The sequence below is a fragment of the Sebaldella sp. S0638 genome, assembly GCF_024158605.1.
Taxonomy (GTDB): Bacteria; Fusobacteriota; Fusobacteriia; order Fusobacteriales; family Leptotrichiaceae; genus Sebaldella.
Map to the genome: position 1 here is coordinate 1 of NZ_JAMZGM010000018.1, position 55,209 is coordinate 55,209.

Annotated in this window: 43 protein-coding genes, 1 pseudogene and 1 riboswitch; of the genes and pseudogenes, 22 read left to right on the forward strand and 22 right to left on the reverse strand. The window is 34.6% G+C overall.

Going from position 1 to position 55,209, the window contains the following annotated elements; translation table 11 throughout:
* Positions 1 to 61: 61 nt before the first annotated feature.
* Positions 62 to 280 (reverse strand): hypothetical protein, encoded by a 219-nt coding sequence (locus tag NK213_RS07155; RefSeq protein WP_253348221.1) that lies wholly within the window; start codon positions 278 to 280, stop codon positions 62 to 64.
* Positions 281 to 801: 521 nt separating this feature from the next.
* On the opposite strand from NK213_RS07155, the gene NK213_RS07160 reads away from it, so the two are divergent.
* Positions 802 to 1,311, forward strand: a complete 510-nt coding sequence (locus NK213_RS07160; RefSeq protein ID WP_253348222.1) for a GNAT family N-acetyltransferase — start codon at positions 802 to 804, stop codon at positions 1,309 to 1,311.
* A gap of 61 nt (positions 1,312 to 1,372) precedes the next feature.
* Here the strand turns inward: NK213_RS07160 and NK213_RS07165 are convergent, their stop codons facing one another.
* The 5 genes from NK213_RS07165 to NK213_RS07185 form a co-directional block, all read right to left on the reverse strand.
* Positions 1,373 to 2,548 (reverse strand): sodium:proton antiporter, encoded by a 1,176-nt coding sequence (locus NK213_RS07165; RefSeq protein ID WP_253348223.1) that lies wholly within the window; start codon positions 2,546 to 2,548, stop codon positions 1,373 to 1,375.
* A 43-nt stretch (positions 2,549 to 2,591) separates the two neighbouring features.
* Positions 2,592 to 2,668: riboswitch (Fluoride riboswitch) on the reverse strand.
* A 68-nt stretch (positions 2,669 to 2,736) separates the two neighbouring features.
* Positions 2,737 to 3,531, reverse strand: coding sequence for a hypothetical protein (locus NK213_RS07170; RefSeq protein WP_253348224.1), 795 nt, complete (start codon positions 3,529 to 3,531; stop codon positions 2,737 to 2,739).
* Between the two features lie 100 nt (positions 3,532 to 3,631).
* Complete coding sequence (locus tag NK213_RS07175) at positions 3,632 to 4,171, reverse strand: hypothetical protein (RefSeq protein WP_253348225.1); 540 nt, start codon at positions 4,169 to 4,171, stop codon at positions 3,632 to 3,634.
* A 239-nt stretch (positions 4,172 to 4,410) separates the two neighbouring features.
* Complete coding sequence (locus NK213_RS07180) at positions 4,411 to 5,748, reverse strand: PTS sugar transporter subunit IIC (RefSeq protein WP_253348226.1); 1,338 nt, start codon at positions 5,746 to 5,748, stop codon at positions 4,411 to 4,413.
* A 20-nt stretch (positions 5,749 to 5,768) separates the two neighbouring features.
* Positions 5,769 to 7,181, reverse strand: a complete 1,413-nt coding sequence (locus NK213_RS07185; protein ID WP_253348227.1) for a glycoside hydrolase family 1 protein — start codon at positions 7,179 to 7,181, stop codon at positions 5,769 to 5,771.
* 133 nt (positions 7,182 to 7,314) lie between these two features.
* On the opposite strand from NK213_RS07185, the gene NK213_RS07190 reads away from it, so the two are divergent.
* A complete protein-coding gene (locus NK213_RS07190; RefSeq protein WP_253348228.1) occupies positions 7,315 to 8,028 on the forward strand; it encodes a GntR family transcriptional regulator in 714 nt (237 codons plus the stop codon).
* A 341-nt stretch (positions 8,029 to 8,369) separates the two neighbouring features.
* Here NK213_RS07190 and NK213_RS07195 read toward each other — a convergent pair whose 3' ends face one another.
* Entirely contained in the window at positions 8,370 to 9,731 is a 1,362-nt protein-coding gene (locus NK213_RS07195; RefSeq protein ID WP_253348229.1) for a DUF1214 domain-containing protein, read from the reverse strand.
* 430 nt (positions 9,732 to 10,161) lie between these two features.
* Complete coding sequence (locus NK213_RS07200) at positions 10,162 to 10,911, reverse strand: GntR family transcriptional regulator (protein ID WP_253348230.1); 750 nt, start codon at positions 10,909 to 10,911, stop codon at positions 10,162 to 10,164.
* A 227-nt stretch (positions 10,912 to 11,138) separates the two neighbouring features.
* Between NK213_RS07200 and NK213_RS07205 the strand changes: the two genes are divergently transcribed.
* From NK213_RS07205 to hxlB, 10 genes are all read left to right on the forward strand, one after another.
* Positions 11,139 to 11,942, forward strand: a complete 804-nt coding sequence (locus NK213_RS07205; protein ID WP_253348231.1) for an SDR family oxidoreductase — start codon at positions 11,139 to 11,141, stop codon at positions 11,940 to 11,942.
* A gap of 27 nt (positions 11,943 to 11,969) precedes the next feature.
* Positions 11,970 to 12,401: a PTS sugar transporter subunit IIA gene (locus NK213_RS07210; protein ID WP_253348232.1), complete on the forward strand. Its 432-nt coding sequence runs from the start codon at positions 11,970 to 11,972 to the stop codon at positions 12,399 to 12,401.
* Positions 12,398 to 12,892: a PTS sugar transporter subunit IIB gene (locus NK213_RS07215; RefSeq protein WP_253348233.1), complete on the forward strand. Its 495-nt coding sequence runs from the start codon at positions 12,398 to 12,400 to the stop codon at positions 12,890 to 12,892. The genes NK213_RS07210 and NK213_RS07215 overlap by 4 nt, the downstream gene beginning before the upstream one ends.
* Before the next feature lies 1 nt (position 12,893).
* The gene (locus NK213_RS07220; protein WP_253348234.1) at positions 12,894 to 13,634 is read left to right on the forward strand and encodes a PTS sugar transporter subunit IIC; all 741 of its coding nucleotides are present in this window, start codon (positions 12,894 to 12,896) and stop codon (positions 13,632 to 13,634) included.
* 2 nt (positions 13,635 to 13,636) lie between these two features.
* Positions 13,637 to 14,464: a PTS system mannose/fructose/sorbose family transporter subunit IID gene (locus tag NK213_RS07225; RefSeq protein WP_253348235.1), complete on the forward strand. Its 828-nt coding sequence runs from the start codon at positions 13,637 to 13,639 to the stop codon at positions 14,462 to 14,464.
* Positions 14,465 to 14,601: 137 nt separating this feature from the next.
* On the forward strand, positions 14,602 to 15,795 hold the full coding sequence (locus NK213_RS07230; protein WP_253348236.1) for a mannitol dehydrogenase: 1,194 nt from the start codon (positions 14,602 to 14,604) through the stop codon (positions 15,793 to 15,795).
* Positions 15,792 to 16,436: a dihydroxyacetone kinase subunit DhaL gene (gene dhaL, locus NK213_RS07235; protein ID WP_253348237.1), complete on the forward strand. Its 645-nt coding sequence runs from the start codon at positions 15,792 to 15,794 to the stop codon at positions 16,434 to 16,436. Before NK213_RS07230 ends, dhaL begins: the two co-directional genes overlap by 4 nt.
* Before the next feature lie 9 nt (positions 16,437 to 16,445).
* Positions 16,446 to 17,444 (forward strand): dihydroxyacetone kinase subunit DhaK, encoded by a 999-nt coding sequence (locus NK213_RS07240; protein WP_253348238.1) that lies wholly within the window; start codon positions 16,446 to 16,448, stop codon positions 17,442 to 17,444.
* A gap of 117 nt (positions 17,445 to 17,561) precedes the next feature.
* Positions 17,562 to 18,197, forward strand: coding sequence for a 3-hexulose-6-phosphate synthase (gene hxlA / locus NK213_RS07245; protein WP_253348239.1), 636 nt, complete (start codon positions 17,562 to 17,564; stop codon positions 18,195 to 18,197).
* Positions 18,198 to 18,214: 17 nt separating this feature from the next.
* The gene (gene hxlB, locus NK213_RS07250) at positions 18,215 to 18,778 is read left to right on the forward strand and encodes a 6-phospho-3-hexuloisomerase (RefSeq protein WP_253348240.1); all 564 of its coding nucleotides are present in this window, start codon (positions 18,215 to 18,217) and stop codon (positions 18,776 to 18,778) included.
* 85 nt (positions 18,779 to 18,863) lie between these two features.
* On the opposite strand, the gene NK213_RS07255 is transcribed toward hxlB, so the two are convergent.
* From NK213_RS07255 to NK213_RS07280, 6 genes are all read right to left on the reverse strand, one after another.
* The gene (locus NK213_RS07255) at positions 18,864 to 19,613 is read right to left on the reverse strand and encodes a carboxymuconolactone decarboxylase family protein (RefSeq protein ID WP_253348241.1); all 750 of its coding nucleotides are present in this window, start codon (positions 19,611 to 19,613) and stop codon (positions 18,864 to 18,866) included.
* Positions 19,614 to 19,624: 11 nt separating this feature from the next.
* Positions 19,625 to 20,029, reverse strand: a complete 405-nt coding sequence (locus NK213_RS07260; protein WP_253348242.1) for a MerR family transcriptional regulator — start codon at positions 20,027 to 20,029, stop codon at positions 19,625 to 19,627.
* Between the two features lie 96 nt (positions 20,030 to 20,125).
* On the reverse strand, positions 20,126 to 20,707 hold the full coding sequence (locus tag NK213_RS07265; protein ID WP_253348243.1) for a histidine phosphatase family protein: 582 nt from the start codon (positions 20,705 to 20,707) through the stop codon (positions 20,126 to 20,128).
* A gap of 178 nt (positions 20,708 to 20,885) precedes the next feature.
* On the reverse strand, positions 20,886 to 21,719 hold the full coding sequence (locus NK213_RS07270; RefSeq protein WP_253348244.1) for a DUF4189 domain-containing protein: 834 nt from the start codon (positions 21,717 to 21,719) through the stop codon (positions 20,886 to 20,888).
* Positions 21,720 to 21,879: 160 nt separating this feature from the next.
* Positions 21,880 to 23,028 carry an L-threonine dehydrogenase gene (gene yiaY, locus NK213_RS07275; RefSeq protein ID WP_253348245.1) on the reverse strand — a complete coding sequence of 383 codons (1,149 nt, stop codon included), beginning with the start codon at positions 23,026 to 23,028 and terminating at the stop codon, positions 21,880 to 21,882.
* Positions 23,029 to 23,422: 394 nt separating this feature from the next.
* On the reverse strand, positions 23,423 to 23,695 hold the full coding sequence (locus NK213_RS07280; protein WP_371926389.1) for a barstar family protein: 273 nt from the start codon (positions 23,693 to 23,695) through the stop codon (positions 23,423 to 23,425).
* A 193-nt stretch (positions 23,696 to 23,888) separates the two neighbouring features.
* Between NK213_RS07280 and NK213_RS20630 the strand changes: the two genes are divergently transcribed.
* The gene (locus tag NK213_RS20630; protein ID WP_253348247.1) at positions 23,889 to 26,486 is read left to right on the forward strand and encodes an autotransporter outer membrane beta-barrel domain-containing protein; all 2,598 of its coding nucleotides are present in this window, start codon (positions 23,889 to 23,891) and stop codon (positions 26,484 to 26,486) included.
* Positions 26,487 to 26,543: 57 nt separating this feature from the next.
* On the opposite strand, the gene NK213_RS07290 is transcribed toward NK213_RS20630, so the two are convergent.
* Together NK213_RS07290 and NK213_RS07295 are read right to left on the reverse strand one after the other, a co-directional pair.
* Complete coding sequence (locus tag NK213_RS07290; protein WP_253348248.1) at positions 26,544 to 26,993, reverse strand: OmpA family protein; 450 nt, start codon at positions 26,991 to 26,993, stop codon at positions 26,544 to 26,546.
* 130 nt (positions 26,994 to 27,123) lie between these two features.
* Positions 27,124 to 27,804 (reverse strand): MIP family channel protein, encoded by a 681-nt coding sequence (locus NK213_RS07295; protein ID WP_253348249.1) that lies wholly within the window; start codon positions 27,802 to 27,804, stop codon positions 27,124 to 27,126.
* A 214-nt stretch (positions 27,805 to 28,018) separates the two neighbouring features.
* Between NK213_RS07295 and NK213_RS07300 the strand changes: the two genes are divergently transcribed.
* Entirely contained in the window at positions 28,019 to 28,690 is a 672-nt protein-coding gene (locus NK213_RS07300; protein ID WP_253348250.1) for an MOSC domain-containing protein, read from the forward strand.
* A gap of 167 nt (positions 28,691 to 28,857) precedes the next feature.
* On the opposite strand, the pseudogene NK213_RS07305 reads toward NK213_RS07300, so the two are convergent.
* Both NK213_RS07305 and xrtK read right to left on the reverse strand, forming a co-directional pair.
* Positions 28,858 to 31,486: pseudogene (locus NK213_RS07305) on the reverse strand (MSEP-CTERM sorting domain-containing protein).
* A gap of 61 nt (positions 31,487 to 31,547) precedes the next feature.
* Positions 31,548 to 32,042: an exosortase K gene (gene xrtK, locus NK213_RS07310; RefSeq protein ID WP_253348251.1), complete on the reverse strand. Its 495-nt coding sequence runs from the start codon at positions 32,040 to 32,042 to the stop codon at positions 31,548 to 31,550.
* A gap of 388 nt (positions 32,043 to 32,430) precedes the next feature.
* On the opposite strand from xrtK, the gene NK213_RS07315 reads away from it, so the two are divergent.
* Both NK213_RS07315 and NK213_RS07320 read left to right on the forward strand, forming a co-directional pair.
* Positions 32,431 to 32,913: a flavodoxin gene (locus tag NK213_RS07315; protein WP_253348252.1), complete on the forward strand. Its 483-nt coding sequence runs from the start codon at positions 32,431 to 32,433 to the stop codon at positions 32,911 to 32,913.
* Between the two features lie 76 nt (positions 32,914 to 32,989).
* The gene (locus tag NK213_RS07320; protein WP_253348253.1) at positions 32,990 to 33,970 is read left to right on the forward strand and encodes an aldo/keto reductase; all 981 of its coding nucleotides are present in this window, start codon (positions 32,990 to 32,992) and stop codon (positions 33,968 to 33,970) included.
* A gap of 337 nt (positions 33,971 to 34,307) precedes the next feature.
* On the opposite strand, the gene NK213_RS07325 is transcribed toward NK213_RS07320, so the two are convergent.
* The 3 genes from NK213_RS07325 to NK213_RS07335 form a co-directional block, all read right to left on the reverse strand.
* Positions 34,308 to 34,943 (reverse strand): lytic transglycosylase domain-containing protein, encoded by a 636-nt coding sequence (locus tag NK213_RS07325; protein WP_253348254.1) that lies wholly within the window; start codon positions 34,941 to 34,943, stop codon positions 34,308 to 34,310.
* 305 nt (positions 34,944 to 35,248) lie between these two features.
* Positions 35,249 to 36,607 (reverse strand): DUF1214 domain-containing protein, encoded by a 1,359-nt coding sequence (locus NK213_RS07330; protein WP_253348255.1) that lies wholly within the window; start codon positions 36,605 to 36,607, stop codon positions 35,249 to 35,251.
* A 263-nt stretch (positions 36,608 to 36,870) separates the two neighbouring features.
* Positions 36,871 to 45,171, reverse strand: a complete 8,301-nt coding sequence (locus NK213_RS07335; protein ID WP_253348256.1) for an autotransporter domain-containing protein — start codon at positions 45,169 to 45,171, stop codon at positions 36,871 to 36,873.
* Between the two features lie 646 nt (positions 45,172 to 45,817).
* Between NK213_RS07335 and NK213_RS07340 the strand changes: the two genes are divergently transcribed.
* The 4 genes from NK213_RS07340 to mngB are packed head-to-tail and all read left to right on the forward strand — an operon-like array spanning position 45,818 to position 50,379.
* On the forward strand, positions 45,818 to 46,276 hold the full coding sequence (locus NK213_RS07340) for a PTS sugar transporter subunit IIA (protein WP_253348257.1): 459 nt from the start codon (positions 45,818 to 45,820) through the stop codon (positions 46,274 to 46,276).
* Complete coding sequence (locus NK213_RS07345) at positions 46,273 to 46,590, forward strand: PTS fructose transporter subunit IIB (RefSeq protein ID WP_253348258.1); 318 nt, start codon at positions 46,273 to 46,275, stop codon at positions 46,588 to 46,590. Before NK213_RS07340 ends, NK213_RS07345 begins: the two co-directional genes overlap by 4 nt.
* Positions 46,591 to 46,611: 21 nt before the next feature.
* Positions 46,612 to 47,712 carry a PTS fructose transporter subunit IIC gene (locus NK213_RS07350; RefSeq protein ID WP_253348259.1) on the forward strand — a complete coding sequence of 367 codons (1,101 nt, stop codon included), beginning with the start codon at positions 46,612 to 46,614 and terminating at the stop codon, positions 47,710 to 47,712.
* A gap of 30 nt (positions 47,713 to 47,742) precedes the next feature.
* On the forward strand, positions 47,743 to 50,379 hold the full coding sequence (gene mngB, locus NK213_RS07355) for a mannosylglycerate hydrolase (protein WP_253348260.1): 2,637 nt from the start codon (positions 47,743 to 47,745) through the stop codon (positions 50,377 to 50,379).
* Positions 50,380 to 50,482: 103 nt separating this feature from the next.
* On the opposite strand, the gene NK213_RS07360 is transcribed toward mngB, so the two are convergent.
* On the reverse strand, positions 50,483 to 51,517 hold the full coding sequence (locus NK213_RS07360) for a LacI family DNA-binding transcriptional regulator (protein ID WP_253348261.1): 1,035 nt from the start codon (positions 51,515 to 51,517) through the stop codon (positions 50,483 to 50,485).
* A 223-nt stretch (positions 51,518 to 51,740) separates the two neighbouring features.
* Here NK213_RS07360 and NK213_RS07365 point away from each other — a divergent pair, with 223 nt between their 5' ends.
* Positions 51,741 to 54,032 (forward strand): glycoside hydrolase, encoded by a 2,292-nt coding sequence (locus NK213_RS07365; RefSeq protein ID WP_253348262.1) that lies wholly within the window; start codon positions 51,741 to 51,743, stop codon positions 54,030 to 54,032.
* A 128-nt stretch (positions 54,033 to 54,160) separates the two neighbouring features.
* The gene (locus NK213_RS07370) at positions 54,161 to 55,114 is read left to right on the forward strand and encodes a DKNYY domain-containing protein (protein WP_253348263.1); all 954 of its coding nucleotides are present in this window, start codon (positions 54,161 to 54,163) and stop codon (positions 55,112 to 55,114) included.
* Positions 55,115 to 55,209: the final 95 nt, after the last annotated feature.

The following is a 55,209-nucleotide window of genomic DNA, read 5'->3' on the forward strand; positions in this document are numbered from 1 at the left end:
ATTTCGGACACCTGCCTTCTCTCAATTAGTTTACACAATCAAGATTTTTGTGTCCACTTTTTCATACTAACACCATACTATTACTGTTTATCAAATCATTCTTTATCTCAATGCTGCCCGGATTACTATATGCCAAAAATAATATATTATCCGCTGCATTCAGCATCATGAAGATAAAAAATAACACTCCTAAAAATTTACAAGTAAAATTAAAGTTTTCATTTCCTGTATAAGCTGTAAATAAACTAAATAAAATTCCTGATATTAATAACACTTCCATATTTATTCCTTCCCTTTTATTTGCTTAAATATCCATTTTTTTTAATTACCAGTCTCCAAATACTTACACATGAAATTTATCAGCATATGAATTATTTTTCTTAATGATAACAATATATTAAATAATAAAATAATAACCATTATATTAAATAACAACATCCATAAATTAATATAATTCATTTTATACTGTATAAAATACTGTTCAAATTTCCATGCTAAACTAAGTATAATACTGAATTGTGCCATTGACAGCATAATCTTTACTGGTAATTTATAATATTGATGTATATTTTTTTTATTATCCAATCTTCTCCCTTTCATTGCTTTTTTAAAATTTATTATTTTTAGATTTATTTTATATAATATCATTATATATATATTTTTGTGAAGTATATTAAAGTAAAATATATTGCTGAATATTTTTATTTAAGTATACAAACTACCCTCTCATTGACTAAAAAATATATTTTTAATATAATAAACTTACTATTGAAAAATAATCTTTTTATGGCGGTGATATAAATGAACATTATGATCAAAAAAGCACAGAACCCTGAACATTACAAAATTATAGAAATACTTGCAGATGAAATCTGGAATGAGTGCTATATTTCCATTATCAGCAAAGAACAAATCGAATACATGCTGAAAAATTTTCAGTCGGAAAACATTATAAAAGAACAGTCAGAAAGCGGCTATCTTTATTTTTTTGCAGAATATAACGGTAAATATGCAGGTTACTGCTGTATAGTACCTGAAAATGACGGGATTTTCCTAAGTAAATTTTATATGAAAAAAGAATTTCGAGGCAAGGGAATAGCCAAACAGCTTTTTAACCATGCACTAAAACCTTTTCTGGCTCAAAAGCCACTTCGTATACATCTTACTGTTAACAAGCATAATGCAGACTCAATTGCTGTTTACAAAAAAATGGGATTTGAAGTCTTTAATGAGTGTATAAATGATATTGGAAACGGCTTCGTAATGGATGACTTTGAAATGGAATGTTTTTTACAGCCGGATAATTTATAAAAATAAAAACTGTCTGAAAATAGAAGAAGAAATCTTGTATTTCAGACAGTTTTTCAGTAATTTATTCCAAAAGATTTTTATATGATAATTTCATAAGAACAGCCCCGGCCGGTGCAGTAATTATAATTGACAGTACTGCTATGGCAAGTATAACATCTCCGGAAGCCACTCCCGCTGCAAGAGGTATTCCCCCTATTGCGGCCTGTACTGTTGCCTTGGGTATATAAGCCAGAATACAAAATAACCTTTCTTTCATATTCAGATTACTCCCGATTGTAGCTATATATCCGCCTATACTTCTCCCTGCAAGTCCCGCCAGAATTATCACAATCCCGGTCATACCAGCATCTATCGCCACATGAACATTTACTTGAGCTCCTACCAAAACAAAAAGCAGTATTTCCGCAAAAACCCATATTTTATTAAATTTCCCGGATAAACGTCCAGCCACAGCAGGAAGTTTTTCCAGTATAATAAATCCTATTGTCATCACACCTATAAGTGAAGCAATCTCTATTTTATCCTGAAGAAAATTTTCCATACCTTTAAGAAAAATTGAGATCGATAATATAATCAACACTTTTTTTGTATCTCTTATATGAAATTTTTTAAAAACTCTGACCAGAATAATTCCAGTTATTATCCCTACAGCTGTTCCCAAAATTATAGACAGCGGAATTCCCAAAACCTGTAAAAAAGGATTAGCACTGCTTCCTCCGTAAAGACCCAGAAATACAGTAAATAATGTTATTGCAAAGACATCATCAGCTGAAGCTCCTGCGAGTATAATTGTAGGAATTCCTTTTTCAGTACCTATTTTATTCTCAGTAAGAAATATCATAAACGGCACCACTACAGCCGGTGATACAGCTGCAATTATAAATCCCAGCATTCCTCCTTCTATAAATGAGAATCCTAATAATTTCATCGAAACAAACGCAACGGTAAAACCTTCGATAAGTCCCGGAATACAAGTAAATTTCAATGCGATTGTCCCTACTTTTTTTAGCTCGCTTCTGCTGATTCCTAATCCTGCTCGTAATAAAATTATTATAAGGGCTATTGTTCTCAAATCTCCTGATATTTCAATAAGATTTTTATCCAAAAAATTAAATCCGTAAGGCCCTGCTGCTACTCCCAGAATAATCATCCCCAGAAAACCCGGTAATTTTAATTTTGTAAATATATAATTCAGCAGTAATCCCGCTAAAACTATAAATGCCATACTAAGTGCCATAATAAATTCCTCCTGTAAAAAAAATAATAGCTTCCACAACAAAAATATTGCAGAAGCTATTAACATGAAAAACATGTGGTTTTGGCATACGCCATGGAGAGCTCCATCTCCGCTATTTAATTTAATATACCATATTTATATTTAAAATACAAATAAATTTTATTAATCCCATATCTGCTGTTAAAAAATCAGGTCTTTTCCTTATACATAATCGGTATAAATTTCGCTGCAAATTTATATTTATCCCGATTTTTAATGTAAAGAAGCCCGAATATGGAAAAAACAAATGCTCCTACAAAATTTACAATCAGGTCTTTCATTGTATCAATAAGCCCTATATCCAGATAACCGCCTTCAATCACTGTTTTATCAAGGTTATTTTCATCATTGCCTGAATATATCTCTGTGTATTTAATATTTTTGATTACTACAGGTATATTCTTCCCTTCCGGCTGTAATTCAACAGTGGAAATAATCTGTACTATACGGTCTTTCTGCATATCAGTCCTTAGGTAACGGTCAGCAGAAAACTCGAAAAATTCCCACAGGACACCTATTGTCATAGAAAAACAAAATGCAACGAGGGCCACGAAAAGCGGTGACATCTTTATATAGAATTCCTCACTCCTGTTTAGTATATCAATAAGCGAAAATCCTATTGCCGCACACAAAAATCCGTTAATTGTGTGAAGCATAGTATCCCAGTACGGAAATATCCCGTAAAAATTATGTATCTCTCCGAGTATTTCAGCTGAAAATATAAACAATACCACTATACTCTCCAATAATGTGGGAAACTGAACCATCAGCCTCTTTTTTATCATACTTGGTATCAAAAAAAGTATCAAAGTCAGCACACACATAAATACGCTGTGCCAGTCCTGTATAAATATCTCTCTTATCATTGTTGCCACTACAATTATTCTGAGCACTATATATATTGTCAGCTTAGTCTTTTTCTTGTTCGCCGGTTTCTTTTTCATATTTATCACTACCCCGTTTCAGTTGTTTTTTATAAAATAACCGAAAAAATAATCCAATAAGCTTAAAACATTATGATTTTCTATTTTTTCTCTGGAAAAATTACTGCAAAGTTCTGTTATTATAGCTGAGGACAGCTGTAAAAGAAGCCAGTTCATAATATTTATCATCTATTCTCACTTCTACAAGGGGAAGATCAGTTCTCACCTGATAATTCGGCTCTATAAGAGTCTTATTGCCTTTATGATAACACGCTAGTATCTTTCCTTTATTCCCGCTGATTGCGCCTTCTACTGTCAGTCTCAGTCCCATTTCCCCTATCCACATGCTTTGCTCTCTTTTACATCTTGTTATTTTCTTGTTCGCTGTGAGTTCTTCCTTTATCTCAGCCAAAATCTCCCTGTATTTTTCTTCGGGATTATCAATTACAGTATTACTTTTATTTTCTAAAACAGATATTTTTTTGTCCAGACCTACTTCTAAAATATATTCCGGATTCAGACTCTCTCCGGCTACGATAAGCCTTGTTCCGGGAACATATGCTATGATTTCTGCTGTGTCCCCCACCGCATCTGTTCCTGCTGCTCTGCGCCCGCACGATAAAAGCAGTAAAAATACAAATAAAAAATATATTTTCTTCATATACATTTTCCTTTCTATGATTTATCAGATCTTTTGCACACTATTCTGCCAAAAGCTGCTCTATTTATCAAAACTTTTATTTATTATACAACATAAGCCTGTATTTTATCTAATATACAGTAAACACAAATAATAAAAAACGGTCTGTCTCCCTGTAAAAAACAAAGTACACAGACCGATATCCCAAATTCCGGATATTACATATTAAAAAAATTATTTTCTATTCTTATTTTAAAATTTTACTCTTTTACATCAGAAGTATTCTCTATATCTGCTTTTGACATACGCTCATCCATTTTCAAAAAAGGAAGGTATATAAATATTGTAACTATAATAATTATCAGATGTAATACTGCCGCACGCCAGTCTCCCCCTGTGGCAAGAAACGCCGAAATAACCGGAGGTGTTGTCCATGGAATCTGTACTACCACGTGATTTATAAGCCCTATTGACGTGGCAAAATATGCAACAACCAGAGAAAACACCGGTACTATTACAAATGGTACTATAAGAAACGGGTTAAAAACTATAGGCAGACCGAAAATCACCGGTTCGTTTATATTGAACAATCCAGGCATAAATGACATTTTAGCCACATCTTTATAGTCTTTTCTTCTTCCAAATATAAAAATCGCTATAAGAAGAGCTATTGTATTTCCTGAACCTCCTGTAATACCAAAAACATCTTTAAATGCAGAAGTTATTATGTGAGGTATCGGCTGATGATTCGCATATGCAAGCATATTTTCCTGCATATTCTGCAGCAGGAACGGATCCAGCAAAGGATTGGAAATAACAGCCTGATGAATACCAAATCCAAAAAACAGATTCCCCAGACACATTAAAAATAAAAATCCAAAAAGACTTGTAGTAACATGACTCAAAGGTTTTGTAATAATCATGGAAATAAGCTGGTTAAAATCAACTTTGAACAGAAGATTCAGCAAAAACGAAATTATTGCAAAAACAATTACATTTATCATAATCGGAATCAGTACATTAAATGATTTTATTACTGCCGGCGGTATATCTCCCGCTATATTTATCTGAAGTCTTTTATTTGCAGACAGCTTTATAAATATATCAGTAGCAAGAAGCCCTACTATGATTCCTACGAACATACCCGTAGCATTGGTATAATTCACAGGAATAACACCGTTTACCACGAAACTTTCATTTAGCCCTTCTGGTTTAAATGTACTCATAAAAGGTGTCACGACAAAAAGTGTGGATAAACTTACTAATACCGATGCAAGTACATTATTAAAATTTCTGTTCTGACTGAGATGATATGAAACTGATGCAGTTACAATAATAGTTATTACACCGAGTGTCCCGTTGGAAACCGAACTTCCTATTTCCTGAAGCCTTGTAAGAATTTTCGGGTCTATTATTTTCCCCATAAATCCTGATGGTTCCAAAATAACATAATTAATAAATATCACAAAACCTGCCAGAATCATAAAAGGCATAATAGATGCAAAGCCGTCTCTCAGTGATCTCAGATGAATCTGTCCGCCCAGTTTTACAGCTACCATTCCAAAATAATCAGATATACTTTTTTTATCTTTTTTCATATTTATCCTCCGAATTTTTATTATACTAATTTGTCAGTATCATATAGAAAGCCGTTTTCTTCTGTCATCTTTTTAAAAAATTCCCCGCTCTTTTTTATTGTTCTTTTTTGTGTGGCAAGATCCAGCGAAACAAGCCCGTATCTGTTTTTATATGCATTTATCCATGACCAGCAGTCTATGAATGTCCACAGATGATATCCTTTTATGTTGCATCCTTCATTTACAGCTTTATAGAGATAAGCCAGATGGTCTTTTATGTAATTTATTCTGTATTCATCTATGATCTGTCCGTTTTCTCCGAGAAATCTTTCCTCATCTGCCACGCCCATACCGTTTTCAGAAATAAATGACTCTATATTATCATAGTTTTCCTTTATATCTATGCATAAATCATAAATTCCCTTTTCATATATTTCCCATCCGCGGTATATATTCATTCTTTTTCCAGGCATATTATGAAGTTCAAAAAACCATTCAGGAAGAAAAGGACTGTTTTTATTAACAGCAGTTAACCTTGCCTTCACTCTTCTCGGCTCATAATAATTAAGCCCTAGTATCTGAGCTGTATTTTCTGATATTATTTTCAAATCTTCCTCTGTATAATCAGGCATTTGATCATATTCTTTCAGAATAGACACCAGCTTTTTATTAAAAGTCCCTTTTACCATAGGATCAAGAAAACTTCTTGTGTAAAAAGCATCTGCAATTTCCGCCGCTTCCAAATCCCATTTATTGCTGCTTCTCGGATAAGTAGGGCTAAGATTCAAAATAACTCCTATTTTTGACTTCAGGTTTAGTTTCTTAAATTCCTTTATTGCTTTTGCATGTGCCAGTATTGTATAAAAAGCCGCCTGTGCTCCTTCTTTAAAATCTATAAGATTCGGATAATGAAAATCCTCAAGATATGTTCCTAATATCGGCCCGAGCGGTTCATTAGATGTAAACCAGTGATAACCAAGATCGCCAAATTCCTTAAAGCATGAAACTGCATAATTAACATATGCCTCCACTGTTTCACGTGATGCCCAGCCTCCAAGCTCCTGTAATTCCATGGGCATATCAAAGTGATATAAATTTATAAAAGGTTTTATATCATTTTTTATCATTTCACCCATAAGATCCCTGTAAAAATCAACGGCTTTTCTGTTTATTTCACCTCTGCCGCCGTTAGGGAACAAACGTGCCCACGATAGAGAAAGCCTGAAAGAATTATGTCCTGTTTCTTTCATGAGTTTTATGTCATCTTTATAACGGTTAAAATGGTCAGTGGTTACCTCCGGCCCCACTCTGTCATAAAATCTGTTGGGTTCTTCACTAAACCATCGTTTCCATATAGTTTCCGCTTTCCCTGTAGCCCCTGTTCCTTCTGACTGTTCTGCAGACCATGCCGATCCCCACCAAAAGCCTTCGGGAAATATCAGCTTCTTTTCCATAAATACCTCCTGTCTCATAATTATAAAAATTATAACACTCAATTTTTAAAAAAGCAATACTTTTAACAAAAAGTATATACTTTTTGTTTTATTTTATTTTATATGTTATAATTCACTATCAAAGGAGGATTTTATGGAACCAAAAATAAAATATATGTATATATATAATGACGTAAAAAATAAAATAAATAATAATAAATATAAAATTGATACAAAACTTCCCACTGAGACAGAACTTGCCGAAATCTATAACTGCAGCAAGCTCACCGTAAAAAAAGCTCTCGGTCTTCTTGAAAGTGAGGGAATGCTTATAAGAAGAAGGGGTTCAGGTACTTATGTGAAAAGGCATTCTATTCTGAATAATGAATTCATTATAGAACCTACATCAAACCTTACTGACAAATACGGCGAAAAAAACGTGGAGTCCAAAATAGTAAAATTTCTTATAGAAAAACCGACGGAAAAAATTGCAGAGATTTTGAATATTGAAGATGACTATATTTACCATATAGAAAGAATAAGATATATAAATAAACAGCCTTATTCAATAGAATATACCTATATGCCCCTTTCGCTGATAAAGGGTCTTGAACCAAAGCATCTGGAACATTCTATTTATAATTATATACAGGATGTACTAAAACTAAAGATAAAAACAGGGCATATTTTTATCAGGGGAAAAGAATTTACCAAAGAAGAAAAAAAACTTCTGAATATAAAAAATGAAAAATTCAGTATCGAACTGGAAAAAAAAGTTTATCTTGATGACGGAAGTATTTTTGAATATTCAGCTACAAAGCATCTTTACGAGCATTTTGTCTTTGAGACTATATTTGTTAATAATTAATAAAATAAAAAGCTGTATTCTGAATTAGAGTGTACAGAGGAATTATCCTTTGATCTTTATTCACTGAGTAATACAGCTTTTTTTATTTGTCAAAATATGTTTTAACTGACGGAAAAAAATATAATATAATAATTGATACCATCAGACCTGTATGTACTCTGTTAAAGCAATATTTTTTTGTTAATATTACAGCAGTACCTATAATACATATCATTGCTGCTATCAATTATTTTACCATCTTTAGAATCATTTTATAATAGTTTTTTTCATTTTCATATATAAATAAAAAAACGGTTTCCCCTTGTGGAAATGGAATCCGTTTTTTATACTTATCTCATAATTTAACTATTCACTTTTTGTATCACAGGAGGAAACCAAGTCCCGTTCTTTACCGGCTCTTTTGGAACATACAAACGAAAGTTCAGTATAAATTCCCGTCCTTTTTCTGTTGGAATCCAGTTCTTCTGAAAAGCACCTTTAGGAAGTTCCGGACCAATCCAGACAGTTAATGAACCATCTTTGTTTTTCTGCACTCCTGTTATATTATTTAAACCGTATTTATTCAAGGCATTTTTAGCTACATGATAATCCGGTTTATTATAAAGTGTTATTGACCAAAATGCTTCAGCCATTGAATCCGGCAATGATTCTTTTGGAAATACTATTTTATACGTATTGTTTCCGTTTAGCAGCTGACCTGTATCCACATCTTTCATCCCGCCGAAATAAATTACTTCATTTGTTGTATTTCCCCAAGTTCCGGCATAATTCACTATATCACGAAGGATAATATCATTTCCAAACTCACCTGCTCCATAAGTAACAACCCATCCGTTTTTCTCCACTCCAAAACCATTTGTTTTTTCTATAAATTTAGGAATTGCCTTTGTTTCCAAAATGTTATCAATATATTTTTTATTTTCGGCAGAAGCTTTCATATAATCTGCTACTTTCTTAACTGTCTTCTGATATTCAGATGCTTTAGGCATAGAATCCGGATATGATTTCAGCACCTCATCTGTTTTTGAGAATATTTCAGAACCTATCAGCTTTGAATTAGTAAAGTCGGGTATACTAACCACAGGAGCTATTTTTATATTTGCCGGTACTTCTAAAGTAAACATTTTCTGTAATCTTACAGCTTCATCAGGCGTCCCTTTTAATTCTATACGCGCAAGCATTTTCACCTTGTTAAACGGAACCTCTATTTTCAAAGCATCTTTTGGAACATTTTTAGGATTCGTCCCTTTTAATACAATGGCGAGTTTCCCGTACGGATGATCAGGCGATGTTCTGTCGTTTATATTTGTCAGCACTTCACCCCACCCGTCTAAAAACTGTACTGTATAATAACGGTCTTTTATTTCAGGTACATTTAAGATAACAGCATTATCTTTATCAACAGCTATCCATGACTCCATATACACCACATCCAGATTAGGATTGGCAAATTCCGATGACCCCGGTGAATTATATTTTATTTTATTATAACCTAATTTTTCCACATTTACATCTTGGTTTTCCTGCCTTATTAATAAATATCTTCCCAGCATGTACAGATAACTGTCAGTTATCTCATCCTCAGTGGGTTTAGCTGCGGCAAAACTTGGAATTACAAGTAAAAAAAGCATTCCCAGTGTAAAAATTTTTAAAATATTTTTTTTGATAAATCTTATCTGACTGCTAGAATCATTAATTTCCATAAATATTCTCCTTAAATAAAGTTATTTTATTCAGTTTCATTTTCATACACAAACATATAATTATTTATAGCAAAATCATTTATTATTGTCAATTTATTTTATTAATTTTATTTTTAATAGAGATCTGTTTGATCAATAGTTATATGATGAGAATATCTGATTATAAAATCCACATATTATTTTTGACATGTGTAAACTAAACTGCTGAAATAAAGACCGGATTCTGCTTTAGAGAAAATCCGGTCTTTAAAATTATTGTTATTCAAAATGATATCTTTACTGAATTTTTCGCCAAAATTACCGTAAAACAAAAAGAAAACGATCATTTTTGTTTATTACCCAAATTTTATGTAAATTTTTGTAAAACAAACATCGTTCCTCGATTTATTTTTTCTTTTAACCTGTTTAATATCAAATAGCAAAAGTCATACTATCTGTTCTTTTTTCTGCTTAATGATATCTTAAATTTTGAAATAAGACCCCGGTCTTTTGAAACAGAATACTCCACGGGATTATAATTTGCATCAAATGTTACTGTTTTGACAAGCTGGATGGCAGTTTCCGGAATAATTTCCAGTGCTTTGGAATCCTCTTTAGTGGCATTTATTGCCGCGAAAGTTTTTTCCGCATAATTTACCTTTACGTTATAATATTTATACAATACATCAAATAATGAATTACTGGAGAAATCAAATTTTTCCAGACCTGCCGCAAGACTCTTCGGAATATATGTCATAACCAGCTCCAAAGGAGATTCGTCTATATATCTCAGCCTTTCCAGCTTATAAAATTCTTTCTCGTTTTCTCCGAAAATATCTGCTAATTCATCATTGGATTTCACTATACTAAAGTCTATCAGCTTTGTTCTGCTGACCATACCCTTTCTTTGAGCTTCCTCGTCAAAACTTCTGAGCTCTGACAGATCCCAGTAGTCAGTCTTAGGCTTTGCTATAAGTGTTCCTACTCCGCGCTTTCTCGCCAGATAATTTTCCTGTACCAGTATTTCTATAGCTTGTCTTATTGTGGTTCTGCTCACGTTATACTCTTCCATCAGCTTAAATTCCGAAGGAAGATAATCACCCTCACATAAAATTCCCGAATTTATCTTCTCTTTCATATCATCCTTTACCTGTGCGTACAACGGAATATGACTTAATTTATCAATTCTAGGCTTATCCATTCGCTAATATTTCCTTTCGTAACATTTATTACTTACTTTCTTTCCCAATAGTGTAACAGGTATTTTCAAATAAATCAAGATATCGCATTTAACTTCTTTATTTAATCACTTTAGACATAAATCAAAGTTTTTCGTTGACATATATGAAAAATTATGCTAGCATAACATCAAAGACAGTATGACGTCATGACGTCATTATGTGTAAAATTTTAAGGAGGTATATTTTTATGAGTAACACATGGCTGGATATGACTGGAAAAGTTATTATTGTCACTGGAGGAAGCATGGGAATCGGCCTGCATATAGTCGAAGATCTTCTTTCTGCCGGGGCAACAGTCGTAATTGCAGATAAGAGCAAAAATGATGAGCTTGCATCAAAAGAAAATGTTTTTCATTTTACATGTGATATTTCTAAAAAAATAGAAGTAGATTCTTTGATGGAGGAAACAGTAAAGAAATTTGGAAAAATTGACGGATTAGTAAACAATGCCGCTGTCCACGGCCCGCGACTCCTTGTAGATTATTACAATAATGACCCTGAACGCGAAGCAAGCGAGAAAGATTTCGATTTTATGGTGAGTGTTAATCTGAAAGGAGCTTTTTTTTGCTCACAGGCAGCTGCCCGTATTATGATTAGACAAAAGAGCGGAGTTATCGTAAACATAAGTTCTGAAGCCGGCAATGAAGGGTCTCTGGGACAAAGTATCTACTCAGCTACCAAAGGGGCTCTTAATGCATTTACTCTTTCATGGGCAAAGGAACTGGGAAGATTTAATATCAGAGTTATAGGCGTGGCACCGGGAATTAATGAGCCTACACCTATGGGTAATGCTGAGCATGTCGCGGAATTCGCATATGCACGCGGTGTAAAACCTTCTGATGTTTCTCCTGATTATGCTAAAACCCTTCCACTGGGAAGAGTGGGAAAACTGGATGAAATCGCTGATCTGGTGACATATCTTTTATCAGAGCGTTCATCATATATAACTGGTACAATTGTCAATGTTACAGGCGGAAAATCAAGAGGATAGTTGTTTTATTAAGATTGGAGGAGATTTATGAATACTTATCCCTGGATAATTATTATGACACACGGGAACTTCGGAGCCGAATTAAAAAAGAGTGCCGAACTGGTCTTAGGTCCGCTTAAAGATGTTTACTGCCTTTCATTAAACGAAGGTGTAGACCCTATGGAACTTTCCGAAGAACTCGCCGGAATCCTTGAAAAAGCTCCGGATAACACAATCATCTTAACAGATTTATATGGCGGGACTCCGTCCAATGTTGCTGCCATATATGCAGCAAGAAAGGATTATACAGTAATCAGCGGTGTTAATTTTCCTATTCTTATCGAAGCCGAAATGAGCAGAACTCCAGAAGAATGTGAAGATTCCGACAACTGCGGTACTACAGCCGAAAGATTAATTTCTGCAGGAACCGCAGGCATATCAGATATAAGAAAAATTATGGAGGAGATGAGGAAAAAATGATAGACGGTATTAAGCTGGTTCGTGTTGATTTCAGACTCATTCACGGACAGGTAATCACAAAATGGAGCAATACTATCTCTGCTAAAGAAATAGTTGTAGTTAATGATCAGCTATCTAAAGATGAATATATGGCTGAAATATATATCATGGCTGCACCGCCCGGTATGAAAGTCCATGTTCTTTCTATAAACGATTTTGTTGCAAAGGCAAAAGAAGGCACATATGCATCTGGAAATATACTGGTTCTTTTCAAAAATATCAAAGATTCAAAAGATGTGGTAGAGCTGGGAATTCCTTTTAAACAGGTTCAGATAGGCGGACTTGGAAGCGGAAACGGAAGAACCTCTGTGGTGAAAGGTATTTCCATTGATATGGAAGATGTGGAAAATCTGGCTTTTATTCAAAATTCAGGAGCTGAAGTTTCATTTCAGGTAACTCCTGAGGAACAAAAATTATCATTAGAAAAAGCTTCTAAGAAAGTGAGGGGATAATATGTTAATAGTAAGTATTTTTACAGGAATTTATTATTGGATTATGAAAACCGACGTGGGATATGCTATTACCCATGCAATACGTCAGCCGCTGTTCTCTGCCCTTTTAATAGGACTCATCATGGGTGATGTGAAACAGGCCGTTATTATCGGAGCTGCTGTACAGATTTTATATATTGGTTTAGTGGCTGCGGGATCAAATCTCCCGGCTGATGACTGTCTCGCCGGACTTATTGCAATACCTATTGCTTTGAGATCAGGTCTTTCTCCTGAGCTGGCTATAGCTATTGCTGTTCCTGTGGGTGTAATGGGTGTTTTCGTTGACCAGCTTAGAAAAACAATTAATGTAATTTTTGTTCATATGGCTGATAAGTATGCTGAAGAGGGAAACACAAGACAAATTACTCTGTGTAATGTTTTATACCCTACTTTATTAAGCTTTTTCATGCGTTTTCCCATACCTTTTCTTGCTAACTTATACGGGGCAGATGCGGTGAAATCTTTTATGGATACAGTACCACAATGGATTATCCATGGTTTCAGCGTAGCAGGAGGACTTCTTCCGGCTCTGGGGTTTGCACTTACTATGTTTGTAATAGGAAGAAAAGAACTGCTTCCTTGGTTTTTTATAGGATATTTTATGATAAGATTCAGCGGAATGCCTGTAATAGGGGCTGCAATCTTTGGATTATGCGCTGTTCTTCTGATTACTATGTATAAAAGAAAAAGTGAGGAGGCTTAATTATGGAAAATAATGAAGAAAAAAAATTAATTACCGTGAAAGATGTAAGAAGCCACTGGCTTAGATACTATATGACATGCGAAATGGGGATTTCTTATGAACGTCTTCAGGCTGTGGGTCTTTGTTCAGCTCTGGTTCCTGTTTTGAAAAAGCTTTATCCTAATAAGGAAGATCTTTCAAAAGCTCTTCAGAGACACCTTGTATTTTATAATACAGAAGCTGTTTTTGGTTCACTTATAAACGGGATTGTAATTGCCATGGAAGAGCAGAAAGCAAATGGGGAGCCTATTGAGGATGAAACAATTACCAGTCTTAAGACAGGTCTTATGGGACCTCTTGCCGGTATTGGCGATTCTATTGACTGGGCTACCTTAAAACCGATTATTTTCGCACTTGCAGCTACTCTGTCTGCTACGGGAAATCCAATAGGATGCTTTGTCCTTCTGGCTCTGCCGGTAATTCAGATAGCTATCGGGCTGAATCTTTCAGTTTATGGTTATAAAACAGGACGTTCGTCTATCAGAGATATATTAAATTCAGGTCATATAAAAGAATTGATCCTTGGTGCAAGTACACTCGGACTATTTATGATGGGAGCTTTATCTTCTACATATGTGAAACTTACTTCTCCCCTTGTTATCAATTTCGGAAACGGAAATGAACCGTTTGTGCTGCAGAATGTAATTGACGGGATTGTACCCGGACTGCTTCCTCTTGCAGCAGTTTTAGGAATCTACTGGTGGCTGAATAATAAAAATCAGAAAATGATTATGATTATGATAGTTATACTGGCAGTTTCACTTATAGGTGCAATTACAGGACTTCTTTAAAAACAGAAACTTCTTAATATATCAATATTCCACTAAAAGACCCTGAAATACTTTTCAGATAATCTTTCAGATAACAGGGTCTTAATAATAAAGAAAGGTAATAGCAATGCCATATTGTTATTAATAAGGTTATTTTTATGAAAAAAGCAGTACATTTTGGTGCAGGAAGTATCGGGAGAGGATTTATCGGCGATCTGCTGCATGATACAGGTTATGAAATAGTTCTGGTTGATATAGATAAAAATATAGTAGAGCAAATAAATAAAACAAACTCTTATGACCTTTATATTATTGAAGAAAATTATAAAAAGAAAACAATCACTAATGTAAAAGCTGTTTTACTCACTGATACCGGAAAAATCGCTGATGAAATAACAGGAGCAGATCTGGTCACTGTTTCTGTATGGGTGGATAATCTTCCCGGAGTTGCTGTTCCGCTTTTAGAAGGGCTGAAAAAAAGATACGGTAAAAATGCTGAAAGGCTGAATGTTCTTACTTGTGAAAATGCAATTCATAACGGCTCTATTCTGAGAAATGAGGTATTAAAACTGGATGCCGCATTTACAGAGAATATGCTGGATAAAACAGCTGCATTTCCTGATACTGCTGTAGAGCGTATGGTTCTTGCCTCGGAAAGGAACGGCGTCAGAAGTGTGGATATAGGTCTGGAACATGAACTTGTTATTGAAAAAACCAAACTGGCAGATCCTGAATCAAAGCCTGTAAAAGGCGCTGTATATACTGAAAACATGGATAAATATATAGAGAGAAAACTGTTTATTATAAACGGCGGACATGCATGGGCAGGATATATGGGGCATGTATCCGGTTTTACAACTATGCAGGAAGTATTTCAAAATGAGACTTTTACTTCATCTGTAAAAGAAGTAATGCAGGAAATCGGAACTCTTATTGCTCAAAAATATAATTTTTCCACAAAAGAACTAGATGATTACATTGATTTTGTTATTAACAGATTCAAAACTCCGGGTATTACAGATTATATAAGCAGAGTTTCAAGAAATCCCATTAGAAAACTAAAAGCAGGTGAAAGACTCACAGGCCCTTGTGTACAATGTGAAGAAAGAGGTCTGAAAAACAACAGACTGATTCAGGGTATTGCAGCAGCATTTTTATATGATATGCCCGAAGATCAGCAAAGTGTGGAATTACAGGCACATATAAAAGAACACGGCATTGAAGAATCTGTGAGCTTTTATACAAGTATTCCTGCTGGTTCTGAACTTCACCAAAAAATAGTAGAAAATTACAAAATATTAAGTGAAAAAAAGAAACTCTCAGGTAATGTATCCGCGGGAGGTATCTTATGACATTTTCAAACATTGAAGGAATCAAAATAGTATACAGTGTAATCAATGCCATAAAATCCAACCGTGAATATCTCAGTGAAATTGACGGTGCTGCCGGCGATGGTGATCACGGAATAAATATGAGCAAAGGTTTTTCAATTGCTGAAGAAGAAATAAAAAGCAGAGAGTCGGCTTCGATGAGTGAAGGCTTTCTGATAATAAGCGATGTACTTGTGAGTAAAATAGGCGGTTCAATGGGTCCGTTATACGGAAATTTTTTCCGAGGTTTATATGCTGCTTCAAGAAAGTCAGAAACAATTGATAAAAATATTATGTTATCAATGCTTGAAAAGGCATGTTCGAATCTTTCCGCACTAACTGATGCAAAACCGGGGGATAAAACATTAATTGATGTTTTGGTTCCTGCTGTTCTGGCTTATAAAAAATCTGTCGAGCAGAACTGTGATTTCAAAACTTGTCTTGAAAATATGATGTCAGAAGCCGAAAAAGGACTTGAGTCTACTAAAGACATGATTGCAAAATTAGGAAGAAGCAGCAGACTCGGTGAACGTTCACGGGGACATCTGGATGCCGGTGCGGCATCATGCTGTATTATTTTACGGGCAATTACTGATACTGCTGTAGAATTACTGAATAAATAGGAGGTTGAAATGCAAAGATTTGTTAATGATCCCGATTTAATCGTAGATGACATGCTCTCAGGTTTTGTAAAAGCAAATCCTGAAACTGAATTATCAAATGAAAATGACCGTGTAATCAAATTTACAAAACCTTCCAATCCTGATAAAGTCGGACTGGCCACAGGCGGCGGGAGCGGTCATGAACCGGCATTTCTCGGATATATCGGCGACGGACTCCTTGATGCTGTGGCTGTGGGAGAAGTTTTTTCTTCTCCGCCGGCTCAGGCATTTTACGATGCTGTCCGGGAAGCCGATAAGGGGAAAGGGGTTGCTATTCTCTTTGGAAACTATGCCGGAGATAATATGAATGTGAAGATGGCTGTACAAATGGCTGATGAAGATGATATATCCGTAAAATATATCGTTGCCAATGATGATATCGCATCTTCACCAAAAGAAACAAAAGAAAAGCGGCATGGTATAGCCGGCGGATTCTTTATGTGGAAAATAGGCGGTGCAAAAGCTGCTTTAGGCGGTACTCTCGATGAGGTAATAAAGTCTGCCGAAAATGTAGTCAGTAAAACAAGAAGTATATGTATAGGATTATCTCCCTGTACTATTCCCGCTGTTGGAAAACCAAATTTCCATATAGAAGACGGAACAATGGAAACCGGAGTAGGACATCACGGAGAAGCCGGAATACAAAAGGAAGCACTCAAAACAGCTGACGGTATTGCAGAAGATATTACGCACAGAATACTGGAAGATTTTTCATTCACGGATAAAAGAGAACTTGCCGTTATGATTTCCGGACTGGGAAGTACTCCTGTTATGGAACTGTATGTTTTATACAATAAAGTAGAAAAGATACTAAAAGACAAGGGACATAATATATATAAGGTTTATATAGGAAATTTTGTAACTTCCCTTGATATGAACGGAGCTTCTCTTACCATTGTGGATCTCGATGATGAAATAAAGTCTCTGCTTGAACAGCCGGCAAAACCGGTTGGAATGAAAAACTATTAATATACAGGCTGCTTATATCAGATTTTCTTGAAATGCCTTTATATTATCAAACAAAATTTTTTTAAAATATGTCATTAAAATTAAAAATAAAAATACTAAACCAGATTGGAGAATAATATGAAATTACAATTAGCTTTAGACGAACAAAAACTGGAGGATGCTCTGGCTTTTGCGGAGAAAGTCATTGATTATGTGGATATTATAGAAATAGGAACTCCGTTTGTTATTGATTCAGGGATGAATGCAGTAAGAAAATTTAAGGAAAAATTTCCTGATAAAGAAATTCTGTCAGATGAAAAAATAATGGACGGCGGATATTATGAATCACAGCTGGCATTTGAAGCCGGGGCTGAATATGTCACTGTTCTTGGTGTTACTGATATAGCCACAGTAAAACAGTGTGTAAGAGCTGCAAATGATTTTAATAAAAAACTGGTTGTGGATATGATCTGTGTGGAAGACATACCGGCTAAAGTTACACAAATGGAAGAACTGGGAGCCCATGTACTGGCGGTTCATACAGGTGCCGACCAGCAGGCTGAAGGAAGAACTCCGCTTGATGATCTCAAGGTTATGACTGAATGTGCAAAAAAAGCAAAAATTGCCGTTGCAGGAGGAATCAGCAGTAAAACAATTGATAAATATGTAGCATTAAAACCTGATATAATAATAGTAGGAAGTGCAATTACACGTGCAGCAGACCCGGTAGAAGAAGCTCGTCTTATAAAAGAAGCTATTAATAAATCTAAGTAATAACGGAGGAAAATAATATGACAGAATGTAGAAATCTAAAACTTATTATACAGGAACTAGCTGAAAATGCTAAAGTAATAGATAATGACCAGCTTACAGAAGCTGAAAAACTAATCAAAAAAGCAAACAGAATATTTATAGCAGGAGCAGGACGTTCAGGATTTGCCGCAAGAGGTTTTGCAAACAGACTTATGCATCTCGGGTTCCAGTCATTCTTCGTGGGTGAACCCACTACTCCTTCTATACAAAAAGGAGACCTTATAGTCATAGGGTCTGGCTCTGGAAATACCGCAAGCCTTGTAAGTATGGCGAAAAAGGCGAAAAGCCAAGGTGCTGCCATTGTTACTCTGACTATCTTCCCTGAAAATACCATAGGAAGTTTTGCTGATGTAATTATACAAATTCCGGGTGTTACCTCTAAAGCTGACAATGAACAGGAAGAACCGGATTCTATCCAGCCGAAAGGAAACTCATTTGAGCAGTTAAGCTGGCTGATTTATGACAGTATGATCATTGACTTGAAAAAGGAAACAGGACAAACAGAGGAACAAATGTTTGCCAGACATGCAAATCTTGAATAATCCCGTATTTTTTATAACTACCGTATATTCCTAAATAAAAGGAGACAATAATATAATTGTCTCCTGTTTTTATGTTATTAAAATATTATAAGGCAGCTTCATTTATACAGCTTAAGGCATTCAATGTTCTTGGAAATCCTATATACGGCATACACTGTGTTACTGCTTCTATCATTATATCCTTATCATTTCCTACACTAAGATTTCCTCCAGCATGTGATCTCAGCTGATTTTCACAACCGCCGAGTGCACTGATAATGCATAATGTCAATAATTCACGCATCTTTAAATCCAGTCCGCTTCTTGTATAAAAATCCCCAAAACACATTGCACTGAGATAATTTTGGATATGTTTCTGATTTTCGGGGGCATTTTTATGCATCTGACTGATCCTGTTCCCAAATATTGATTCCTGAACTTTGAACCCCTCTGCAAAGCGATTCTCCTCGTTAGTTCTGGTAGAATTTTCCACCGGAAGTGTTATTCCGTATTTTTTAAATACTTTATTAGCTTTATCTACAGCTTTTATTGCTTTGGGAAACCCTGTATAAGGTGCACACTGATAAAGAGCCTCCTTGATTTCTTCAGGACTTAGTCCTGTATTTAGTCCGGCTTTTACATATTTCTTAAATCCTTTAAAAGTACCGCCGGCTGTTAAAACACACAAAGTTATCAATATTCTCTGTTTATCAGTAAGTTTTCCGTGATTATACACCTCGCCGAATATGAACTTATCTGATATAGCCGTGAATTCAGGATCTGTATCCGTTAATAAAGAATCAGTATTTCCAAACAGCTGTTTCATTTTTTTCTCATAAAGTTCTTCTCTGTCCATAAGAATCCTCCTTACTTTATATCTGTATCCGAATTTCCCTGATTAAGTAATTCCAGCTCTTTTGCCATTAGTCTCTGATCATAATTTTCTATTTTATAATTCAAACGTTCCAGAGTTTCCTGCATTTCCTCGATTTTTTTCGCCAGCAGATCACGCTGTTTTACTAAAAGTCCTTTCCTCTCATCATGTGTACTCTTCCCCTGCTGGAATAAATCAAGATATTTTGTTAATACTTCTATTTGAAGCCCTGCATTACGCATACATTTCACAAAACTAATCCATTTGCAGTCTTCATCTGTATAATCTCTTATTCCGCTTTTATTTCTGTTTACATTCGGAATCAATCCTATACGTTCATAATAACGCAGAGTATCCTGAGTAAGTTCATATTTTTTACTGACTTCTGCTATCATCATATAAATACACCTCCTGATATTGTATAATCTAATATTCAAAATTAACCGTGCTTTCTGCAGAATAAGCCGGTCATACGAAATTTTATTTATAAATACTTATTTTATATCTGCTGCATCACGAATAGTCTCAATCAATGTAAAGTTCCCGTCCTCGTATTCATACTTAAAAATACAGCAGTTTGGGAATCCCTTTTTTATTTCTTCCGAAGGATCCTGCCAATGACTCAGAAAATGAAAGCATGCTCCTGCATGAGATACTGCAAGCACTGTATTATGGTCATCCTTTTCCATTATTTCCGTACATGTTCTCACCATTCTGTCCTGTACCTGTGCCCTCGACTCTCCACCGTAACTAAGGAAAAAAGTTCCGAATACCACTCTGTCCTTAGGATTCAAGTCTTCACTTTCTCCTTCAAAAGTCCCGAAATTCATCTCTTTCAGTCCTTTCAGCCTTGTATAAGATTTCTCCTGCCCTATTATATATTCCAAAGTATCGCTGCTTCTTTCAGAAGTAGAAGAATAAGCATAATCCAGCTCTATATCCTTAAAATATTTTCCTACTGCCTGAGCCTGCTTTATTCCCAGTTCAGTCAGCGGCGAATCACATGCTCCCTGAATCTTTCTGCGAAGATTAAATAAAGTTTGTCCATGACGCATTAAATAAAAAGTTTTTTTCATTACCTGCTCCTTTTCTATATCAACTAATTTTTTTATACTAATAATATATCACTTAGAGTTGACTCCAAGTCAAGCTTTTTTTCTTATATTATTTATATTATATTTTCTGTATTCTGTTTTATATAATAAAAGAGGCTATACCAGCCTTTGTCATAATATAGTCTCTTTTATTTATTTTTTATTTTTTTCCGGTTTTTACCGAGCCTTTTTCAGCATTCAGTGTCATAAATATATAACAGTCCTTTGCATATTTGCTGCATTCTTTCAATGCTTCTTTATCCGCCGTGGCTTCATCTTTATTTACTGCTACGCCGTATGATCCGTCTGCTTTCGAAACTGCAAAAGTCGCATATTCTTTATCAGCAAATGTCACTATAGCAGTACAGTTTTTTCCGCCCATTTTACGGCAATCTCCTTCAGCTCCGCTTATGGCTTTTGCCTCTGATTCATACTGCCACGACCACCCGTTTTTCCCCATCTGTGAGTCTATTGCAATGGCTCCCCACATTTTCGGTTCATATGCACTCGTAGACGAAGTTCCTTCCAATGCACACACATTTACAAGTACTTTACAGTTTTTTCCGCCGCTTTTTTCACATTTCTTTATTGCTTTTTCATTAGAACGCTCTACTCTGGTTTTATAGCCTATTTTAGCATACGCAGCTATTGCCGAATCTGATTCTATGACCTTATCTGTGTCTGAATATGCTACTGCTACACAACGCTGGCTGTCTACATTAATTACCTTGCACTGTTCCCCGCATCTGGCAATAACAGATTGTCTTGCAGAGTTTTTACTGGTATGTGCAGAAGCACTTGCCCATTTCCCCGTCTGGACATCCACTGCTATTGCTCCGTAATAAGTGGGAGCTACATATACCGGTGCCTGTGTATTCCCCGTATTTCCATAACATACATCCGGTGGAATCCCTTCACCGCATACATTAATAGCAAAAGAATTAAAACCTAATACAAAAAATAATAAGCCTGTGATAAATAATAATTTTTTCATTCTGCCTCCTTAATTTTTTCACATATGAGTCAATTATATTTTATTAATTACAAAAATACAACTTATATTTTTTTTATAATTATTATATCGAGAAAATAAGGATAACTCCTGTAAGAAACAGTAATTATCCTTATGTGCCGTTAATATTTCAATTATTTATTTAATATGCTTTTTGAAAAATTCCAATTATTTCCTCTTTTGTTGCCTGTATGGGATTAGTAAAACCGCACACATCTTTCAGGGCATTTTCCGCCAATATGGAAAAATCTTCTTTTTTAACTTCTAATTTTTCTAATGATTCCGGTATTCCCACTTCCTGTGATAATTTTCTGATAAGCTCTACTGCTTTTTTTGCACCTTTTTCGTCACTCATCCCGTTTACATCTGCTCCCATAAGTTCTGCAACCTTTTTCAGACGCGGAGCAGCAGCTTTTATATTATATTCCTGTACATGGGGAAGAAGCAGCGCATTACATACTCCGTGCGGCAGATTATAAAACCCTCCGAGCTGGTGTGCCATTGCGTGAACATATCCCAGGCTGGCATTATTAAAAGCCATCCCTGCAAGATATTCAGCGAAAGCCATGTTACTTCTTGCAGTAATATCACTTCCGTTTTCTACTGCATTTTTCAGATTATCTCTTATTAACGATATTGCTTTTTCAGCACAGGCATCTGTTATAGGATTGGCAACTGTAGACACATATGCTTCTATTGCATGTGTCAACGCATCCATACCTGTAGCAGCTGTCAGTGATTTTGGCATTCCCGCCATTAGCTTAGGATCATTTACTGCTATAATCGGAGTTACATGTTTATCTACTATTGCCATTTTTATATGTCTTTCTTCATCAGTTATTATAGAAAATCTTGTAATTTCCGAAGCAGTTCCCGCTGTAGTATTTATTGCAACTAAAGGTATCTGGGGTTTTTCTGACTTATCCAGTCCCTCGTAATCCTTTATTTCTCCGCCGTTTGCCAATATCAGAGCTATTCCTTTGGCACAGTCATGCGGTGATCCCCCTCCGAAAGAGATTACAAAATCACAGTTTTCTTTTCTGAAAATTTTTATCCCGTCATTTACATTAGTTATTGTAGGGTTAGGTTTTGTTTTATCATAAATATGAAACTCTATTTCATTTAGTTCTAATTCATTGATAAGCATATCAGTCAATTTTGCTTTTACCAGCATCTCATCAGTCACTACCAGCGCTTTTTTAAATTTTCTTTTTTTCACCTCAATAATTGAGTCTTTTAATGAATCTTCTCCTATAAATGATAGCATAGGCATGTAAAAATTATAGCTCATCTGTACCTCCCAAATATTTTATTAGTAGAAGTATAACATATTTTCATCAAAAGACAAGTATAGTTTAAATTTAGTTTAACTAAAAAAATCACAAACTATAGAAACGTCTGTTTTAAAAGAATATTTGATAAAAATTTTTTTATTAATATTAAAAAAATAACGTATATACCAAGTGAAAAAAATAGCGCATATTCATAGTGAAATTAATCATTTTATCTTAAAACTCTGTTATCATTACATAACATCTGTTTTTCTTAACTTAATTCAAATAATTTTGACCTATATTAAAAATTTAAATAAAATTATAAATCAATATATTTTTTATACTATATTATTATTTATAGAAAATAAATTCACAAATAATTATTTTTCACATTAAACTCTCGAAAATATTTTACTTTAGAAAAAAGTTAATATGATCATGCTCTTTTATTATATCTGTTATTATTTTAAAATTACCTTCACCTAGTTTTTCTTCACTGCTTTCTGAATTTTTCCATATTAATATTATTTCTTCATCGTCAAAAACTCCAAAACCGCCGCGCAGAATATCATTAAATGCATTGAGATTTCTTCCCGTTTTCCATGTAAGATTTTTAGTCAGCACTTTTTCTATCTCATCGTAAAATTCTGAAATATTATTTATATTTTTTCCTTCTATAATGATTTTTTCATCTCATTCTCCTGTCTTTTTTCATAAAATAATATCATGTTTTCTATTGAAAATACAGTCCTTAATTAAATGTCAAACAAAATTCTTGCATTAATTTTCAAATTATGATAAAATAACGTGCATATGCAAATAATAGGTTAAAAATATTTTTGTTTATGTATAAATTAATTGAAAAGGAAGTAAAATAGTGAGAAAAAGTTTTTATGGAAAAGTATTAAGTGCAATAGTTTGCTTAAATGCAATAGGAAATGCGCAGACTATATGGACAGAAGCTGATTTCTCTACTCCTAAGGGACACACATGGGTTAATCCCGGGAATTATGAATATGGCGGAGATGTCTATATACAGAATACTGATCCGGTAAAATTTGCATCAGATATGAGCGGAAAACCCAATACCGGGGTATTAAGTATAGAAAACGGGGGAAAGTTAACTGCTGACGGTGAAATCATTGTAGAACAACTTGGCCCTACTACAGGAGATGCTGTTTTGATCACAGACGGCGGAAAAGGATATTTTAACGGCGGACTTACAGCCACATTAAAAAACTCTGATAATAACTACTACGTGGTTGGTACAATAAGAGGCAATTCAGAACTTCATGTCACAGGAAATACTAATATTTTTTCAGAATTTGAAAAAGGTTACGGCCTTTATTTAGGCGAAGGAACTATAAACAGCTTTAATAAAGACAGTAGCGGAAACGGCATTGTTAACATTTCCACAGGAGTAAGGGGTATCCACTCTATTGGAAATACAAATTTTAATCAGGAAGTACACGTAAAATTAAATGCTAACGGTGCAACAGGTATACTGACTTTAGATACAAGTTCTTCATCAGTGACAAACTTTAGCGATAAAGTATACATTACTAATAATTCAGTAAGTAATAACACTTCTACTGCATATGGTATTGCTGTCAATAACGCAAATGGTACATTCAATTTAAATGATGGTGCAGTAATAAATTTTGGTGATACATATACAAACGGAAATGAAATTGGTTTATATTCAGGAAAAGGTACTATGAATGTACAAGGTGACCTGAGTATTAAGACAAATTCCGGAAGTATACAATCTGTTATTTATGCTACAAATAACGGAACAATAGACATAAGAAATTCAGTAGCTGATCTGAAAGGTGACATTCTTTCCAATAACGGTGCAAGCATAACAATGGACATAAAAGACGGTTCCAAATGGGAAGGAGCATCACGTATAGGTAGTTCAGCCGCTACAGACATAACTATGACAGGAACTACATGGTACATGACAGATGATTCGGAACTGACTAATTTCAATCTTTTGGATAATTCCATAGTCTACCTGAATTCTGATCCTTCATCAGGAACATATACACCAAGAACTTTGACAATCTCAAATGACTATTTCGGGAACAACGGAACAATAGTCTTCAACTCAGAATTAGGGGATGATCTTTCACCCACTGACAGATTAAACATTCTGGGTGATACTTCGGGAACAACTAAAGTACAGGTAAGAAATGCCGGAGGTACAGGTGCACATACCATAGAAGGAATTGAATTAATATCTGTGGGAGGAAACTCAAACGGTGAATTTGTAAAAGACGGACGTATTGTTGCAGGTGCTTATGAATATTTCCTGAATCGCGGTAACGGTGATACAACAGATACAAGTAACTGGTACCTTACAAGCAAGATACCGTCAATAATACCGCCTATAGTAACTCCCCCTGTAATTGATCCTACAGATCCAGATCCAGTGGACCCGGTAGTTCCGCCATATGTGGAACCTCCTGTAAAACCGCCTGTATCAGGTGAGTATGTATCAGTATTCCGTCCTGAATCAGGAAGTTATATTGCCAATAATGCAGCAGCTAATACATTATTTGTTCACAGACTTCATGACCGTCTTGGTGATGCACAGTATACAGATTCAATGGCCGGTGAAGATATGGTCAAAAGCATATGGGTACGCAGCACAGGTGGTTACAACACTTTCAAAGATACTTCGGGACAGCTGGATACCAAAGGAAAAAGTTACACAGTACAGGCCGGCGGCGATATAGCACAATGGAGTTCCAACGGTTCTGACCGTTTTCATCTGGGAGTTATGGGTGGATACGGAACTAACCATAATAAAACAGATTCAAATATAATTGACTACAGTTCTAAAGGTAAGGTAGAAGGTTATAACATAGGAATATACGGAACATGGTATTCAAATAAAAACGACAGATCCGGACTTTATGCAGACAGCTGGCTGATGTATAACTGGTTTGACAATGAAGTAAACGGTGATGAACTTGATAAGGAAACATACAGCTCAAAAGGATTAACAGCTTCTATTGAAGGTGGTTATACTTTTGAGATCGATAAAAATTCAGATGGAAATGCATTCTTTATTCAGCCGAAAGCGCAAGCTGTGTATATGGGAGTAAAAACAGACAATCATACAGAATCGAATGGTACTATAGTGGAGCTAAACGGTGACGGAAATATTCAGACACGTCTGGGTGTGAGACTGTATACCGGGAATTCCAATTTTATAAACAGAAATGATAAAAAAGAATTTCAGCCTTTTGTTGAAGCTAACTGGATTCATAATACAAAGGAATTCGGCGTAATTATGGATGGTGTAGAAAACAAACAAAGTAAAACAGGAGACTTGGGAGAAGTTAAATTAGGAACTGAAGTAAAATTAAATCAGAATTTTGACCTGTGGGGTAATGTTGGATACCAATGGGGCGGCAGCGATTACAGTGATACACAGGTAACTGTGGGGTTAAAATACAGATTTTAATTTTATAAATATGAGATAAACTTATATAATAGATAACCGGAGAATAGTGAAAATTCATTAATTCTCCGGTTTTTCAGTATTTGACACATTATCAAATTTCAATATTATCTCAACTCTTCTGTTAAGAAATTTTCCTACCGCTGTATCATTTCTTGCCCTCGGCTTTTCATCCGCCATACCTGACAACTCTACTTCTATATCCTCTCTGAATCCATAAAATTTCAATAATTCATATAGCTCCTCAGCTCTTTTATAACTCAATTTCTTTTTATTCTTTACTTCAGTTGTATCTGTGTATCCTACCAGTTTTATTTTTTGATTTTTTTTCAAATAATAATTTAGTATATCTGTGGTTTCTACTATGGCTGGATACTCTGACTGAGCAGGTGCTTCGCCGCCCACTCTGTATCCTGTAATTATACACATACCACTTGTTGGCATACACGCTGGAATATGCGAATACACTACTCCAAAAAATAATAAAAATGCTAAAAATATTTTTTTCATAAATCACCTTATAAAATAATTTTTATCTTTATTATAACAATATATAAACACTATCTGCAATAAAAAATCAGCATTTAAAAAGATCTGAAAATACTCAGATCTTTCACATATTTCTATATTTTATTGATTACTAACTTTCTGTATCAAATATCAAACATTTTTTATAAACAAAACCTGCGAGTCCACCGCCCAGCAGCGGAAAAATAATAAACAGCCATAACTGTGACAAAGCCGTAACGCTAAATAAAGCAGGCCCGAAGCTACGTGCAGGATTTACTGATACTCCGGTAATCTGTATTCCTATAATATGTATCATAACAAGAGTAAGTCCTATTACCAGTCCGGCAAATTTCGTATTGGAATTCTTATGTGTAGCACCCAGTATTACAAAAACAAAGATAAATGTAGCCACGAATTCAAAGACAGCAGCTGAAAATACATTATATTCTCCGCCATAACCGTAACCAAACCCGTTTTGCCCTAATCCGTCAAAACTGCTGTAATACGGCGAGCCTGAAGCTATGAGGAATATCAGTGCCGAAGCAATAACAGCACCTGCCAGCTGTGCAATAATATAAGGCAATACCTCTTTTTTCTCTATTCTGTTACATATCCATGCGCCAATTGTAACAGCGGGATTAATATGACATCCTGATATCGATCCTATGGAATAGGCCATTGCAACAATACTAAGTCCGAAAGCAAACGCAATTCCGAGCTGTCCCACTTCATTTTTTGCAAAAACAACAGCACCGCAGCCAAACAAAACAAGGGTAAATGTACCCAGACATTCAGCATAATATTTTTTCATACCATTATCCTTTCTCGTTAATATATTTGTATATGAAATATTATTATAGTTGTATTATAGTATAATTTTAATATCTGGTCAATAATCAAATTTTATTTTCAATCCTTTTTTTCATATTGATATTATAAATTTTATGTAATTTTTTCCGTAAAAATCTGTTTTAAATTTTTTCAATAAATGTTATAATTTTAGAAAAGTTAAGAAAGGACTAGCTATGAAATTAATGTCTGTAAATATTGGTAAAGAAAAAACATATGATTTTGATGGTTTCATTATAAAAAGCGGCCTTGAAAAATCACCTGTTTTCGATAATGTCTTTATTCATAAATTAGGTGTAACAGGTGACGAACAGGCTGAAAAAGTAGTCCACGGCGGCGTGGATAAAGCTGTTTGCCTATATCCTTTTGAGCATTATGAATATTGGGAAAATACATTAAACAGAAAAATGCCTGAAAACTCTTTTGGTGAAAACCTTACTGTACAGGGAATGACTGAAAAAGATGTGTGTATTGGTGATATTTTTCAGATAGGCGAAGTGGTTCTTCAGATAACTCAGCCAAGACAGCCTTGCTATAAGCTGACTTATATTCACAATGTTCCTAAAATGTCTTTTCTTTCACAGGATTCAGGCTTTACCGGATACTATGCCCGTGTTTTGAAAGAAGGAAATCTGAATGTAAATGATAAGATTACTCTGATTGAAAAAAGTCCTCATAACATAAGCGTAGAATTCACCAATCAAATTCTGCATAATGATAATAAAAATACAGAAGCTATAAAAAAGATTCTTGAAGTAAAAGAAATAGCGGCAAATTTACGAAAAAACTTTGAAAAGCTGCTAGCCGGAGAAACAATAGATCCGCGTCCAAGATTAACGGGATTATAATTTTTCCTTTTACAATGTTTTATAATAAAAATATCATAATCATAAAAAGAAGGAGTTCATATTTTATATGCTCCTTCTTTTTTTTGAAAATATTATATAATAAATTCATCAAATTATTTTATATCTCTCCAAAAAAAGATAAAATCTATAAATTTTCTGATCTGATATTATGATTTTTTACTATTTTTCTTTCTGTAAAAGTTTCCTTTTAAGAAAATAACAATTAATACCACTGCTGCCATTGCCAGCCAGCCTGCTTCCGACATCATAACAGACGGTGTTTCATTCCCCTTGCCGTTTAGAAATTTTTCCTGCAGTTCAAGAAGCATTTCTTCCTGTTCCTTCGTTTCCATAACTATAAAAGCTGTATTTTTCGTCAAAATCCTTTTTTGCATTGCCTCTTTAATTCCTGCGATCTGATCCTTAGCTTCTATATTCTGAATTGCATTTTTCTGCAGGACAAAAGCTTTTTCATAATCATTTCCTGCTTGTTTGCCTGATATTTTACTATCATAGATTATTTCACTTTTATCATCATCTTTTATTACTGTCCCGTTATAATTAACAGCAGTATTTGTGATTATTCCGCCTGTTTCCTGCAATATATCATTACTGTAAAAATCAAACGGAATCAATGATAAATCAGAATTCAGCCTGTAATAATAATCATTTTCCGGAAAAACCTTTGCTAACTGTGTCTTTTCAAATTCCACCACTCTGTTCATATTATCCGTAACCATAATAATAACAGGAAATTTCCCCTGCGGCACAGAAGAAAATATCTTCTCTACAGTATAGGCTGTATTAAATCCTCCCTCAGATATTACTTCCGGAGTCTTTGAATTTATATCTTTTATTTCCATTGACTGATAAGACACTGCATAATATACAGGACTTTCCAGATTTTTTTCTTCTGCGTATTTTTTTGCCAGTTCAATATGCTTTTTATACGATGATTTTTTACCTGCATCTATCAAAAAGTAATATTGAGGTTTTCTTTCTATTTTTGGCAGTGATTTCTTATAATCTGCGGGAATGTACTGCAGCCCGTCCAGCTGTATCGGAGTTTTTTCTGTATTTTCAGCTTCAAGATTAATTACCTTCCCATCAATACTAAAAGAGCCGTTCTGACTGTACATAATCTGAAAACCTGTTTTTCTCGTATATGATTTTTCAAACGGAAAAGGAAAAACTCTCAGTGACAGTTTATTATCATTGTCATAATAGATTATTCCCGGATCTCTTTGTGTCCTTATAATACTTTCATAGGCTGTTTTTGCCGCTCTTTTATCTGTCATAATTCCACGTTTTTTTTCTTCCCCTACATACAGGTAATAATCTGTTATAAAGCTGCCGTCAGGAAGTATAAAGTTAGTCCTATATTCTCTGGGGCCGGTTTTATTCCCTGTTAGTGTTATCTCCATATCCACCCAGACCTTATATGCTCCTAATTCTTTTATATATTCCTTATCCCTTGTGGAAATCTGAAGATCAAAATCTACATTAATTAACTTATCTTTTGCTATTACTTCAGACTCGCTTACGACTTTTTCAGGAGTAAATATTTTTTGTATTTTTTCTGCTGATTCTTCTGTAAAAACTCTATTATCAAGTACAATATACCTGTATATAGTCGATATCAGAGGAGTACCGGGATTAAAGCTGAGAAATTCCATATCTCTTGATGATCTCATAGTATTTCTTATCTGAGTTATTGATCTGTCTAATCTTTTCATATTAACTTCTTCTTGTGTATTTTCACCGGAATTCATATAGACCCATAGCTTTATTAAAATTTATGCCGTCTATCTTAAAATTTGCCGCAAGAATAAAAGGTAGAGTCAAAAATCCTATTAACGCTGTAAAAATAATAATATTATTTGAATACTTCTTTTTCAAGATCCTTATATCTCTTATAATTTGTCTTAGCTGGACATAAAAAACAGCTGCCGGTGCGAAAACCAAAAGCCCCAGTCCGTAGACAACTATCCCCATAAAACCTATGGGAATATACGGAATAAAAACTACTGCAAAATAAACTATATATGCAAAACCAGCTATTTTCAGATAAAACACCAAAAGTTTTCCGGGAATGTTCTTAATATCTAATAATAATACAAGACCATTTAGTAACGCTATTATGTCAAACCATATACTGCTGAAATCTCCCAGCACATTTCCCATCCATTTATTCAAAAACAGACCGGTTACGGGAAGTACGATTCCTGTTATTAATACCAGAATACGGTAAAGAAGTGTGTATTCTTTTTCATCATTATCCGCCTGTATATTTTTTTTACCTTGAATATGTGACATATAAAGCTGTCTGCCTATTAAGAACAAAAATATACAGAAAAAGCCAATGGCCATTACCATGCTTAAACTATTAAAAGAAAATATTCCAAATAAGATATAAATCACTACAGGAAAAACCACACACAGTATACTTAGTACCGTAATATCCCTTTTATCCTCTTCGCTTCCTACCCTGACAGCCTCTACTGCCAGATAAAACATGCTAAAAGCATTGAACAGCAAATAAAAAACCGGTGCAGACATATTAAAAATCCTCAGACTTTCCCTATATAAAAAACATATCCCGAACGAAAAAACGATAAAATAGGCGAAAAGAAAAAAGTACAGCGCCTTTATCCCTATTTTTTCTTTTTGTTTATTTTTGAGATAATAACAAAATATCACAATATTCAAAATAATTTCAAAAATAAACACAACTGAAATTTCAACTCCCGGCATCTGCCGGTTTAATATAAAACATAATGCTAAAAGTAATGCCATTATACACTGCGGCAATATTACATAACTTAATAATTTTTTCAAATTTTCCACTCCTTTTCCTTTATGATTTTTTTTCTGATCTGTAATTTAAAAATGCATATAATCCAAGCCCTGTGCCAAAATATACCATAAGTGAAAAAATTGTATGAATCAGCTGAAAATTCTCCATCCCGCAAAAAGGTATACTTGCTGTAATTCTAAATACCGTTGCTATATATGCAAGAAAAACCGCTGTAATGCAAAATAACAGAATACTGCTTATTTTTTTGAAAAAACCGTCATATCTGTCTACCCGGCATATAGTAAGTATTAGAAACAAACATATAAATAATTTTGCACCAATACAGCTTTCCCCTATTATAAACAAACCGCCTGCTTCACGGTATCCTGTCCCCGGAATAAATTCGAACTGCATGGGATACAGCAGTTTTATAGTTGAAATATGCGGTATAAGTGTAATTCTTATATCTGTTGTTAAGAATATATAAACAGCAAAAGAAACAATAGCAGTAAATAAATAAATAATAATTTTTTCCAGCTTGATATTTTCAGACATCGGCTTACTCCTATGAATTATACTCAATAAAATTTTATATCCAAAATTTCTATTCTTAATTTATTTTATTAAGAATTTAAAAAAAGAAAATATTAAATATAAGTTACAGATATTTTATCATAAACTGCAATAATTGTGTAGCAATGAGTTTTAAAAAATAAAACTCAACATTTTTATTTAATAATTATCAATTAAATTTATATTATATAAAAAAGCTTGACTTGGAGTTCACTCAAAGTGATATAGTGATAATATAAAGCCTGTTCATAAAACTTTATCTCTGTGCAAAATCTTTCAAACACCGCCGTTCTGCTGCTTTGCAGAAATAAAATATACTTACTGTCATTGTACAATTTAAAAAATAGAAAATAAGAAAGGCAGGTAATAAATGGATAAAAAAATTTTAATAGCGTACTACTCTTATTCTGGTAATACAGGTGAAATCGCATCATTTATACAAAAGCATACAGAAGGAACGCTTTTTGAGATAATTCCTGTTATTCCATATCCGCTTGGCTATAACGAAACAGTAAAGCTGACAAAACTTGAAATTAAGGCTGGAATAAAACCGGAATTAAAAACAAAAATAAATAATGTCGAATCATATGATACTATATTTATAGGTTCGCCAAACTGGTGGAGTACAATAGCTCCGCCCATTGCTTCCTTTTTATCAGAATATGATCTTTCCGGTAAAATCATAATTCCCTTTTGTACACACGGCGGCGGCGGACATGGTTCAATATTCAGGGATATTGCCTTATTATGCCCTCATTCGGATATTCTGAACGGTTTTGAAGTTTTCGGCAAAGGAAACAGCACTGGTTCTGATAAAATTTTATCCTGGCTGAATGAAATTGGAATTAATTAAAATCTTATGTTAAAATGTATAATAATTATCATTTACAAAAAATACAAATAAAATATTAGAAAGCGGGGAATTGTATATGGAATATGTAAAACTTGGAAATACCGGTCTGGATGTATCTCGTCTCTGCCTTGGCTGTATGAGTTTTGGAGATTCTGAAGCATGGGTTCATAAATGGCTGCTTAATGAAGAAGACAGCCGTCCTATTATAAAAAAAGCACTTGATCTCGGCATTAATTTCTTTGATACTGCGAATGTCTACTCTCTTGGAAAAAGTGAAGAGATACTCGGACGTGCCTTAAAGGATTATGCTAATCGTGATGAAATAGTTATTGCTACAAAGATACACGGGAAAATGCATGATGGTCCCAATGGTTCAGGACTTTCGAGAAAAGCTGTTATGAGCGAAATTGATAAAAGCCTGAAACGTCTTGGTACTGATTATGTTGATCTTTATATTATACACAGATGGGATTATAATACTCCTATTGAAGAAACAATGGAAGCGCTTCATGATATTGTGAAAGCAGGAAAAGTAAGATATATCGGTGCTTCTGCCATGTATGCGTGGCAGTTTCAGAAAGCTCTTCATGTGGCTGAAAAAAACGGGTGGACACGTTTCGTATCTATGCAGAATCACCTGAATCTTATATACCGTGAAGAAGAGAGAGAAATGATTCCGCTTTGCAAAGAAGAAAAGATCGCTCTCACTCCTTACAGTCCCCTTGCTTCCGGAAGGCTTACACGTGATTTATCAGAAGCAACAAAACGTTCTGAAACTGATCAGATTGCCATAAGCAAGTATGGTTCTACCGAAGATGCAGACCGCCTGATAATCGAACGTCTTGCAGCTGTAGCAGAAAGACGCGGCGTTCCGCGTATTCATGTTGCTCTGGCATGGCTGCTGCAAAAAGAGCCGGTAACTATACCTATTATAGGAGCAACAAAATTTTCTCATCTTGAAGATGCAATTCCTGCTTTATCCCTGAAACTGGAGCCGGAAGAAATTGCATTTATGGAAGAACCTTATATTCCGCACAAAGTAATAGGTGCTGTTTAATTTTTACTGTTTTTAAATTTTGGGAAACTCTCCGGATTGAATACCGGGCAGTTTCCCTTTTTATATTTATAAAACATAAAAAAAGAGCTTTCTACATATAATAAAAAGCCCTTTATATAATTACTTAATATCTTTTTGCTACAACACTCTTTTTTATATCCCTCTGCATTCTGGATATACTTTTTTCTATCATTTCCATTCTTTCTTTCTGCAGTTTTATTCTTTCTTTTTTTTCTTTATCCAGTTTTATACTTCTTTTGCTTCTGATGATATATCCTAAAATCAGTAGAATCGAGAATAAAGCTGCTGAACGGTAAATGATTCTGGCGGCTTCCTTTCATATGTAAGACTCTTTCCAATACTTGTATTCCTTATTTTCCGGAATCTTTTCATTTTTTACATCTACCGCTATTTTATAATTTTCTATTACTGACAAACTTTTCTCTACTGTGTTAGATGAAAAAGGATTCTCAACATTTGTATAATATAGATTTTTTATTTCGGGATATACATCATTAATTTTTTTTACATAATTTCTGGTTTCTTTTATTCTTCTCCACGCATCATTCCGTAATCTCCCGCATCCTGCGTTATAGCATACAAGTGTTTTAGTGATATCCTGTGTATTATCATAGTCTCTTTTCAAATGTTTTACTCCGCCTTTTATATTTCCTTTTACGGTATTATCTACGTTGAATTCGTCAAAATTCTCCGGCATTAACTGCATTAATCCCTTTGCTCCCGCTGTAGATACCGTGGAATGGCGAAAATTACTTTCTGTTTTCATGACAGAGAATACAAGTATCGGGTCAAAGTCGTATTCAGTGGTAAACTGAACCACATTTTTATAAATATCTCTGGCCTCTTTTTCTGATAATCTGGAATTATTTTTTTTCATATAGGTGATCATTTCGTTTTCCCCTGAAAAACTGAAAAAACTTATAAAAAACAGAATCAGAATTCTTTTTGTCATAGTCTTCTCCTTATTTTTTTAGTTTATGTCACTAATTTTTATATCATACCTCTCTCTCCATATCCTAAGTATTGTATTCATAAATTGATTTTATATTTGATGTTTCAAAACTTTACTTCATTGGTTATTTAATTTATTTTTTATTTTCAGCCAAAAAAGTAAATTTTTATATATTATACCTTATGTTCTAAAAAATGTAAATACAAACATATTGATTCCGTCTCTAAGTCACGGATATACATATTTAGAAATAAAAAAACTGTACCAAGCCTGACTTGATACAGCTTATATAAATTATTCATCTGTTATTTTACTTGCTTTATTACCGGCGGGTACCATGTCTGGTTTAATACATCCTGTTTTGGAACATATAAACGTAGAGTAAGCGCGAATCCTTTTCCGCTTGCTGACGGCAGCCAGTTTGATTCCGGAACTCCTTTTGGCTGTGTCGGTGCAATCCAGATAGTTAATGATCCGTCTTTATTTGTTTTAACTCCTGTTACATTATTTATTCCGTATTTATTTATAGGATTCTGAACAAGACGATAGTCAGGTGTTCCATATAGAGTTACTGACCAAAAAGCATCTACTTCTGACTCTGGAAGTGCTCCTTTAGGAAATGTAATCTGATAAGTATTGCTTCCGTTTAACGGCTGCTTTGTTGTCCCTTCTTCCACTCCTACAAAGTATATTGCTTCTTTGGCTGTATTACCCCATAGTCCTGCATAGTTCACTATATCACGTGCGATATAATCATCACCGAAATTTCCCATGACATAAGATACTATCCATCCGTTCTTTTCACTTCCGCTTCCCTTTTTTGTCATTTCCAAAAATTCAGGAATAATTTTAGTATCTACAATATCGCTGACATATTTTTTTGCTTCTGCGGAACTCTGCATATACCCTGAAATATTTTTTACTGTTTTTTGATACTGAGCTGCACTTGGCATAACATCAGGATATGATGCCAGTACCTTATCCACATTTAAAAATATGTCTGATCCTATAGGTTTCGCATTGGTAAAATTAGTTATAGCCAGAGGAGGATCTATCTTTATTCCTTCCGGCACATCCAAAGTAAACTCTTTCTGTAATTTTTCAGCTTCTTCGGGTGTTTTCTGCAGCTCTACACGAGCCAGCACCTTAACTTTATTGAACGGAATCTCTATCTTTTGTGCATCTTTCGGTACATTTTTAGGATTTGACCCTTTTAGTACAAAGGCAAATTTCCCATACGGATGATTTGGATAATTTCTTTCGTTAATATTTGTTACTACTTCTCCCCAACCGTTTAAAACCTGTACAGTATAGTAACGTCCTTTTATTTCCGGTACATTCATTATTACCGCATGATCTTTATCTACTGCTATCCATGACTCCAAATACGCTACATCCATGTTAGGATTAACAAATTCTGCTGAACCGAGAGGATTATACTTTATTTTGTTATATCCTACTTTTTCAACATTAATATCCTGATTTTCCTGTCTGATTACTATATATCTCCCTATCATATACAAATAGCCGTCTTTTATTTCCTGCTCACTAGGTTTTACAGCAGCAAACCCGGGAATTGTGATTAAAAGCATTAATATCATCAGAAAAACTTTCCAGATATTATTTACAGCAAATTTTTGTTTCTTAATCATATTAACTGTCATAAATACTCTCCTTTGTAATAGTTTACTTAACCTGCTTTATTATACTTCTTTTTTACCTATTATTCAATTAGAGTTTTATTTGATTTTTTTATTATATTTAAATATATTCGTTTTCTTTGAAGAATAACTGTAATATTTCAATTTTTTCTTCAAGTATTAATATTCTAAAAGATTTTTGCTTTGGAAAAAGGAGAAAAATACCCAAAGCATCTTTCTCCTTTATTTTAATTATATATTTTTATTTTACACTTTCAAATCAGAAATTAAAACACTGCTTTTAGAACAAGTCCTGCTCTGTAATCATTCTGTTTGTCGTTTCCTGCTTTATATTCTCCTGTTAAGAATATTCCGTATCTGTCTTCTACTTCTACTCCGATACTTGCTCCTCCTCTGAAAGCTCCTTTTTCTTCGTCAGGCTTTGCCAATTTATGATATCCGTCTTCTATTGCTACCAGCCTTGCCTTTTCTCTTTCATTCAGATTTGCCAGCTCATATTCATATCCAAGATCGAGAGCTCCTTTTAGTTTCCATGCATTTAAGTTCCCTAAAGGTATTGATGTCTTTAATTCTACCCCCAATTTAGGTTTTACGCTCCATGCATCATTTCCTTCCACTTCCAGTTTCTCAAGCCCTTTTTCTTCAAAGTCCGGTCTTGTCACATACATTGCCCTAAGTCCGCCGTATGGTGTAATACTTGTATTTTTACCTATGTTCAGCTCTTTACCGAGTATATTATTACTTGTTATGCTGTATGTTTCATATGAACCGTTCAGTTCTGATCTTCCATATGGTGAAGGCCAGTTTATATTTCTGTCTATATTATGGAAACTCACTCTTCCTGTAAGGTCATTTCTTAATACCCAGCCGTTTGACTTATATTTATTATGTCCGCCTATCTGCAGTGTATCCACAAGTTCTTCACTGTTCATACCGTCTTTGAATTCAAAATCTGTATGCATATACCCAAGTGAATATCCGAATGTATGTTTATAAGTTCTTTCTACTTCTCTCAGAGCAAGCACTCCCGCCATTTCATAGTCATAACCTGTTACTCCCTGTGTATCTTCCGTAGTTTTCCCTTTTGCTGCTATTACATTCACTTTCATATTTTCTTTAGTATTATTATGAGAATTCTGAAGAAGGCTCAGTGAATTTTCAAATGCTCTTGCTATGTCGTCTTCTCTTTCATTTATATTCGCATAAATATTTCCGCCGAGACTTTCCATTATCGTCTTGAAGTCATTCCCGTTTTTTATTCTGTCTATTTTATCAAATATATTTCCTGCATCTCCTGTTGATCCTGCATATTTTTCATCCATTGCAGAACCAAATTCTTCATACCATTCACCTTCCATCAGATCCTTATATGCTATCTTTTTCATCCAGATATCTACATTTCCGTCTGCATTAGTCACAGGTATTGCGTCCCATGTATAAGATTCACTGTATACACTTGCTATTCCTGATGTTACACCTGCACTTGATGTTCCCGGCATAAATACATTTTCAAGTTTATATGTGAGCGCATTTGTTCCTTCTGTAAAGTCTGATGTTACTGTTACATCTTTTACATTAAAGCTGTCTGCCTGATACTTTACTGCATTTGATATCAGAATTACATTTTCAAGGTCTAAAAGATCATATCCTGATGATACTTTTTCTGCATGTGTCAGTTCTCTTATTGAGTCTGGATCTACTTTTACTTTTACTACTCCGTCATACGGCACTTCAAAGTTTCCTTCTACTTTTATTATTCCGGAATTTATTATCTGCGGCGCTTCATAAATCGGCACCGAAGCCAGTGAAGGCAATGTTATCGAACTATCTGACAGTGAACCGGCACTTATATTAGATGAACTTGTACCGTCAGCTAATATTCCCAGACTTCCGGAACCTAGTATCAATGTTGCTCCCGAGTGGTTTATGAACGTCGATTTATCTTTTAATACTACTGCTACTGAATTAGTTCCCGATACATCTATTGTATTATAGTTATTTACCACTGAGTTACTTTCGGCAAGTACCGCAATACTTTCATTACCATTTACCTTTATAGTTCCGTGGTTATCCAGAATTCCGCCTTTATTTATTGCCACCCCTATTACACTGTTACCTGCCAGGTCTATTAAACCATTATTTACTACACGGCTGTTCTTACCTACTTCTGAGAATATTCCTATTGCCTTGTCTCTTGTTGATGTTATCTGACCGCTGTTTGTTATATCTCCGCTCTGTGCATAAGAATATATTCCTATTCCGTTTTCTCCCACAGTAATATTACTGCTGTTATCTATTTTACTTCTTTCTCCGTATATTCCCACAGAAAATCTGTTATCCTTATTACTCAGGTCATTCGGATAAGGAATATGAGAGTCTCCCAATACAATTACTGCTGTATTCTTTATATCAGAGCCACTTCCGTATATTCCTACACCGTAACTATGCGATGCTCCGTTTATCTGTCCGTTATTTTCAATTATTCCGTTATTCCCGTACAGATAAATTATCCCGTTTCCTGCTGAGCTTAAAGTTCCGGAGTTCACTATATGTCCGTTATTTGTGTAGAACCCTACCCCTTCTTCCTGTATTGACAATGCTGCCTTGTTATCAAGCTTTGTACCGCTGTCCTTTGCATAACCTATTACACTGCCTGTTCCTGTTGTTATACTTGTTGAGTAGTTTGTTAATACTGCACCGTTATTGGCATATAATGCCACAGCTCCGTTATCTCCCACTGTTATTGATGAACCTGCGTTTATATCCGCTGTTCCGCCTGAAGCATACACCCCTACTGAACCATGTGACAGATTTATTACTGAATTATGATTCAATGTACCGCCGTTTGAGTACAATCCTACGGAATTTGTACCGCCTGTTATTGTTCCGTTATTGGTGATATTTACTCCTGCTGTTCCGTATATTCCTACTGATGCATCTGCTATTGCTCCTGCACTTCCAAGATTAATTGTACTGCTGTTGTCTATATTTATAATTCCAGCAGGAACTCCTGAACTATTTAGTGTTGTCCCGTATATTCCAATTGATTTATCACTTAAAAGACTTATATTATTGCTGTTTTTCAGATTATAGGTACCGCCGTTTTCTGCTTTCAGCACTATTCCTTTGTTCAATGAACCTGACGAGGTAATATTACTTGTATTTTCAATATTGGAATTAATACCCATTATTGCCGCAGAATTTGACCCGTTTATTTCTATGGCTCCGCCGAGGGTATAGTTTACCATTCCTATTGTTACAGGTTCCAGATCAGCATTTTTCAGATAAATCCCTGTAGCATTATTTCCCAGTATTAGTTTTCCCAGTGACTTTATCGCTGACTGCTGTACCGGCCCTGCCTGTGTATTAGTCACATACATTCCTACACCATTATCAAGAACCATGAATTCTTTTGAATTAAAATCTGCTGTACTGTTATCCAGATAGAAACCTATCTTTTCTCCTAATACTGTATTTCCTGCTGCATAATTAACATCTGATTCATTTGAAGCATAAACGAGTATTCCTTTTCCTGTATTAAAACTTCCGCCTGTTATATTAAGTGTACTGTTGTCCAGATAAAATCCAAGCCCGTTTTCTCCTGCTGTTATTGTTCCCCCTGTATTATTTATTACAGATTTTTTACTTCCGTATACTGCTACTGAGTTTCCTGATACTGTATCTCCTACAGTTATATTTCCGGAATTATTTATATTGCTGTTTTCGGCAAATATTCCAAAACTGTCATTCTTCAGCAGTATATCTTTATTATTTGTTATTACTGCCAACGGCACAGGACTTACTATTCCTGTCGATGACAGTTTTGAGTATATTCCAAGGGTATCATTTTCTGCTGAACGAATAATTCCGTTATTTATTATATTTCCGCCTAGCTCAGCTGAATCCAGATATATTCCTATTCCCGATCCCTGTGTTTCTATTATTCCTGTTGCTGTATTTTCTGCTTCTGCTGTTACTAAAGCTGCACTTTCTGCAAGTATTCCTATACCTGAGCTTGTACTGCTGGATTTTCCTGCTTTTATTGTCCCTTCATTTTTTACTCTGGCACCTTCAAGCACTTCTACTCCTATACTTCCCAGAGAGTTAGTCATATCTATTGTTTTTCCTCCTGATATGAACACTTCTTCCGTTCCGCTGGTATATCTCCCCTGTGCCAGTATTCCGTACGTTCCCTGAATGTTATTATTTGTATAAATATTTCCGTTTAATTCTATTCTTCCGCTGACTGCGTGATAACCATAATGTCTCACAGCCGGATCCAAAGTTATATCTTCTGTTATTATCTCCTGTTTATCAGAATAAACAAATCTTTCTACCATTGGATCAAGTCCCAGTTTATCAAGATCACTGTTTGTAATTGCCACTCCGTTTACTGTTACCTGTGAACCTGCCCCTTTCAGAAGGAAAGCTATTCCGTTATTCATGGTAAGAGTACTTGCAGTCAGCGCATTAGACGAATAATCTAAAACTGAATTCTCAAGATAATATCCTATTGATTCTGTATTTGTACTTCCAGAGAAAATAGTTGACTTACTTGGATCTCTTGTTAATGTTCCGCCGTTTTTATATATACCAAGAGAGTTTTCTCCTACCTGTACATTTCCGTTATATGTAATATTTCCTGTGTTTGATCCAAAATATGATGCCACTGTTTTATTTCCTGATGTTACATTAGTATTTACTGTTCCCGTAACTATTGTATCTTCAAGAAACATTCCTACTCCTGCCTGTGTTCCCGGAGCTTCTGTAGTATCACCTATTATAATATCAGAAATCATATTTGATACCTGTGCATTTTTCAGATAAAGACCTATACTGTCATTCCCCAGATTTATATTTCTTGTTCCTGTACCGAAATCCACGATATTATGTCCTGCTGATCCGTTTATATAAATACCGAATGAACTGTCCAGAGCTTTTATATTTATATTTCCTGTATTTTTAAAGCCGCCGTTTCCTATGTATATTCCTGTTGATTTGTTCTTGGCATTCTGCATATCCAGGCCTGCTATTTCTGCATCAACTGCTGCTGCACTTCCATTGGCATAAATACCAATCATGCTGTCTTCGCTTCCTATAAGCGACACACTTCCCACAGACAGTTTCCCTGCTGCTGCACTGCTGCTTTCCTGATAAATACCGGTTTTACCTGCTTTGATACTTCCTGCAGTTATTTCAGAAACATTTTTCCCAAAAATCCCTATTCCTGATTTTTGATATACATGAACATAATCTGCTTTAATTTTACTGTCCTGTGCCGTGGCTCCCTCTAAGAATATACCAAATCCTTCTCCAGCAGCTTCTGCGATTCCTATCATTACATTCCCTGCATCTATTTCTGCTTTATTCGTTATACTTTTTAGTGCTATTCCGCCGGAATTCTGTGTTGCAGTGCTGTTCCCTGCTGATATATTATTTACCTTTATAAGAGAATCATTCTTTATATCCTCAAGATATATTCCGACTCCTCCTGATCCAAGGGCTATATTCGTAAAATCTGAACGGTTTACACTTGTGATTGCATCAGTATATGTAAGAGATTTTCCAAAAATCCCTATATTGTCTTTACCTCCCAGCTCTATATTTACTTTATTTCCTATTTTCAGATCAGACGATTCTGTAACTATACCAAATGCTTCTGCTACTTTCATCGAAGTTATCGGATCTGTCCCTTTTATATTCAAATCATGAATATTTGCTTTTCCATTTTTAAAATATGTTCCTATAGCTTTTTCACCAATTATATTTATATTCCCGGAAATTCCTGTTTTTGATGTTACTGAATCTGTTTTGTCAGAATCTGCATAACTTCCGTATACTCCCACACCCATATTACCTGCTGTACTTCTTATCTCTATATCACCGCTTGATATTAGTGTTATCATATCGGAAGCAGTTCTTCCTACACCGACTACAGCTTTTCCGCCTGTCCCCAATGTTATTTTTCCGGTGTTTACTATAGATCCTGCACTTCCATTTGCTATTGCTTTCTTCTCTACAAATATTCCTATTCCATTCTTTGAATAATTATCACTAATGCCGTTACTTTCTTTATCAGTAATATATCCGCTGTTATACACACTGCTTCCATTACCGTATATTGCTATATACTGCTCCTGAGCTGCGGTTACCCCTTTTTCTGTTTTCACACCATCTCCGCTCCCGGCAATTGTTCCAGCCTGAGGAAGCAGCCCCAGAAATATATCTCCTTTATTTTCCAGTGAAGCATATTGTCCCGCAATTCCTATAGAATAATTCCCTGTAGCATTTCCTGAAGCATAGACAAATATTTTACCGTCTATATTATTCACTGCCTTTGCATAATCTATATGTGATGCATCAGGCAGAGCTGAAGAATTAGGATTAAACAATCCGTTTCCGCTGAAACCGCTCGTAGTAAAAGCATTCTTAGTTTCGGCATAAAGACCCGCAGCATTCTGTCCGCCTACGAATATTACCCCGTCTTTTGTACTGTAAGTTTTGCTGTTTAATGTAAATGTCACTGTTTTTGCTTCATCCAGAGTCTCTTTTACCGTTACAAGACCGCCCATATTTGCACCGTAAGCATTCACATTACTTCTGTCTATATCCAAGTTATGTGATTCTCCAGCAGTGTCGTTCTGATCTATATCAATACCGTTTACTATTCCGTCGCCGTTCTCTACTATTATTTTTGATTCTGCATTATACACAAGATGTCTGCTGTTAACATTATCATCAATTCCATTTCCGTCATAACCCATTCCTTTTATTCCAAGAACATCTTTAGCAGAAGTGGAAATATTGATAATACCGTCATTCACAGCTCTTGCCCTTGAATTCGCGGCATCCCAGAGTGTATGACTTGTAGTTGTGCTGGATGAAGTTACTGTGTATCCTCTATGACCTATATTTTCTCTGATCATACCTATTGTCTGTCCTGATGCTATATCCAAAACTCCGTTATTTATCATCTGTCCGCTTCCCTTATGCTGCATAAGCATATTATTTCCGCTTACAGACTTTATTGTCCCTTCATTGTACATAAAAGTCGTATTATCGAATATCATTCCTCTGTAGTTTGCAAACGGAGTTCCAAGATTAGGTTCCAGAGCTTTTTCCTGCGCAAAAGCGCTTAATGCCACATTCCCGTACTGACTGTCAAAATTGCCTGTTCCCTGAGTTTTCTCTACTACGATATTCCCCTGATTTAATATTACATTGATATCAACCTCACCGTTTGCTTTAGGAATAAATTTTCCCGGATTTGCAGCATCCCCGAATCTGTCGTTTATATGTCCTGCACTTCCGTATCCCCGTACTGTATGATCCATATTTACATTTAATATCCCATAATTTCCGAATCCTTTTATATTTATTGTGCCGCCTTCACCGTTAATAAGATATTTATTTGAATTGACACCAGAAATTATCTGATTAGGCTCTGTATGATTCGTAGGAATATACATCATGGCTCCTCCGCCCGAAGGTGTATCTGTACCTGCATTTAATGTTTTATGTGTCTGAGCAGCAAATATATTCATTGTTCCGCCGTTATATGTAGTAGCTCTCGCATCACCATCCACAGTATCCCCGACTACATAGTTTGTTTGTGAATTCGGAAGTATTGTCACTGTTCCCAGTATTGATATCATTGTTGCTCCCGGACTGTTTTCAAATGTAAAATATCCATTCCCGTCTTTTTCATTACGAGCTGTAAGAGTTACATCGGAAGCTATTATTTTTGACTGACCTGCACCTGTTGAAATAGAAGCAAATCTCCATACAGAGTTAGTAGATTCTAGAACTGTTTTGCTGAAATCTGCTGAAGTTACAATACCATTATTTTTTGGTGCTACATTTTCATTTGAATATCCTATAAGCGGTCCCGGAGGTGCTCCTGCATTATGACCCGCGGCAAATGAAAAGTTTACACTCGGCGGTGTAATATTAACCTGCGGGTTTAGTGTCAGAGTCAAAGCCGGTGCTGTCATTGACGGACCAGTTATATTCGGCAGTGAAATTGACTGTGCCTTCTCTATTTTTGTTACCGGCGGCTGTATATTAATAGGAGCTATATCTTTTATTGTCAGGTTTACATTAGGATTAATGGTGAAATCAGCAACAGTTTTTATTGGGATTGTAGCCCCTATCTGAATATATTTTTTCGTTCTCAGATCTTTTATCTTCTGCTCTGACGAATTTTGATCAGAATTCGATATAAGATTTCCTTCGCTGTCATAACTCAGATTGTACTCATCTCTGTCTCCCCTGTCCTTTTCCGTGTAAAATCCTGAAGCGAATATCTGCCACTCAAGATATTCAGGCTTTACCACATAATCTCCCTGCATGTACAAATCTTTTAGCTCTTTATTTCTCTTTTTTAATATCTGCTCTATAATTTGATAATTTTTCTGGTTAGATTTTCCCTGCTCTAAATTTTTTACCATTTTATTATACATATTATCGTATTTTACTGATTCAGAAACAGCAGCTCCTTGTGCATAAGCCGGTAAAATCGCATTTAGGGCTAACAATGGTACTAATAATTTTTTATTTTTTTTCATCATTCCTCCTGTTTACTTCGTTTTGTATCTTTTTTCTTTGATTATTCTAAGTCTAAATGCTGTAAAAAACCTGTACATTTGAACCTAAAAAGATCATATTCCCTTTTTTCTCCTCCTTATAGATTTCATTCATAAATTCCTTATCTTACTTAACAAAAATCATTTTCTGGAATTTCTTATCAATATTTTACTAAATTTACTTATTAAAGTCAATTTAACTATATTGAAATTCATGTTTAAATTTGTCTGACTATTCCTGGAAATAAATTCTAATAAACTAACTGTTCGAATAATAGAATATATATTTGAAAAATAAGAACATTTTTTTATTTTACAATATATTTTATTTTTTATTTTTCAAATTTATAAATACTTTTTTTATATGTAGTCTCATGAATTTTAAATTTTATAATTTCATTCTTTCAAAAATATAATTTCAAAATAAAAGATTTTTTCAGAATTATCCTTTTGAATAATTGAAAATTTTCTATAACAATAAATTCATATAAATCCCTGATCAATTTAACAGAAAAAAATATTTTGATTAGATATTGACAATTACACTTTTTCGTTGTATATTTTAATATATAATTTTATGCAAACGTTTGCATAAAACAGATTAAAAGCCAGAAACGGAGGTATAAAATTGATTTTAGAGAATAAACAGATTTTTTTAGATGAAAATTTAAGCACTAAAGATACCGTTATGTCATTTATAGCAGAAAAGTCAAAACTGCTTGGTATAACAGATGATGAAAACGGATTATATCAAAAATTATGGGAAAGAGAAAAAGAATATCCTACAGCTGTGCTGGATCTTATAGCAATACCGCATGTAAAGAGTGATTTGATAAAAACTTCAAAGCTCTTGTTTATAAGACTTACAGATGCTGTAGACTGGGACTCTCCTGATGGTTTTAAAGTAAAATCTGTTTTTGTAATACTGGTACCTGAAAAAGATGCCGGGCAAAAACATCTGGAAATATTGTCTAAAGTAGCTGTCAGTCTTCTTGAGGAAGATTTCCAGAGTATGATTATGAATATGAAAACCGGTGATGAATTAATAAAATATATAAAAGAAAATTTGGATGGTGATTTGTTATGAAAATAGTCGGAGTAACTTCGTGTATTGCAGGACTTGCCCATACCCCGATGGCTGCAAAAGCTCTGGAAAAAGCGGGGACAAAACTGGGACACAATGTACGGATAGAACAGCAGGGAGCAATGGGAAAAATAGACGAGATCACAAAAAGTGAGATAGAGTCGGCAGATCTTGTACTTATTGCAGCGGATAAAGTAATAGAAGATGAGGACAGATTCGCGGGAAAGCAGATTGTTCGTGTAAAAATCAGCCAGTGTGTATCAAATGCTGAAGGTGTACTGAAAAAAATCGTTGAAACTATGGAAAAAAGAAAATAAATCAGAAGAGGAGATATCATTATGAAAAAGAAACTTTATGAGGCAAGAGACCACCTCATGGGTGGAATTTCCTATGCACTTCCTGTGATAATAGGCGGTTCACTTGTTGTAGCAGTGGCAAAGATAATAGGCTTTGCAGGAGGGGTCAGCAATCTGGACGATTATGCTAAGACAGGCGGTTTTTTCCATTATGTATGGATGTTCCAAAATGTAGGGTGGAGTGCAATCGGACTTCTTAACTTAGTTCTTTCAGGATATATTGCTTATTCAATAGCCGGAAAGCCGGCGCTTGCCGCAGGTTTTGTAGGCGGGGTACTGGCTACCAGCACAAATGCCGGATTTCTCGGTGCAGTAGTAACAGGTTTTTTCGCAGGATGGATTACTAATAAAATAAAAAACACCATTAAAATTAAAGGTGCTGCTGCCAGTTCAGTGCCGCTCATTATTCTTCCCCTGCTCACGATTGGATTAACCGGTATTTTAATGGCTCTGATATTAGGCGGCCCTTTGGGGTGGATTAATACTACCCTTCTAAACTGGGTTACAAGAATGTCGGAAAATAATACAAATGTGATTATTCTTGCTGTTGTACTTGGTGCAATGATAGGTTTTGACCTTGGCGGCCCTGTGAACAAAGCAGCATGGATGGCAGGAAATGCATTGTTTATGAGCGGAGTCTATCTGCCTTCTATTTTAGTCAATGTAGCAATATGGATTCCGCCTTTAGGCTACGGACTTGCAACAGTTATTAAAAAGAGAAATTTCTCCGAAACATTCAAAGAAGCAGGAAACGGCGCCCTTATCATGGGAGTCATCGGCATTACCGAAGGTGCTATTCCGTTTACACTGCAAAGTCCGGGTAAGCTTATTCCCCTGAATGTAATAGCATGTGCAGCAGGAACTGCAATTACAGCAATACTGGGAATATATGTAAAAATGCCTCCAATAGGAGGAATGTACGGATTTTTCAGTGTGGGTAACGGATGGGCATATCTTGCAGGCGGAATAATAGGAGCTTTAATAATAGGCTTTGGTGCTAATTTTCTCGTAGACTTTACTGAAAAAGAAAAAACAGCTGCTGTTGAAACTGATTCTGAGGAAATAGAACTCAGCTTTGATTAATAAATAATTTTACAAGGAGATTAAATTAATATGCAGAAAACAAAAGTACATATAATCCCGCATTCACACTGGGATAAAGAATGGTATTTCACATCTTCCAGATCAAAAGTGTATCTGGTAAAACACATTAAGGAAGTTTTGGATGTTTTGGAAAATAAAAAAGATTTCGGCTTTTTTCTTATGGATGCACAAAGTTCCCTTGTGGAGGACTATTTAAAATACTGCCCTGAGGATGAAAAAAGACTGAAAAAGCTGATTTCTGAAAAAAGATTTTTAACAGGCCCTTGGAATACACAGACAGACCAGCTGGTAATATCTCAGGAATCCGTAGTTAGAAACTTATATTACGGAATTGACAGTGCCGAGAAAATGGGGTATTCAATGCCTGTAGGATATGCTCCGGATATCTTTGGGCAGGGCGGGAATATGCCGCAGATATACAAACATTTTGATATTCATAAATTCCTTTTTTGGAGGGGAGTGGCTGATAACCGTTTAAAGCAGACTGAATTTATATGGGAAGGTGACGACGGTACGCAAATGCTTGCAGTACAGATTCCTTTCGGCTATTATTACGGTGCGAATATTCCTGAAAATGACGGGGAAATTATACACTATCTTGAAGAAAAAATTGGCGCACTTGAAAATAAAGCCTCTACAAGACATGTTTACTTTCCGAACGGCCTTGATCAGGCACCTGTAAGGAAAAATCTTCCTGAATTAACTGCAAAATTTAATAAACTGGATTCTAAAAGGGAATACATCATAGATTCTCCGGAAAATTTTTTAGCCGAGATAGAGAAAGATTCCAAAAATCTCCCGGTAATACACGGAGAATTAACAGAAGGAAAAAACAGCCGAATTCATAAGTCTATTTTTTCTTCACGTGCTGATTTGAAACAGGCAAATAATAAAATAGAAAATTTTTTAGTAAATATACTTGAGCCTGTACTTTCTATAAGTTATTCACTGGGGAACCGTTATCCGCACGAAGAGCTTTCCGAAATCTGGAAACTGATGTTTGCCAATGCTGCTCATGACAGTATCGGTGCTTGTAACAGTGATTCCACAAACAGAGATATCGCAAGCCGTTACAAACTTGCACAGGATATGTCGGAAAATCTTCTGGATCTGAATATGAGGCTGATAAGCCAGAAAACAAATCATAACAGTGATTTCAGCTTTAATATTTTCAATCCTCTGCCATATGAAAGAAAAGGCGTCGCTGAATTCACTGCCTATATTCCCGAAGATGATTTTTCAATCTGTGATCTTAACGGTAAAGAATTAAAATACGTGATAAAGGAAAAAACAGAACTTACTGATTATGTTCTAAATCAGCACATATATCTAAACCCAAGTAAAAAGGCATTCATTCCCGAGAAAGTGTATAAAGCCAGAATACTTGCAGAGCTGGACTCTGTTCCTGCAATGGGATATACTCAGTTTTTCATGGATTTGACAAAGAAGGAAAAACAAAAAGCAGAAAAAGAATATCACTCAAATGAAATAGAAAATAAATTTTATCATATTACTTTTGAAGCAAATAATACACTTACCATCAAAGACAAAAAAGCCGGCAGAATATATCACAATCAGATGGTATTTGAAGAAAACGGCGACGACGGCGATTCATATAATTATTCACCGCCCAGAAAAGATATGATAATAAGATCTGATGATTTGGAGTATACAAAATCAGAGAATGTAAAAGTATATAAATCAGATGTTGAAAATGTGCTGAAGTTTCAGCTGAATATGATGGTTCCGAAAGACCTTGAGAACAGAAGCAGAGGAATAAACAGCGAAAATTTCAGACTGGATATAGAAATTTCACTTAGAAAAGATGAAGATTTGGTAAGATTTCATGTGAAAGCAGACAATCAAGTGCTTAGTCACAGACTGTGTGTATGTTTTGATACAGGAATAGCAAGTAAATTTTCCACTGCTGATCAGCTGTTCGGCATTGTTCAAAGACCGGTATATCTTCCGGAAATGGAAGTGTGGGAAAAAGAAAAATGGCAGGAGACCCCTGTATCTATAGAACCTATGCAGAGTTTCACCAGTCTTCATGATGAAACCCACGGCACTGCTCTTATTACCGAAGGAGTACGTGAGTATGAGATAACAGGAGAAAAATACGATACAATACGTTTAACTTTATTCAGAACTTTTGGTTATATGGGAAAAACCGACCTCTTATACAGACCGGGACGGGCTTCGGGAGAATCGATAATAGAAACTCCTGATGCACAGCTTTTGGGAGAGCTTGAATTTTCCTTTTCGGCAGCTTTTTTTGAAGGCAGCTTTGATAATGCATCTATTGCTAGAAAAGCTAAGGAATATCTTACTCCTATGCCTGTTTACCAGTTTTCGGAATTTTTGAACGGAAGACTGATTTATGTGTATTGTGATGAAGAAAGAACACTTCCTCAGACATACAGCCTGTTTTCTTATGAAGATACCGAAGCTGTAATGAGTGCATTTAAAAAAGCGGAAAATGACAGCGGATATATTATAAGATACTTCAACCCGTTCGTATCAAAAAGTATCAAGATAAGAAATGACATTTCAGATAAAGCTGTTATGCTTAATGAGAAACAGAAAACGGAAGCTAAAAGTGTGCTAAACTGCTGTGAATTCCAGACTTATCTGTTAAAGCTGTAAATTCAGGAATATAGGAAAATTTCATATCCGAATATTCTTTTTACTATCATATCATATCATTAAAATAAAAAAGGCTGTATTTTATTCAGAATTTACAGCCTTTTTATGTTGTTTCCCTATTAACAAGAGATACTGGAATAACAATGTGTTTTTTATTTTTTACTTCGTTCGGCAGTTCTGTTCCATTCATAAGATCAAACAAAAGATTGGAAACCTTATGGATAATGGCTTCTCTGTCTTGATTTACAGTAGTTATCTTGGGATAAGAATACTTGGAAATGGAAATATTATCAAAGCCTATGATTTTTACTTTTTCAGGTACAGAAATCCCGTGTTCTTTTAGTGAAATCAAGGCGCCGTATGCACGCCAGTCACTGGTAGCAAAAATTCCGTCAAATTCAATACCTTGTGAAACAGCTTCATCCACTACTTTTTTTGTTTCATCAAAACTGGAAAGATGACCGTCGAATTTCATCACCAGATTCTCATCAAAAGGTATATTATATTTTTTCAGTGCTTCCTTATACCCTTCAAATCTCTTCTGGCTGGCAGAAAAACTTCTCTTTTTTGTTAGAATCATTATTTTTCTGCATCCCTTTTTTATCAGTTCTTCTGTTGCGAGAAAACCGCCTTCATGATGATTAGATTCCACATAAAAAGTATCAGAAGCATGGGGATCAAATATTCTGTCTATACATACCATAGGTATCTTTCTGTAATTAGAATAAAAATCTTTCGGTGTTTTTTCAAGTGCAGAAATGCAAATAATCCCGTCAACCAGCTTGGAGTCCAGAATCTTGAAATACTCCATCTCTTTTTTGGAATTCTGGCTGGTATTGCAGATGAAAACAGAATAACCTACTTTAAAAAAGAAATCTTCAATTCCCAGAACAATTTCCGAGAAAAATTCATTTTGAATATTGGTTATGATAATTCCTATTGATTTTGACTTGTTCATTTTCAGACTTTTAGCGACCATATTAGGTGTATAATTATACTTTTTCATTAGTGAAAAGACTTTCTTTTTTGTCTTTTCGGATATCTGCCCGCTGTTATTAATGATTCTCGATACAGTACTGGCAGAAACGCCTGCTAATTTCGCTATGTCTTTCATAGATATTTTTTCTTTAGGATCCATGTGAAGCCCCTCTATATTTTTGATGTTTTTTTGGTTTCAACTTGATTTTATTTTACCATATATGCCATAAATGTCAATGGTTTTTAGGTATTTTCCGTTTCATTTTGTTTACGTTCTTTTTTGGTTTAAATCTTAGTATTTTATATAATTTTATAAAATAAAAATTACATGATATAATAAAATACTTAGAAATAGTAATACTAAATAAACAGGAGGATAAAATATGAATCAAAAATTTTTTGCTTTAATTATACTCATATTTTTAATAACATGCTGTACTAAAGAAACTAATACTAATAAATCTATGCAGAATCTTTATAAAGATTTTTCATATAAAGTAGATCCGGAAACATTTGATCTCACAATTACTGTTGACGGAAAAGAAAAAAGTGTTTCAGGCGGTCAGGATAAAATGAAAGTCGCTGATTTGAAGAAAAGCAATGACGGGGTTTCGTGGGAATATCCGGAGAAATCTGTTAATGTTACAATAAAAAAAGAAAATAATTATCTGGATATCACTATAAAATCAACAGAGAAAAAAGGTATAAAGAATGAATTTGTCTGGCCTTTAGTTTCAGATAAATATTACAGTCTTCCATTTGGTGAAGGGAAATATATCCCTGCTGATGACAAATATTTTTCCGAATATCTTGATGCTATGGAAATTGATCCTTTGGAATATTTTTCTATGAGCTTTTTTTCAGCATCAGACAATGATACTGCTTTTGTGTATATTATAAAAAATATATTTAATAATAAAATAAAATTTGATACAAAAAATAGCATTGGATTTCAGTTTAGTCATGATTTTACTTCCATAACAGATGATCCGGAATACGGATTCAGGATTTATGTTACCGAAAATAATCCTGTTAATATTGCAAAAATATATAAAAACTACATTGCGGAACAAAAAAAGTTTAAGACACTTGCTGAAAAAGCAGAAGAAAATAAGAATATCACAAAGCTTTTCGGGGCAGTCCATATTTATTTATTTGATAAAACAGTAATTTCTGATGAAGATATAAACTGGGCTAAATTCAGGGAGTATTTATCTTCTGATTCTATGAATCATATAGAGTCTTTGATTATTAATCATTCTGAAAATAGCCAGGAAGTAATAAATGTTTTTGAGCAAATAAAAAATCAGGACTATGTTGACCAATATCAAAAAAATATTATTTCACAAGCTTTAAGCCAAAGTTTACTGCTGCAGGAATTTTATGACGAAAAAGCTTTTCCTTTGAAAGGACAAAAAGCGGAAGAACTTTTAAATAAAGGAATTGGCAATCTGAATGAAATGGAAATAATCGAACTGAACAAGCAAATCCTGAGCCTTAATTTTCCCGGTGTCTTCAAACCTTATGAAACATGGTCTGCTGACAGAAATATAAATCTGATAAAAGGCATACATTCTTCTGGAATTACCAGAGCATGGCTTGGGCTGGACGACTGGACACAGGCATATATAAGTCCTCAGATGCTGGAATATGCTGAAAGTATCGGATTCTTAACTGCACCTTATGATTCTTACCATTCCATTCATGAACCATTGAAAGAAAAATGGAATACAGCAACATTTTCAGACAATACTCTTTATGAAAATGCCACAATTACAGATGAAAACGGAAAGAAAATTTCCGGATTTCAAAATGTGGGGAGAAAATTAAATCCCGTTTTATCTTTATCAGCTGTTAAAGAACGGGTGGGAAATATTTTGGATACAGGTGCAAAATTTAATTCATGGTTTATTGACTGTGATGCAACAGGTGAAATTTATGATGATTATTCAAAAAATCACGTCACTGCAAAACAGCAGGATTTAGAGGCCCGAATGAAAAGAATTTCTTATCTGGCTGTTGATAAACATATGGTTACCGGTTCTGAAGGCGGAAATGATTTTGCCGCACCTTATATAGCCTTTGCACATGGTATTGAGCTGCAGTCTTTTTCCTGGATGGATGACGATATGTCTAAAAATAAGGAAAGCATGTACTATATAGGGAAATACTATTCAGCAGACGGCGGTGTTCCTGAAAAAATGTCGCTTGAAATTCCTGTAAAAGAAAAGTATAAGAAAATTTTTCTGGATAATTCCTATAATATCCCTCTTTATAAACTTGTGTACAATGATTCTGTTATTACCACATATCACTGGGATTGGTCTACGTTTAAGATCAAAGATGAGGTACAAAACAGAATGCTTTATGAAATATTGTATAATGTTCCCTCTTTATACCATCTTGATAAGTTTCAATGGACGAAGTATAAGGATAGAATTATCAAGCATTATGAAGTCTGGTCTCCTTTCAGCCGTGAAGCTGTGATGAGGGAAATGACAGATTTCAGAGTTTTGTCAGATGACAGACTGGTTCAGCTTACTCAGTACGGAGATGATATAAAGGTAGTCGCCAATTTTTCAGATGGAGAATTCAAATATGAAGGTGATATTATAAATCCACATTCTTTAATTATTTATAATAAAGATAAGAAAATCGTTTATATTCCTGAATAAATAATGGTTTGTACGAGGGAAAACTGCGGAGTATAACGGGAATTACAGAATATATAGTTTTTGCTATTAGCACCGGGAATACTGTATCTTTGAATCAAACTTTATTTTAATAACACAAGGAGGAATAAATGAAAAAAGTATTACTTTTTATTTTTATAAGTTTAAAATTATTTGCCGGGTATTCTGTGGATAACGGAACTGTTTCTATTTATGGAAGACCTGTTATTGGTGCTGATATTGACAGTTTTGAGATATTATCTGATTCTTATGCTAAAGATAAGTCAAATGTTTATAATGCTGACAGAGTGATAAAAGACGCTGATCCGGCAAGCTTCGTAATATTAGGCGATCCGGCTTATACTAAAGACAAGTTGAGGGTTTATCGCTTGGGAACAGTTATTGAAGAAGCTGACCCGGATAGTTTTAAAGTATTTGGAGATTCTGATTTTGCAAGGGATAAAAACAACATATATTATGCCGGCTTTATATCAGAAGCAGATGCAGAAAGTTTTGAAATACTGGAAAGTCCGTATGGAAAAGATAAAAATAACTTTTACTTTGGAAATATTTTGTTAGGCAAAATTGATAATAAAAGTTTTAAGGTACTGAACTCTACTTTTTCCAGAGATAAGAATCATATTTATTATGGTGATTATCTTAATTACGGAAATATTATTGTATTCAGAATTGCTGATGTCAGAAGTTTCAGAGTATTAAACGAGTATTATTCAAAAGATAAAAACAATGTTTATTTTTATGATTCGAGAATGAGAGGGGCTGATCCGGCGAGTTTTACAATATTGGACAATAGTTACACTAAAGATAAAAATAACGTGTATTATTTCGGTGATAAAATAAATGGTGTTGATCCAGCTACTTTTGAAGTTTTGGAAGAGAATCTCGCTTTGGATAAGAGAAATGTTTATTTTAAACAGGTGAAACTCACAGATATTGACAGAAAAAGCTTTGTTTTTCTCGGTACTAAATGTATTGACAAACATTCATGCTTGGAAAAAGTCTCGTTTTTTAAAGATAAGAATGGTGAATATAATACTTATGAAATAGAAGAGAATTGGTACTAGTATAGGTTTTACAAAAATAGGGAGTGTGCAAGAAAGTCTGTAAATTAAATCTGATATAATAAAAGATTTGTTTTTCATATATTGATTTATCTATT

Bases quoted from the DNA above. Each gene is read 5' to 3' on its own strand.
- NK213_RS07155 (WP_253348221.1), bottom strand. From the start codon at position 280: ATGGAAGTGTTATTAATATCAGGAATTTTATTTAGTTTATTTACAGCT.
- NK213_RS07160 (WP_253348222.1), top strand. From the start codon at position 802: ATGAACATTATGATCAAAAAAGCACAGAACCCTGAACATTACAAAATT.
- NK213_RS07165 (WP_253348223.1), bottom strand. From the start codon at position 2,548: ATGGCACTTAGTATGGCATTTATAGTTTTAGCGGGATTACTGCTGAAT.
- NK213_RS07170 (WP_253348224.1), bottom strand. From the start codon at position 3,531: ATGAAAAAGAAACCGGCGAACAAGAAAAAGACTAAGCTGACAATATAT.
- NK213_RS07175 (WP_253348225.1), bottom strand. From the start codon at position 4,171: ATGAAGAAAATATATTTTTTATTTGTATTTTTACTGCTTTTATCGTGC.
- NK213_RS07180 (WP_253348226.1), bottom strand. From the start codon at position 5,748: ATGAAAAAAGATAAAAAAAGTATATCTGATTATTTTGGAATGGTAGCT.
- NK213_RS07185 (WP_253348227.1), bottom strand. From the start codon at position 7,181: ATGGAAAAGAAGCTGATATTTCCCGAAGGCTTTTGGTGGGGATCGGCA.
- NK213_RS07190 (WP_253348228.1), top strand. From the start codon at position 7,315: ATGGAACCAAAAATAAAATATATGTATATATATAATGACGTAAAAAAT.
- NK213_RS07195 (WP_253348229.1), bottom strand. From the start codon at position 9,731: ATGGAAATTAATGATTCTAGCAGTCAGATAAGATTTATCAAAAAAAAT.
- NK213_RS07200 (WP_253348230.1), bottom strand. From the start codon at position 10,911: ATGGATAAGCCTAGAATTGATAAATTAAGTCATATTCCGTTGTACGCA.
- NK213_RS07205 (WP_253348231.1), top strand. From the start codon at position 11,139: ATGAGTAACACATGGCTGGATATGACTGGAAAAGTTATTATTGTCACT.
- NK213_RS07210 (WP_253348232.1), top strand. From the start codon at position 11,970: ATGAATACTTATCCCTGGATAATTATTATGACACACGGGAACTTCGGA.
- NK213_RS07215 (WP_253348233.1), top strand. From the start codon at position 12,398: ATGATAGACGGTATTAAGCTGGTTCGTGTTGATTTCAGACTCATTCAC.
- NK213_RS07220 (WP_253348234.1), top strand. From the start codon at position 12,894: ATGTTAATAGTAAGTATTTTTACAGGAATTTATTATTGGATTATGAAA.
- NK213_RS07225 (WP_253348235.1), top strand. From the start codon at position 13,637: ATGGAAAATAATGAAGAAAAAAAATTAATTACCGTGAAAGATGTAAGA.
- NK213_RS07230 (WP_253348236.1), top strand. From the start codon at position 14,602: ATGAAAAAAGCAGTACATTTTGGTGCAGGAAGTATCGGGAGAGGATTT.
- dhaL (WP_253348237.1), top strand. From the start codon at position 15,792: ATGACATTTTCAAACATTGAAGGAATCAAAATAGTATACAGTGTAATC.
- NK213_RS07240 (WP_253348238.1), top strand. From the start codon at position 16,446: ATGCAAAGATTTGTTAATGATCCCGATTTAATCGTAGATGACATGCTC.
- hxlA (WP_253348239.1), top strand. From the start codon at position 17,562: ATGAAATTACAATTAGCTTTAGACGAACAAAAACTGGAGGATGCTCTG.
- hxlB (WP_253348240.1), top strand. From the start codon at position 18,215: ATGACAGAATGTAGAAATCTAAAACTTATTATACAGGAACTAGCTGAA.
- NK213_RS07255 (WP_253348241.1), bottom strand. From the start codon at position 19,613: ATGGACAGAGAAGAACTTTATGAGAAAAAAATGAAACAGCTGTTTGGA.
- NK213_RS07260 (WP_253348242.1), bottom strand. From the start codon at position 20,029: ATGATGATAGCAGAAGTCAGTAAAAAATATGAACTTACTCAGGATACT.
- NK213_RS07265 (WP_253348243.1), bottom strand. From the start codon at position 20,707: ATGAAAAAAACTTTTTATTTAATGCGTCATGGACAAACTTTATTTAAT.
- NK213_RS07270 (WP_253348244.1), bottom strand. From the start codon at position 21,719: ATGAAAAAATTATTATTTATCACAGGCTTATTATTTTTTGTATTAGGT.
- yiaY (WP_253348245.1), bottom strand. From the start codon at position 23,028: ATGAGCTATAATTTTTACATGCCTATGCTATCATTTATAGGAGAAGAT.
- NK213_RS07290 (WP_253348248.1), bottom strand. From the start codon at position 26,993: ATGAAAAAAATATTTTTAGCATTTTTATTATTTTTTGGAGTAGTGTAT.
- NK213_RS07295 (WP_253348249.1), bottom strand. From the start codon at position 27,804: ATGAAAAAATATTATGCTGAATGTCTGGGTACATTTACCCTTGTTTTG.
- NK213_RS07300 (WP_253348250.1), top strand. From the start codon at position 28,019: ATGAAATTAATGTCTGTAAATATTGGTAAAGAAAAAACATATGATTTT.
- xrtK (WP_253348251.1), bottom strand. From the start codon at position 32,042: ATGTCTGAAAATATCAAGCTGGAAAAAATTATTATTTATTTATTTACT.
- NK213_RS07315 (WP_253348252.1), top strand. From the start codon at position 32,431: ATGGATAAAAAAATTTTAATAGCGTACTACTCTTATTCTGGTAATACA.
- NK213_RS07320 (WP_253348253.1), top strand. From the start codon at position 32,990: ATGGAATATGTAAAACTTGGAAATACCGGTCTGGATGTATCTCGTCTC.
- NK213_RS07325 (WP_253348254.1), bottom strand. From the start codon at position 34,943: ATGACAAAAAGAATTCTGATTCTGTTTTTTATAAGTTTTTTCAGTTTT.
- NK213_RS07330 (WP_253348255.1), bottom strand. From the start codon at position 36,607: ATGACAGTTAATATGATTAAGAAACAAAAATTTGCTGTAAATAATATC.
- NK213_RS07335 (WP_253348256.1), bottom strand. From the start codon at position 45,171: ATGAAAAAAAATAAAAAATTATTAGTACCATTGTTAGCCCTAAATGCG.
- NK213_RS07345 (WP_253348258.1), top strand. From the start codon at position 46,273: ATGAAAATAGTCGGAGTAACTTCGTGTATTGCAGGACTTGCCCATACC.
- NK213_RS07350 (WP_253348259.1), top strand. From the start codon at position 46,612: ATGAAAAAGAAACTTTATGAGGCAAGAGACCACCTCATGGGTGGAATT.
- mngB (WP_253348260.1), top strand. From the start codon at position 47,743: ATGCAGAAAACAAAAGTACATATAATCCCGCATTCACACTGGGATAAA.
- NK213_RS07360 (WP_253348261.1), bottom strand. From the start codon at position 51,517: ATGGATCCTAAAGAAAAAATATCTATGAAAGACATAGCGAAATTAGCA.
- NK213_RS07365 (WP_253348262.1), top strand. From the start codon at position 51,741: ATGAATCAAAAATTTTTTGCTTTAATTATACTCATATTTTTAATAACA.
- NK213_RS07370 (WP_253348263.1), top strand. From the start codon at position 54,161: ATGAAAAAAGTATTACTTTTTATTTTTATAAGTTTAAAATTATTTGCC.